58 protein-coding genes and 1 tRNA gene (2 of these 59 cut by a window edge) are annotated in these 55469 nt (G+C 65.8%); 7 read left to right on the top strand and 52 right to left on the bottom strand.

Annotation, left to right across the window (positions count from 1 at the left end; translation table 11 throughout):
• The 33 genes from ACQ7JA_RS06595 to ACQ7JA_RS06755 form a co-directional block, all read right to left on the bottom strand.
• Nucleotides 1-18, bottom strand: the beginning of a protein-coding gene (locus ACQ7JA_RS06595; protein WP_430895776.1) for a VOC family protein. 405 nt of this gene lie to the left of the window's left edge; 18 of the gene's 423 nt are visible here — the first part of the coding sequence; it begins with the start codon at nt 16-18; its stop codon lies beyond the left edge, outside the window.
• Nucleotides 8-562: an NADPH-dependent FMN reductase gene (locus ACQ7JA_RS06600; protein ID WP_430895778.1), complete on the bottom strand. Its 555-nt coding sequence runs from the start codon at nt 560-562 to the stop codon at nt 8-10. Before ACQ7JA_RS06600 ends, ACQ7JA_RS06595 begins: the two co-directional genes overlap by 11 nt.
• On the bottom strand, nt 552-1220 hold the full coding sequence (locus ACQ7JA_RS06605) for an HD domain-containing protein (RefSeq protein WP_430895780.1): 669 nt from the start codon (nt 1218-1220) through the stop codon (nt 552-554). The genes ACQ7JA_RS06600 and ACQ7JA_RS06605 overlap by 11 nt, the downstream gene beginning before the upstream one ends.
• 86 nt (nt 1221-1306) lie before the next feature.
• Nucleotides 1307-1579, bottom strand: a complete 273-nt coding sequence (locus ACQ7JA_RS06610; RefSeq protein WP_430895782.1) for a hypothetical protein — start codon at nt 1577-1579, stop codon at nt 1307-1309.
• Between the two features lie 40 nt (nt 1580-1619).
• Entirely contained in the window at nt 1620-2924 is a 1305-nt protein-coding gene (locus tag ACQ7JA_RS06615) for an MFS transporter (RefSeq protein ID WP_430895784.1), read from the bottom strand.
• 77 nt (nt 2925-3001) lie between these two features.
• Nucleotides 3002-3520, bottom strand: a complete 519-nt coding sequence (gene ispF / locus ACQ7JA_RS06620) for a 2-C-methyl-D-erythritol 2,4-cyclodiphosphate synthase (protein WP_430895786.1) — start codon at nt 3518-3520, stop codon at nt 3002-3004.
• A gap of 2 nt (nt 3521-3522) precedes the next feature.
• Entirely contained in the window at nt 3523-4245 is a 723-nt protein-coding gene (ispD, locus tag ACQ7JA_RS06625) for a 2-C-methyl-D-erythritol 4-phosphate cytidylyltransferase (protein ID WP_430895788.1), read from the bottom strand.
• A gap of 11 nt (nt 4246-4256) precedes the next feature.
• Nucleotides 4257-4955 carry a hypothetical protein gene (locus ACQ7JA_RS06630; RefSeq protein ID WP_430895790.1) on the bottom strand — a complete coding sequence of 233 codons (699 nt, stop codon included), beginning with the start codon at nt 4953-4955 and terminating at the stop codon, nt 4257-4259.
• A 3-nt stretch (nt 4956-4958) separates the two neighbouring features.
• Entirely contained in the window at nt 4959-5516 is a 558-nt protein-coding gene (locus ACQ7JA_RS06635) for an NUDIX domain-containing protein (protein ID WP_430895792.1), read from the bottom strand.
• Nucleotides 5517-5598: 82 nt separating this feature from the next.
• Entirely contained in the window at nt 5599-5946 is a 348-nt protein-coding gene (locus tag ACQ7JA_RS06640) for a DUF2818 family protein (RefSeq protein ID WP_430895794.1), read from the bottom strand.
• 9 nt (nt 5947-5955) lie between these two features.
• Nucleotides 5956-7461, bottom strand: coding sequence for an NADH-quinone oxidoreductase subunit NuoN (gene nuoN, locus ACQ7JA_RS06645; protein WP_430895796.1), 1506 nt, complete (start codon nt 7459-7461; stop codon nt 5956-5958).
• A gap of 16 nt (nt 7462-7477) precedes the next feature.
• Nucleotides 7478-8974, bottom strand: coding sequence for an NADH-quinone oxidoreductase subunit M (locus ACQ7JA_RS06650; protein ID WP_430895797.1), 1497 nt, complete (start codon nt 8972-8974; stop codon nt 7478-7480).
• Nucleotides 8975-8999: 25 nt separating this feature from the next.
• The gene (nuoL, locus tag ACQ7JA_RS06655; protein WP_430895798.1) at nt 9000-11060 is read right to left on the bottom strand and encodes an NADH-quinone oxidoreductase subunit L; all 2061 of its coding nucleotides are present in this window, start codon (nt 11058-11060) and stop codon (nt 9000-9002) included.
• A gap of 39 nt (nt 11061-11099) precedes the next feature.
• Nucleotides 11100-11408, bottom strand: a complete 309-nt coding sequence (gene nuoK, locus ACQ7JA_RS06660) for an NADH-quinone oxidoreductase subunit NuoK (RefSeq protein WP_027863874.1) — start codon at nt 11406-11408, stop codon at nt 11100-11102.
• Nucleotides 11405-12073 carry an NADH-quinone oxidoreductase subunit J gene (locus tag ACQ7JA_RS06665; protein ID WP_430895800.1) on the bottom strand — a complete coding sequence of 223 codons (669 nt, stop codon included), beginning with the start codon at nt 12071-12073 and terminating at the stop codon, nt 11405-11407. Before ACQ7JA_RS06665 ends, nuoK begins: the two co-directional genes overlap by 4 nt.
• Nucleotides 12074-12093: 20 nt before the next feature.
• Nucleotides 12094-12582, bottom strand: a complete 489-nt coding sequence (gene nuoI / locus ACQ7JA_RS06670; protein ID WP_231059987.1) for an NADH-quinone oxidoreductase subunit NuoI — start codon at nt 12580-12582, stop codon at nt 12094-12096.
• A gap of 15 nt (nt 12583-12597) precedes the next feature.
• Nucleotides 12598-13677, bottom strand: a complete 1080-nt coding sequence (nuoH, locus tag ACQ7JA_RS06675; protein ID WP_430895802.1) for an NADH-quinone oxidoreductase subunit NuoH — start codon at nt 13675-13677, stop codon at nt 12598-12600.
• Nucleotides 13677-16016: an NADH-quinone oxidoreductase subunit NuoG gene (nuoG, locus tag ACQ7JA_RS06680; protein ID WP_430895804.1), complete on the bottom strand. Its 2340-nt coding sequence runs from the start codon at nt 16014-16016 to the stop codon at nt 13677-13679. Before nuoG ends, nuoH begins: the two co-directional genes overlap by 1 nt.
• A gap of 21 nt (nt 16017-16037) precedes the next feature.
• A complete protein-coding gene (nuoF, locus tag ACQ7JA_RS06685) occupies nt 16038-17333 on the bottom strand; it encodes an NADH-quinone oxidoreductase subunit NuoF (RefSeq protein ID WP_159703737.1) in 1296 nt (431 codons plus the stop codon).
• The gene (gene nuoE, locus ACQ7JA_RS06690; RefSeq protein WP_159703735.1) at nt 17330-17806 is read right to left on the bottom strand and encodes an NADH-quinone oxidoreductase subunit NuoE; all 477 of its coding nucleotides are present in this window, start codon (nt 17804-17806) and stop codon (nt 17330-17332) included. The genes nuoF and nuoE overlap by 4 nt, the downstream gene beginning before the upstream one ends.
• Before the next feature lie 14 nt (nt 17807-17820).
• A complete protein-coding gene (locus ACQ7JA_RS06695; RefSeq protein ID WP_430895807.1) occupies nt 17821-19074 on the bottom strand; it encodes an NADH-quinone oxidoreductase subunit D in 1254 nt (417 codons plus the stop codon).
• Nucleotides 19074-19667 carry an NADH-quinone oxidoreductase subunit C gene (locus ACQ7JA_RS06700; RefSeq protein ID WP_430895809.1) on the bottom strand — a complete coding sequence of 198 codons (594 nt, stop codon included), beginning with the start codon at nt 19665-19667 and terminating at the stop codon, nt 19074-19076. Before ACQ7JA_RS06700 ends, ACQ7JA_RS06695 begins: the two co-directional genes overlap by 1 nt.
• Nucleotides 19668-19682: 15 nt before the next feature.
• Complete coding sequence (locus ACQ7JA_RS06705; RefSeq protein WP_020654624.1) at nt 19683-20159, bottom strand: NuoB/complex I 20 kDa subunit family protein; 477 nt, start codon at nt 20157-20159, stop codon at nt 19683-19685.
• 3 nt (nt 20160-20162) lie between these two features.
• Nucleotides 20163-20522: an NADH-quinone oxidoreductase subunit A gene (locus ACQ7JA_RS06710; protein ID WP_430895811.1), complete on the bottom strand. Its 360-nt coding sequence runs from the start codon at nt 20520-20522 to the stop codon at nt 20163-20165.
• A gap of 224 nt (nt 20523-20746) precedes the next feature.
• Nucleotides 20747-20831, bottom strand: a tRNA-Leu gene (locus tag ACQ7JA_RS06715).
• A gap of 249 nt (nt 20832-21080) precedes the next feature.
• The gene (secG, locus tag ACQ7JA_RS06720; protein WP_430895813.1) at nt 21081-21566 is read right to left on the bottom strand and encodes a preprotein translocase subunit SecG; all 486 of its coding nucleotides are present in this window, start codon (nt 21564-21566) and stop codon (nt 21081-21083) included.
• A gap of 62 nt (nt 21567-21628) precedes the next feature.
• A complete protein-coding gene (gene tpiA, locus ACQ7JA_RS06725; RefSeq protein ID WP_430895839.1) occupies nt 21629-22378 on the bottom strand; it encodes a triose-phosphate isomerase in 750 nt (249 codons plus the stop codon).
• 86 nt (nt 22379-22464) lie between these two features.
• Nucleotides 22465-23448 carry an NAD(P)H-quinone oxidoreductase gene (locus ACQ7JA_RS06730; protein ID WP_430895852.1) on the bottom strand — a complete coding sequence of 328 codons (984 nt, stop codon included), beginning with the start codon at nt 23446-23448 and terminating at the stop codon, nt 22465-22467.
• A 69-nt stretch (nt 23449-23517) separates the two neighbouring features.
• Complete coding sequence (locus ACQ7JA_RS06735) at nt 23518-23973, bottom strand: hypothetical protein (protein ID WP_430895854.1); 456 nt, start codon at nt 23971-23973, stop codon at nt 23518-23520.
• A gap of 27 nt (nt 23974-24000) precedes the next feature.
• Nucleotides 24001-24225, bottom strand: a complete 225-nt coding sequence (locus tag ACQ7JA_RS06740) for a hypothetical protein (protein WP_430895856.1) — start codon at nt 24223-24225, stop codon at nt 24001-24003.
• Nucleotides 24226-24268: 43 nt separating this feature from the next.
• Nucleotides 24269-25261 carry an MYG1 family protein gene (locus tag ACQ7JA_RS06745; RefSeq protein WP_430895858.1) on the bottom strand — a complete coding sequence of 331 codons (993 nt, stop codon included), beginning with the start codon at nt 25259-25261 and terminating at the stop codon, nt 24269-24271.
• A 136-nt stretch (nt 25262-25397) separates the two neighbouring features.
• Entirely contained in the window at nt 25398-26261 is an 864-nt protein-coding gene (fdhD, locus tag ACQ7JA_RS06750) for a formate dehydrogenase accessory sulfurtransferase FdhD (RefSeq protein ID WP_430895860.1), read from the bottom strand.
• Nucleotides 26258-28564, bottom strand: a complete 2307-nt coding sequence (locus ACQ7JA_RS06755) for an FdhF/YdeP family oxidoreductase (protein ID WP_430895862.1) — start codon at nt 28562-28564, stop codon at nt 26258-26260. The genes fdhD and ACQ7JA_RS06755 overlap by 4 nt, the downstream gene beginning before the upstream one ends.
• Nucleotides 28565-28834: 270 nt before the next feature.
• Here ACQ7JA_RS06755 and ACQ7JA_RS06760 point away from each other — a divergent pair, with 270 nt between their 5' ends.
• A complete protein-coding gene (locus ACQ7JA_RS06760) occupies nt 28835-30181 on the top strand; it encodes an SGNH/GDSL hydrolase family protein (RefSeq protein ID WP_430895864.1) in 1347 nt (448 codons plus the stop codon).
• 132 nt (nt 30182-30313) lie between these two features.
• Here ACQ7JA_RS06760 and ACQ7JA_RS06765 read toward each other — a convergent pair whose 3' ends face one another.
• Together ACQ7JA_RS06765 and ACQ7JA_RS06770 are read right to left on the bottom strand one after the other, a co-directional pair.
• Nucleotides 30314-30925 carry a tetratricopeptide repeat protein gene (locus ACQ7JA_RS06765; RefSeq protein WP_430895866.1) on the bottom strand — a complete coding sequence of 204 codons (612 nt, stop codon included), beginning with the start codon at nt 30923-30925 and terminating at the stop codon, nt 30314-30316.
• Between the two features lie 92 nt (nt 30926-31017).
• On the bottom strand, nt 31018-31803 hold the full coding sequence (locus ACQ7JA_RS06770; protein WP_430895868.1) for a GIN domain-containing protein: 786 nt from the start codon (nt 31801-31803) through the stop codon (nt 31018-31020).
• Between the two features lie 359 nt (nt 31804-32162).
• Between ACQ7JA_RS06770 and ACQ7JA_RS06775 the strand changes: the two genes are divergently transcribed.
• Together ACQ7JA_RS06775 and ACQ7JA_RS06780 are read left to right on the top strand one after the other, a co-directional pair.
• Entirely contained in the window at nt 32163-33551 is a 1389-nt protein-coding gene (locus ACQ7JA_RS06775; protein WP_430895870.1) for a M16 family metallopeptidase, read from the top strand.
• Between the two features lie 10 nt (nt 33552-33561).
• Nucleotides 33562-34977 (top strand): M16 family metallopeptidase, encoded by a 1416-nt coding sequence (locus ACQ7JA_RS06780; protein WP_430895872.1) that lies wholly within the window; start codon nt 33562-33564, stop codon nt 34975-34977.
• 181 nt (nt 34978-35158) lie between these two features.
• On the opposite strand, the gene ACQ7JA_RS06785 is transcribed toward ACQ7JA_RS06780, so the two are convergent.
• From ACQ7JA_RS06785 to ACQ7JA_RS06835, 11 genes are all read right to left on the bottom strand, one after another.
• Complete coding sequence (locus ACQ7JA_RS06785) at nt 35159-35476, bottom strand: DMT family transporter (RefSeq protein ID WP_430895874.1); 318 nt, start codon at nt 35474-35476, stop codon at nt 35159-35161.
• A 93-nt stretch (nt 35477-35569) separates the two neighbouring features.
• On the bottom strand, nt 35570-37468 hold the full coding sequence (locus ACQ7JA_RS06790) for an ATP-binding response regulator (RefSeq protein WP_430895876.1): 1899 nt from the start codon (nt 37466-37468) through the stop codon (nt 35570-35572).
• The gene (locus tag ACQ7JA_RS06795; RefSeq protein WP_430895878.1) at nt 37465-38835 is read right to left on the bottom strand and encodes an ATP-binding protein; all 1371 of its coding nucleotides are present in this window, start codon (nt 38833-38835) and stop codon (nt 37465-37467) included. The genes ACQ7JA_RS06790 and ACQ7JA_RS06795 overlap by 4 nt, the downstream gene beginning before the upstream one ends.
• Complete coding sequence (locus ACQ7JA_RS06800; RefSeq protein WP_430895880.1) at nt 38832-39863, bottom strand: ATP-binding SpoIIE family protein phosphatase; 1032 nt, start codon at nt 39861-39863, stop codon at nt 38832-38834. Before ACQ7JA_RS06800 ends, ACQ7JA_RS06795 begins: the two co-directional genes overlap by 4 nt.
• Nucleotides 39851-40318: an anti-sigma regulatory factor gene (locus tag ACQ7JA_RS06805; protein ID WP_430895882.1), complete on the bottom strand. Its 468-nt coding sequence runs from the start codon at nt 40316-40318 to the stop codon at nt 39851-39853. The genes ACQ7JA_RS06800 and ACQ7JA_RS06805 overlap by 13 nt, the downstream gene beginning before the upstream one ends.
• Nucleotides 40318-40674, bottom strand: coding sequence for an STAS domain-containing protein (locus tag ACQ7JA_RS06810; RefSeq protein ID WP_430895884.1), 357 nt, complete (start codon nt 40672-40674; stop codon nt 40318-40320). Before ACQ7JA_RS06810 ends, ACQ7JA_RS06805 begins: the two co-directional genes overlap by 1 nt.
• A gap of 10 nt (nt 40675-40684) precedes the next feature.
• Entirely contained in the window at nt 40685-41545 is an 861-nt protein-coding gene (locus tag ACQ7JA_RS06815; protein ID WP_430895886.1) for an STAS domain-containing protein, read from the bottom strand.
• Nucleotides 41546-41683: 138 nt separating this feature from the next.
• Nucleotides 41684-44854 carry an efflux RND transporter permease subunit gene (locus ACQ7JA_RS06820; protein WP_430895888.1) on the bottom strand — a complete coding sequence of 1057 codons (3171 nt, stop codon included), beginning with the start codon at nt 44852-44854 and terminating at the stop codon, nt 41684-41686.
• A gap of 10 nt (nt 44855-44864) precedes the next feature.
• Complete coding sequence (locus ACQ7JA_RS06825; RefSeq protein WP_430895890.1) at nt 44865-46046, bottom strand: efflux RND transporter periplasmic adaptor subunit; 1182 nt, start codon at nt 46044-46046, stop codon at nt 44865-44867.
• On the bottom strand, nt 46043-47281 hold the full coding sequence (locus ACQ7JA_RS06830; protein WP_430895892.1) for a TolC family protein: 1239 nt from the start codon (nt 47279-47281) through the stop codon (nt 46043-46045). The genes ACQ7JA_RS06825 and ACQ7JA_RS06830 overlap by 4 nt, the downstream gene beginning before the upstream one ends.
• An 81-nt stretch (nt 47282-47362) precedes the next feature.
• Nucleotides 47363-47692 (bottom strand): hypothetical protein, encoded by a 330-nt coding sequence (locus tag ACQ7JA_RS06835; RefSeq protein ID WP_430895894.1) that lies wholly within the window; start codon nt 47690-47692, stop codon nt 47363-47365.
• 97 nt (nt 47693-47789) lie between these two features.
• Here ACQ7JA_RS06835 and cadR point away from each other — a divergent pair, with 97 nt between their 5' ends.
• Nucleotides 47790-48194 carry a Cd(II)/Pb(II)-responsive transcriptional regulator gene (gene cadR, locus ACQ7JA_RS06840; RefSeq protein WP_430895896.1) on the top strand — a complete coding sequence of 135 codons (405 nt, stop codon included), beginning with the start codon at nt 47790-47792 and terminating at the stop codon, nt 48192-48194.
• 72 nt (nt 48195-48266) lie between these two features.
• On the opposite strand, the gene ACQ7JA_RS06845 is transcribed toward cadR, so the two are convergent.
• From ACQ7JA_RS06845 to rpsO, 3 genes are all read right to left on the bottom strand, one after another.
• A complete protein-coding gene (locus tag ACQ7JA_RS06845; RefSeq protein ID WP_430895898.1) occupies nt 48267-48371 on the bottom strand; it encodes a PEP-CTERM sorting domain-containing protein in 105 nt (34 codons plus the stop codon).
• A gap of 201 nt (nt 48372-48572) precedes the next feature.
• Nucleotides 48573-50675, bottom strand: a complete 2103-nt coding sequence (gene pnp, locus ACQ7JA_RS06850; RefSeq protein ID WP_430895900.1) for a polyribonucleotide nucleotidyltransferase — start codon at nt 50673-50675, stop codon at nt 48573-48575.
• 166 nt (nt 50676-50841) lie between these two features.
• On the bottom strand, nt 50842-51111 hold the full coding sequence (gene rpsO, locus ACQ7JA_RS06855) for a 30S ribosomal protein S15 (RefSeq protein ID WP_027867691.1): 270 nt from the start codon (nt 51109-51111) through the stop codon (nt 50842-50844).
• 175 nt (nt 51112-51286) lie between these two features.
• Here rpsO and ACQ7JA_RS06860 point away from each other — a divergent pair, with 175 nt between their 5' ends.
• The 3 genes from ACQ7JA_RS06860 (at nt 51287) to ACQ7JA_RS06870 (ending at nt 53742) form a co-directional block, all read left to right on the top strand.
• Complete coding sequence (locus ACQ7JA_RS06860; RefSeq protein WP_430895903.1) at nt 51287-51787, top strand: hypothetical protein; 501 nt, start codon at nt 51287-51289, stop codon at nt 51785-51787.
• Nucleotides 51788-51877: 90 nt separating this feature from the next.
• Complete coding sequence (locus ACQ7JA_RS06865; protein ID WP_430895905.1) at nt 51878-53101, top strand: MFS transporter; 1224 nt, start codon at nt 51878-51880, stop codon at nt 53099-53101.
• Entirely contained in the window at nt 53098-53742 is a 645-nt protein-coding gene (locus ACQ7JA_RS06870) for a helix-turn-helix transcriptional regulator (protein WP_430895907.1), read from the top strand. The genes ACQ7JA_RS06865 and ACQ7JA_RS06870 overlap by 4 nt, the downstream gene beginning before the upstream one ends.
• Here ACQ7JA_RS06870 and ACQ7JA_RS06875 read toward each other — a convergent pair.
• The 3 genes from ACQ7JA_RS06875 to ACQ7JA_RS06885 form a co-directional block, all read right to left on the bottom strand.
• Nucleotides 53720-54328 carry a GyrI-like domain-containing protein gene (locus ACQ7JA_RS06875; protein WP_430895909.1) on the bottom strand — a complete coding sequence of 203 codons (609 nt, stop codon included), beginning with the start codon at nt 54326-54328 and terminating at the stop codon, nt 53720-53722. The two genes, ACQ7JA_RS06870 and ACQ7JA_RS06875, sit on opposite strands and share 23 nt — an antisense overlap.
• A 7-nt stretch (nt 54329-54335) precedes the next feature.
• Nucleotides 54336-55205: a CDP-diacylglycerol--serine O-phosphatidyltransferase gene (gene pssA / locus ACQ7JA_RS06880; RefSeq protein WP_430895911.1), complete on the bottom strand. Its 870-nt coding sequence runs from the start codon at nt 55203-55205 to the stop codon at nt 54336-54338.
• 82 nt (nt 55206-55287) lie between these two features.
• A protein-coding gene (locus tag ACQ7JA_RS06885; protein WP_430895913.1) for an SIMPL domain-containing protein crosses the window boundary here: on the bottom strand, nt 55288-55469 show its end. Its footprint extends 604 nt past the window's final position; only the last 182 of its 786 coding nucleotides appear in the window; its start codon lies off the right edge, out of view — the gene reads right to left on this strand; the stop codon is at nt 55288-55290.

Raw genomic sequence — 55469 nt, forward strand, 5'->3', positions numbered from 1 at the left:
GGCGAAATCATTTGGCATGCTGCCCTACCCAGGCGGCAAAGGTGTCGACGAAGGTCTGGAAGAAGGCGCGGCTGGAATCGTCGACCAGGCGCTCGCCCTCGTACTTGGACGCGACGTTGCCGACATAGGCCTCCGGGGCCGGCATGCAGGGCATGTTCAGGAAGGGCAGCATCTGGCGCAGGTGGTGGTTGGCGCCGAAGCCGCCCAGCGCGCCCGGCGAGACGCTGACGATGGCGCAGGGCTTGTCGGCAAATGCCGCCTTGCCATAGGGACGGGAGCCGACGTCGATCGCGTTCTTGAGCGCGCCCGGCACCGAGCGGTTGTATTCGGGCGTGCAGAACAGGATGCCGTCGGCCTGCCGGATGCGCTCGCGGAAGGCCGTGAAGGCGGCGGGAGGGTTGTCGGTCTCGTCGTCCTGGTTGTAGAGCGGCAGGTCGCGGATCTCGACGATCTCCATCTTCAGGCTGGCGGGCGCCAGCCCGATCATCGATTGCGCCACCTTGCGGGTGAACGAATCCTTGCGCAGGCTGCCGACAATGACGGCAATGTTCTTAGTGCTCATCGGTTTCCTTTTCCTCGCGGGTCTTCATCGAGCCCTGATGGTAACCATTTTCACACGATTGCGCTGGCACGCCCGCGGCCGCTGGCGCCGCCATCCGTGCGCGCGTCCCGTCGTCGAGCAAGGCCCGGAGGGCTGCGAGCTCGGGTACGGCATCGGTGTGCCCGCGCCCATAGTCGAGGTTGAAGCCGTAGTCGAAGCCGGGGACGTTGAGGCCCTGGTTGTGCTGCATGATGGTCTCGCACTTGTCCATGGCCTTCACCGCGCGCGCTTCCGGCGTCGCGGCCGCGACGTACTCTTCCCAGAGCGCGCCGATGCGCCCCGCCAGCGCCGGGTCCAGGCCTTCGAGCAACTGCCGCAGGCCCTCGCGCTCGGCCTCCTCCTTGTCGTCGCCCGCATGCTGCAGGACCGCCGGCACGTCGCCGACCACGGCTTCCGCCAGGTCGTGGATCACGCACAGCGACAGGACCTTCTTCATGTCGAGGTCTGTGAACCTGTCCTCGAAGACCAGGGCCATGAGGCACAAGCGCCAGCTGTGCTCGGCCGTGCTCTCGGGCCTGCCGGTCGAGCTGTGGCCGCTCCTGAGCGTGTACTTGAGGGCTTCGGCGGCCTGGAGGAATCGCAGGCGTCCCGCCAGCTGTGCATCCATGTTTCGCACCATCGTGGGAGTGTTGGGCCGACAAGTCTACCGCGATGGAGGCTGCCCGGGCAAAGCAGTATTTCGCGCAGCCACGCCAGAGAGTCCCGCTAGATCCGCAGGCGCCTGCGCTCTTCCACGAAGCGTTTTACGGCAGCCTTCTTCATGACGACCACCGGATCGCCGTGCCAGGCATAGAGATAGGGTTGCCCGCCCTGCCGGTCGGTCAGCTTGGCCGACAGCAGGAAGCAGGTGCCGACCGGATAGCGCGCCAAGTCGCTCAGGGCGCGGGAACAGTGCACGCGCAGCGAGGTCGCATAGGCCTGGCCCGACACCGGCCGGATGAGCACCCGGCCGCTGCGCGGATCGATGGCGGACTCCACCGCGACGTCCCGGTAGGCCCAGCTCTCGCGCGCCATCCGCTCAGCCCTTCGCGGCCGCCAGCGCGGCAGGACGCGCGACCGGCTGTTCGCGGATCGGCAGGTTGACCAGGGCGGCTCCGATCGCCAGCAGGATGTCGGCGTACCACATCCAGGTGTAGTCGCCGAAGCGGACGAACGACAGCCCGCCCAGCCAGGCGCCGAAGAAGCCGCCGATCTGGTGCGACAGCAGGGTCATGCCGAACAGGGTGGCCAGGTAGCGCATGCCGAACAGCTTGCCGACCAGGCCGGCGGTCGGCGGCACCGTGGCCAGCCAGGTGAAGCCGAGCATGCCGGCGAAGAGATAAAAGGTCAGCGCGGTCTTGGGCGCCAGCAGGTAGAGCACGATGATCACGGCGCGGCTGCCGTAGATGACGGCAAGCAGCGACTTCATGCGGTAGCGGTTGGCGAGCGCGCCGGCCGCCAGGCTGCCGGCGATATTGAAGAGGCCGATCAGCGCCAGCGCCGTGGCCGACACACCGGCGCTCAGGCCGCACAGGGCGACTTCCTGCGGCAGGTGGGTGACGAGGAAGGCGATGTGAAAACCGCAGGTGAAGAAGCCCAGGTGCAGGCACAGGTAGCTGCGGTCGCGCATGGCCTGGCGCAGCTGTTCGGTCAGCGTCATGCCGGGCGGCGCCGGCACTGCCGGCGCGGCGCCCGCGGCCGGCGTCGCGGCGACGCTCGGCGCCGATGCGGCGGTCGCCACGGGCGGTGGCGACCGCCTGCCGCGCATGCCCAGCGCCAGCGGAATGGTGAGCAAGGTGGTCGCGGCCATGGTCAGCATGGCGATCACCCAGCCGGCGCTGGCGATGATGGCCTGCATCAGCGGCGCGAACACGAACTGGCCGAAGGAGCCGCCGGCATTGATGAAACCGGAAGCGAAGGCGCGCCGCTCGGCGGGCAGGCGCTGGGCCGTGGCGCCGATCAGGATCGAGAAGCTGCCCGCCCCGGCCCCGGCGGCCGACAGGATGCCCATGCTGAGCAGCAGGCCCCACTCGGAGCTCATGAAGGGCGTGGCGGCGGTGCCGAGCGCCAGCATGATGCCGCCGATGACGATGACCCGCGCCGGGCCGTACTTGTCGGCGATGGCCCCGAACACGGGCTGCGAAGCGCCCCACATGAGCTGGGCGACGGCCATGGCGAAGCTGATGGTGGCCACGCCCAGGCCGGTGGAGGTGTTGATGGGCGACAGGAACAGCCCCGTCGTCAGGCGCGCGCCCATCGTGATCATCAGAATGGCGCTGGCGGCCAGGATCAGCATCCAGGCCGCGCGCGGCGTCATGGCGGGCTGGGTGGGTGTGCTTGTCATGTGCGCCTCCTCGTCGGCCGGGCGGAATGCCCATCCGGCGAATTATAGTGCATATACACGCACATGCCAGAACGTCATTAGCCGAGCTCGGGCGTCTTGACCAGCAGCGACACCGCTTCCGCCGCCATGCCTTCTTCCCGTCCCAGGAAGCCGAGCTTCTCGTTGGTCTTGGCCTTGATGTTGACCTGCTGCGGCGACACGCCCAGGTCTTCGGCGATGCGCGAGACCATCTGCGGGATGTGCGGCGCCATCTTCGGCTGCTGGGCAATGATGGTCGCGTCCACGTTGCCGATCAGGTAGCCGGCCGCGTGCACGCGGTGGGCCACTTCGCGCAGCAGGGTGCGCGAGTCGGCGCCGGCGAACATGGGGTCGGTGTCCGGGAAATGCTTGCCGATGTCGCCCAGGGCGGCCGCGCCCAGCAGCGAATCGATGATCGCGTGCAGCAGCACGTCGGCGTCGGAGTGGCCGAGCAGGCCGAGGCGGTGCGGGATGGTCACGCCGCCGACGATGAGCTTGCGCCCTTCGACCAGCGCGTGGCAGTCGTAGCCGGTACCGATGCGGAACGGCGGGGTGGGATTCCAGGAAGCTTGTGCCATGATTATTCAGTTGGTTCAGGTTGATGGGCGGCCAGGTACATTTCGGCAATCCGGATGTCGGCGGGCAGCGTGACTTTGAGATTGCGCGGATGTCCTTCCACCAATTTAGGGGCCAGTCCCAGCGCTTCAACCGCGCTGGCGTCGTCGGTGATCGCGGTCGGGTCCGTGGCCGCATCCAGCGCGCGCACCAGCAGCCCGTAGCGGAACATCTGCGGCGTCTGCGCCAGCCACAGGCCGTCGCGCGAGACGGTGGCAACTTCGCCGGCAACGTTGCGCTTGACGGTGTCGACCACGGGCAATGCCAGCAGGCCGCCGGCGGGATGCTCACCCGTTTCGACGATCAGGCGCTCGATGAGTTCCGCATCCAGCCCTGGACGGGCGGCATCGTGCACCAGCATCCAGTCGTCCAGCGCGACGCTGCCGTGCAGGGCCTGCAAACCGTTGCGGATGGATTCCATGCGGGTCGCGCCGCCGCAGCCCAGCACGGTCACGCCCTGCTCCGGCACGATCGAATCGATGACGGGGTCGTCCGCGCTGACCACCACATAGGTATGGGCGATGAGCGGGCTCGAGAGGAAAGCGTCGAGCGTGTGGCGCAACATCGGCTTGCCCAGGATGGGCAGGTATTGCTTGGGGCTGCCCGCCGCCATGCGCGCGCCGACGCCGGCGGCCGGAATCAGTGCGAAATAGCGAGGGCGGGAAGCAGGGACTGCGGGGTCGTTCATTGCCGGGTTGTTCAAGATGCCTTGGATCGTCGTGGTGGTCGAAGCAACAACTGTACCTCACCGCCGCAAACCTTGCCGAGACGGGCGTATTCCTGCGGCGAATCGATTGCGGCCTGCAGGGCTTCGACCTTCGCCATTTCGTTCTTAATATAGGGCATCCAGCCGCGGTCGACTTCGTGCTGGAGCAGGGCCTGCGCCTGGCCGGCGCGCGCGTAGAGCGGCTTGCCCTCGAAGCGCTGGGCCAGGGCCACGCGCACCTTGGCCTCGACCTTGGGCAGGTAGTCCAGGTAGGTGTTCAGGTGGCGCATCTCGTGCGCCAGCACTTCCTCGTAGGCGCAGGAGCCGGGACGGAACTCGCGGCTGACGTACACCACGATGGGCGGATAGGTCAGCCTGACTTCGATGTGCGGCGCGATGCATTCGTAGCCGCTGGCCGGATCGGACAGCAGGCGCCCGCCGACATTGATGCTCACGCGCGATTCGGTGCGGGTCAGTCCGAGCACGTATTGCCCGGGCCGCGCCCTGCCCTTCAACACGGTCAGCGAACGGTAGCCGACGCTGTTATCGATGCGAAAGCCGTTCTGCACACCGGTCAGCACGGACAGGGTCTCGCCGATGCTGTCCTCGCAACGCGCCTGGAAGGCACTGCGCGGCTGCGCCGAAGCCGCCAGCGCCCAACTCAGGAGGACGAGCGCCAGCAGGGTTTTCATGTCTTATGCAGGGTTCCAGGCCCCGGACAGGATCTTCTCGAGCCAGAACGTACCGATGATCGTCTTCACGTCGGTGATCTCGCCGCGTTTCACCATCTCGAGCAGCTCGGGCACAGTGGCCGTGAAGGTCTCGAGGAACTCGCCCTGGTCGAGCTTCTGCTCGCCGGCCGTCAGGTCTTCGGCCAGGAAGAGTTCGAGATGCTCGTCCGAATACGCGATGGCGTTGTGGATGGTGCAGACGAAGCGCCACTTGGCCGCCGTGTAGCCGGTCTCCTCTTCCAGCTCGCGCTTGGCACAGGCCAGGTGTTCCTCGCCCGGGTCGATCTTCCCGGCCGGGAATTCGATGAAGACCTGGGAATTCGGATAGCGGAACTGGCGCTCCAGCAGCACGCGGCCATCGGGCAGCAGCGGCAGGATGACGACGGCGCCCGGGTGGCGGATGAATTCGCGGTGGGAGGTGGAACCGTCCGGCAGGCGGACCTTGTCGCGTTCTACTTTGAGGAATGGGCCGTCGTAGGCGACGCCCCCGTCGATGCGGGTTTCAGTCAGATCGATCGTCAATGCAAGCTCCGTTGCGGGTTTCGTAGGGTGGTCGGCTCCGCCGACCGCGCGTTCAAACCCGGCGTGCAGGCACGGAACAGCGTCAGTTGACCGCGCGACGTTTACGGAGATAGCGGAAAACGAATCCCGGAAACGCCAGCACCAGGAACAGGCAGCCGGTGACCGCGTAGAACTCCCAGTTCTGCGCGAACACGCCGCCGATCCGGGATTCCAGCGCACGCGCCAGGAAGCCGACGACAAAGTATAAAACAATTAACTCTAACAGGCGCAGCGGAAAGGACTTCGTGCGCACGGAGGGAGGAACTTCGCCGCCACCGGCGCTGCGGGTCTTCAGTGGTACAAGACCGAACACGCGCTCGGTGAGGAAAGGCAGGTTGGCGGCCGCGAGTGCAATCGCGACCACCAGCCAGGAGGCCAGGGAGGAATCCAAGGCGTCCGCTTACTTCGCGAGGGTTGCCTGCATGGTGCTGTAGCACACCGCCAGCAGCCAGCCCGGGACGATACCCAGCACGACCACGGCCAGGCCGTTGAGCGACATCACGATGCGCATGTCGGCCGGGGTGTCGATCGCTGCGGTATCCGCGGCTTCGTCGAACCAGATGGTCTTGACGATGCGCAGGTAGTAGAAGGCGCCGACCAGCGAGAACAGCACGGCGACGACGGCCAGCCACACCATGCCCGCGTTGGCGACGGCCTGCAGGACCGCCCACTTGGCCATGAAGCCCACCATCGGCGGCACGCCGGCCAGCGAGAACATCAGGATGGTCATGACGATCGCGAACCACGGCGAACGCTTGCCCAGGCCCTTGAAGTCGGCGATGGTCTCGGCTTCGTGGCCGGCGCGCGCCAGCATCATGATCAGGCCGAAGCTGCCGACCGTGGTCAGGACGTAGGTGATGGTGTAGTACATGGCGGCGCTGTACGACGAGGCTGCATCGCTGTTGTCGCCGTTGACCACGCCGGTCATCATGCCCAGCACCACGAAGCCCATCTGGGCGATGGTCGAGTAGGCCAGCATGCGCTTGATGTTGGTCTGCGCGATCGCGGTGATGTTACCCACGGCCAGCGACAGCACGGCCAGCACCAGCAGCATCTGCTGCCAGTCGAAGGCCATGGCCGGCAGTGCTTCCACCAGCAGGCGGATCACCATGGCGAAGGTCGCCAGCTTCGGTGCGCCGCCCAGCAGCAGGGTGACGGCGGTCGGGGCGCCCTGCACCACGTCCGGAACCCACATGTGGAACGGGACCACGCCCAGCTTGAAGGCCAGGCCGGCGACGACGAACACCAGGCCGAACACCAGGATGGTCGAATTCGCGCCTGCAGCCGAGCTCGCAGCCTGGATGGCGTCGATGTTCAGGGCGCCGGTGGCGCCGTAGATCATCGACATGCCGTACAGCAGGAAGCCCGAGGACAGCGCGCCCAGGATGAAGTACTTCATCGCGGCTTCGGTCGAGATCGCGTGGTCGCGGCGCATCGCCACCAGGGCGTACAGCGACAGCGACATCAGTTCCACGCCCAGGTAGAGCGTGAGCATGCTGTTGCCCGAGATCATGATCATCTGGCCCAGCATCGAGAACAGCGCGAGCACGTAGAACTCGCCGCCCAGGTTACCGGACATCATGGCGCGGTCGCCCGCATATTGGCGCGAATACACCAGGGTCATGGCGGTGGCCACGTAGGTCACCAGCTTGAGCAGGTTGGACATCGGGTCCGCCACGTACATACCGCTGAAGGTATAGACGGTGGCGCCGCTGTTCATGTCGGCGAAGGTGAGCACGCCGCAGCCGAAGATGGCCAGCAGGGTCAGCACATACGTCAGGTTGCGCTTGCCCTCCTTCAGGAACATGTCGATCAGCAGGATCGCGGAGGCCGCGATCAGCAGGAAGATTTCGGCATAGACCGGCGCCAGATTGGTGTCGGCCGCTGCTAACAGAGTAGAGTTCATTTCATTCATGGCTTATTTAAGGCACTTTGCTGACTGCGACGTGTTGCAGGAGATCGGTGACCGAGACCTGCAGGGTATCGCCGATCGGCGCCGGGTACAGGCCCATCCACAGGGTGGCGATCGCCAGCACGCCCAGGATGGCGAATTCGCGGCCGTTCAGGTCGGTCAGTTCGGCGACGTGCTTGTGCACCACCGGGCCGAACACGACGCGCTTGACCATCCACAGCGAGTAGGCGGCGCCCAGGATCAGGGCGGTGCCCGACAGCAGGCCGGTCCAGAAGTTGAATTCGACGGCGCCCAGGATGACCATGAATTCGCCGATGAAGCCGGAGGTGGCCGGCAGGCCGGCGTTGGCCATCGAGAACAGCACGGCGAAGGCGGCGAACTTCGGCATCGTGTTCACGACGCCGCCGTAGTCGGCGATTTCACGCGAGTGGACGCGGTCGTACAGCACGCCGATGCACAGGAACATCGCGCCCGACACGAAGCCGTGCGAGATCGACTGCATCAGGCCGCCCTGCACGCCCAGGTCGTTGAACATGAAGAAGCCCAGGGTGACGAAGCCCATGTGGGCGATCGACGAGTAAGCGACCAGTTTCTTCATGTCCTTCTGGACCAGGGCGACGAGGCCGATGTAGATCACGGCGACCAGCGACAGCACGATCACGACCGGGGCCAGGTACTGCGAGGCGTCCGGGGCGATCGGCAGCGAGAATCGCAGGAAGCCATAGGCGCCCAGCTTCAGCATGATCGCGGCCAGCACGACGGAACCGCCGGTCGGCGCTTCCACGTGGGCGTCCGGCAGCCAGGTGTGCACCGGCCACATCGGGACCTTCACGGCGAAGGCCATGAAGAAGGCGATGAAGATCAGGATCTGCTCGTTCATCGTCAGCGGCAGCTTGTGCCATGCCAGGATGTCGAAGGAACCCGACTGGTTGTACAGGTAGATGATCGCGACCAGGGTCAGCAGCGAGCCGAAGAAGGTGTACAGGAAGAACTTGAATGCTGCGTACACGCGATTCGGGCCGCCGAACACGCCGATGATGATGTACATCGGGATCAGCGTGGCTTCGAAGAAGAAGTAGAACAGCAGGCCGTCCAGCGAGGCGAACACGCCGATCATCAGGCCCGACAGGATCAGGAAGGAACCCATGTACTGGCCGACACGCTCTTCGATCACCTGCCAGGCTGCCAGCACCACGATGATGGTGATGAAGGCGGTCAGCGGCACGAACCACAGCGACAGGCCGTCGACGCCCAGCTTGTAGAACACATTGAAGCGTTCGATCCAGCTGGCCGACTCATAGAACTGCATGCCGTGGGCGGCATTGTCGAAGTTCATGATCAGCGGCAGGGTCGGCAGGAAGCTGACCACCGCGCCCACCAGCGACAGCAGGCGGGTGAAGCCGGCGTTCTTGTCGCGGCCGACGGCCAGGACGATCAGGCCGAAGACGATCGGGAGCCAGATCGACAGGCTCAGGTAAGGAGGAAATGTAGAAATTGACTGCATCATTTTTCGCTTTTCTTATCGAACCCGATTAACCGCGCCAGAACGGGAAGAACCACAGCAGGGTCGCCAGCACGCCGACGATCATCACGAATGCGTAGTGATAGATGTAGCCCGTCTGGAAGGTACGGGTGATCGTCGAGAACCAGCCGACCAGCTTGGCCGAACCGTTGACCAGCAGACCGTCGATCAGGCCGCGGTCGCCCACTTTCCACAGGCCGCCACCGATGGCGCGTGCGCCGCCGGCGAACACGACATCGTTGAACTTGTCCATGTAGTACTTGTTGTCCAGCAGGGTGTGCAGCGGCTTGAACTTGGCATAGAACCAGGCCGGCACGCGCGGGTTGACCATGTAGCAGTAGTAAGCCGCGACAACGCCTGCCAGTGCCAGCCAGAACGGTGCGGTCTGCAGGCCGTGGATGGCCATCGCGCCGGCGCCGTGGAACATCTCGTTCAGTTCGGCCATGGCCGGGTGGCTCGGGTTGACGGTGATGACGCCCTTGAAGAAGTCGCCATGCAGCATCGGGCCGATCGCCAGGTAGCCGATGATGACCGACGGGATCGCCAGCAGGATCAGCGGCAGGGTCACGACCAGCGGCGATTCGTGCGGCTTGTCGCCCGGCTGCAGACCATGGTGGTGGTGGTCATCGTGGTGGTCGTCTTCCTCATGGTGCGCATCCGAATCGTGGCCTTCGCTGTGCTTGGCCGGATGGTTCCAGCGCGATTCGCCATGGAACACCAGGAAGTACATGCGGAAGGAGTAGAAGGCCGTGATGAACACGCCTGCCAGCACCGCGAAGTTGGCGAAGCCAGCGCCCGGGATCGTGGTTGCGTGCACCGCTTCGATGATCGAATCCTTCGAGTAGAAGCCGGAGAAGAACGGGGTACCGATCAGGGCCAGCGAGCCCAGCAGCGAAGTGATCCAGGTGATCGGCATGTACTTGCGCAGACCGCCCATGTTGCGCATGTCCTGGTCGTGGTGCATGCCGATGATGACCGAACCGGCGCCGAGGAACAGCAGGGCCTTGAAGAAGGCGTGGGTCATCAGGTGGAACACGGCGACCGAGTAGGCCGAGGCGCCCAGCGCCACGGTCATGTAGCCCAGCTGCGACAGGGTCGAGTAAGCGACCACGCGCTTGATGTCGTTCTGGATGATGCCCAGGAAACCCATGAACAGCGCGGTGATCGAGCCGATCACGATCATGAAGGACAGAGCGCCGTCCGACAGCTCGAACAGTGGCGACATGCGCGACACCATGAAGATGCCGGCGGTAACCATGGTTGCCGCGTGGATCAGCGCCGAGATCGGGGTCGGGCCTTCCATCGAGTCCGGCAGCCAGACGTGCAGCGGGAACTGCGCCGATTTACCCATCGCGCCGATGAACAGGCAGATGCAGGCTGCCGTCAAGAGAGGCCAGCCGATGCCGGGCACGGTCATCTGCGACAGCTTGTCGGCTTGCGCGAAGACGTCGGTGTACTGCATCGAGCCCGACGCGGCCAGCAGCAGGCCGATACCGAGGATGAAGCCGAAGTCACCCACGCGGTTGACCAGGAAGGCCTTCATGTTCGCGAAGATCGCGGTCGGACGGGTGTACCAGAAGCCGATCAGCAGATACGAGACCAGGCCCACCGCTTCCCAGCCGAAGAACAGCTGCAGGAAGTTGTTGGACATGACCAGCATCAGCATCGCGAAGGTGAACAGCGAGATGTACGAGAAGAAGCGGTTGTAGCCTTCGTCCTCGGCCATGTAGCCGATCGTGTAGATGTGGACCATCAGGGAGACCGAGGTCACCACGCACATCATCATTGCCGACAGCGTGTCGATCTGGAAGCCGACGGCCAGCTTGAGCGTGCCGACGGTCATCCAGGTATAGATGTCTTCATTGAAAGTGGCGCCGTCCAGCACCGCCATCAGGGTCTGGACCGAGATGATCAGCGCGATCAGCACGCCCAGGATGGTCGCCGTATGCGACACCTTGCGGCCGACCACATTGCCGAAGAACTTGGTGCCGAGCAGGCCGGCGATCGCCGAGCCCGCCAGCGGCGCCAGAGGCACCGCCAGTAACATTGAGGAAGAGAGTTGCCCCGCCATGTTGAACCTTAATCGTTATTGTTTATCAAGCCGAGACCATCAGCCCTTGAGGCTGTCGAGGTCTTCCACATTGATCGTGTCCAGATTGCGGAACAGGACCACCAGGATCGCCAGGCCGATCGCCGATTCGGCGGCCGCGACGGTCAGAATGAAGAACACGAAGATCTGCCCCGCCGCGTCTCCCAGGTAATGCGAGAACGCGACGAAGTTCAGGTTCACCGCCAGCAGCATCAGTTCGACAGCCATCAGCAGGATGATGATGTTCTTCCGGTTCAGGAAGATCCCGATCACCGAGATCGCGAACAGGATCGCGCCCAGGATCAGGTAGTGTGCGAGCGACAAAGTCATGGTGCCTCCTTCGGTGCAGCAGCGGCAGCTTCCGCAGCAGCTTTCTGGGCGGCTGCTTCGTCGATCGCGCGCTGGTTGACCGCATCCATCTTGACGATGCGCAGGCGGTCGTTACGCTTGACGCGGACGGCGAGGCCCGGGTCGATTGCTTTGGTGTCCTTGCGCTTGCGCAGGGTCAGGGCGACTGCGGCGATGATCGCCACCAGCAGGATCACGGCCGCGATCTCGAAGCCGTAGATGTACTTGGTGTAGATCAGCAGGCCCAGTTCCTTGGTGCCGCCGATGTTCAGCGCGGCGGCCTCGGCCGACAGGTCGGTCTGGCTGTACGAACGGTACAGCACGGCGGCCATCTCGAGCACGATCAGGGCGCCGACGCCCGACGCGACCGGCAGGTAACCCCAGAAGCCTTCGCGCATGCGGTCGATATTAATGTCGAGCATCATGACGACGAAGAGGAACAGCACCATCACGGCGCCGACGTAGACCAGCACCAGCACGATGGCCAGGAACTCGGCCTTCAGCAGCAGCCAGATACCGGCCACGTTGAAGAAGGCCAGCACCAGGAACAGCGCGGCGTGGACCGGGTTCTTGGTGGTGATGACGCGCAGACTCGCCAGCACCGTGATGGCGGCGAACGCGTAGAACAGGAAAGTAGTGAATTCCATGACTTTTTTTCAGCCTCTTCTTATCGGTACTTCGCGTCCGCTTCGCGAGCGGCAGCGATGTCGGCTTCGTAGCGGTCGCCCACGGCGAGCAGCATCTCTTTGGTGTAGTAGAGATCGCCGCGTTTTTCGCCGTGGTATTCCAGCACGTGGGTTTCCACGATCGAGTCGACCGGGCAGGACTCTTCGCAGAAGCCGCAGAAGATGCACTTGGTCAGGTCGATGTCGTAGCGCGTGGTGCGGCGGGTGCCGTCTTCGCGCTGCGCCGATTCGATCGTGATCGCCATTGCCGGGCACACGGCTTCGCACAGCTTGCAGGCGATGCAGCGCTCTTCCCCGTTGGGGTAGCGACGCAGGGCGTGCAGGCCGCGGAAGCGGTTCGACATCGGCGTCTTCTCTTCCGGGTACTGGACCGTGATCTTGCGCGACAGCGCGTACTTGCCGGTCAGGGCCAGGCCCTTGAAGAGTTCGGACAGCATCAGGCTGCCGACGATTTCTTTAATCCGATTCATGTTGGTTTTGCTCTCTTACTTCCAGATGTTCCACGGCGTCTGCATCCAGGCGGCGACCAGCACCAGCCAGATCAGGGTCAGCGGGATGAAGACTTTCCAGCCCAGGCGCATGATCTGGTCATAGCGGTAGCGCGGGAAGGTGCCGCGGACCCAGATCATCAGCGAAACCATGATGAACATCTTCAGGAACAGCCAGAAGAAGCCGCCGATCGCGCCGAATTCCAGGAAGCTGAACGGTGCCGACCAGCCGCCCAGGAACAGGATCGCGCACAGGGTCGAGATCAGGATCATGTTGGCGTATTCGGCCAGCATGAACATCGCGTAGGACATGCCCGAGTACTCGACCATGTGGCCGGCGACGATCTCCGACTCGCCTTCCACCACGTCGAAGGGGTGGCGGTTGCATTCGGCCAGGCCGGACACGAAGTAGATGACGAACAGCGGCAGCAGCGGCAGCCAGTTCCACGACAGGAAATTCAGGCCCATGCCGGCGAAGGTGCCCGCCTGCTGGCTGGTCACGATGTCCGTCATGTTCAGGCTGCCGGTCACCATCAGCACCACGACCAGCACGAAACCGATCGGGATTTCATACGAAATCATCTGTGCCGAGGCGCGCATGGCGCCCATGAAGGAGTACTTCGAGTTCGAAGCCCAGCCGGCGATGATGATGCCGTAGACTTCCATCGAGGTGATCGCCATCAGGAACAGCAGGCCGGCGTTGACGTTGGCCAGCGCGGCTTGCGGACCGAAGGGCACCACCGCCCATGCGGCCAGGGCCGGCATGATGGTCATGATCGGACCGATCACGAACAGGCTGCGGTTGGCCTTGGTCGGGATGACGATTTCCTTGAGCAGCAGCTTGACCGCGTCGGCGATCGGCTGCAGCAGGCCGCCAGGACCCACGCGGTTCGGGCCCACGCGGATCTGGATCCAGCCGATCAGCTTGCGCTCCCACAGGGTCAGGTAGGCCACCAGACCCATCAGCGGCAGCAGCACCACGACGATCTTGAGGACGTTCCAGGCCAGCGGCCAGACCGGGCCGAGGAGGTCAGCCCCGCCGGCGTTCAGCGTATCGATAAAACCGGGCGTTGCCATTATTTGCCGCCTCCTTGTGCAACAGCTTTTTCAACATTGATCGAACCGAACATCGCGCCCAGGGTGGCGACGGCCGGGTGGCCGGCGGCCACGCGCACCGCGTTCGACGGCAGGCGTGCATCCACGGTCGCGGCCAATACGGCGCTGCCCGAACCCTGCGACACGCGGACCAGGTCGCCCGACTGCACACCGATCTGCTCGGCGACGGCCTTCGACAGGGTCACCAGCGGCGCATTGGCGTCGGCGGTGCGCTGCAGCGGTTCCGAACGGCGCGACAGCGCGTCGGTGAAGTAGATCGGCAGGTCGGCGACGCGTTCGAGCTGGCCGGCCGGTGCGTACGAACCAGCGGTCGGCGCCAGCTTGGCGACGTTGTTCAGCTTGGCCGACAGATCGGTATTGCCCTTGCCGATGGCTTCGTCACGGATCGATTCCGAAGTCTCGTAGTCGAAGCCCGACAGGCCCAGCAGGTTGCCCAGCACGCGCAGTACTTTCCAGGCCGGACGGGTTTCGCCCAGCGGACGCACGGTGCCGTTGAAGCTCTGTGCGCGGCCTTCGCAGTTCACGAAGGTGCCGGCGGTCTCGCTGAACGGCGAGATCGGCAGCAGCACGTCGGCGAAGTCCATGCCGTGCTTGAAGGCGGACATGGCGACGACCATTTCGGCGGCATCCAGTGCGGCCCTGGCCTGCTGCGGGTTGGCCGCATCCAGTTCCGGTTCCGCGTTCAGCAGCACATAGGCTTTCTTCGGCGACGAGAACACTGCTTCGCCCTTGCCGGTTGCGCCGACGATGTGGCCGCCGACCGTGTTGGCGGCATCGACCAGGTAGCCGAAGGAGCAGCCGGTCTGCTCGGCGATCCATTGCGCAGCAGCGTGGATCTTCGAAGCCTGCGGATGGTAGGAGGCAGCGTTACCGATCAGGACGGCGCCCGGTGATTCCTGGCCGACCAGGGTCGCGGCGATCGCCTTGGCGGCCTCCCCTGCTTCCACGTTCTCGAAGCCGCTCGGAGCAGCGACATTTTTCGCGCCGGCGACGGCCGACACGACTTCCGACAGTGCAGCCAGCCAGTCGGTCGGCGCAGCGATCAGCTTGTTCGCGATCGGCATGAGCAGATCGTCGTCGCTCGACTGCAGCAGCGACAGCTTGGCGCCGCCTTTGGTGGCGGTACGCAGGCGGGTCGCGACCAGCGGGTGGTCCTTGCGCAGGTTCGAGCCGATGACGAAGGCGCGCTTCAGTTGCGAGAAGTTCGCAATCGGCATGCCCAGCCATGGGGTGACCTGGCCGTCCAGGGCGAAGTCGCTCTGGCGCAGGCGGAACTCGATGTTGTCCGAGCCAATGCCGCGGGTCATCTTGTTCAGCAGGTAGAGTTCTTCCAGCGTCGAGTGCGGGGTCGCGACGGCAGCGATGCTGTCGGCGCCGTGCTCGTGGCGGATGTTACGCAGGCCGTGGGCCACGTATTCCAGCGCGGTCTGCCAGTCGGTCTCCTGCCACACGCCACCCTGCTTGATCATCGGGTTGGTGAGGCGGTCGGCATTGTCCAGCGCCTCGTAGGAGAAGCGGTCCTTGTCCGAGATCCAGCATTCGTTGATGGCTTCGTTTTCCAGCGGCAGCACGCGCATGACCTTGCCGCCCTTGACCTGGACGATCAGGTTCGAGCCCAGCGAATCGTGCGGCGCGATCGACTTGCGGCGCTGCAGTTCCCACGGACGTGCGGAATAACGGAAAGGCTTGGAGGTGAGCGCGCCGACCGGGCACAGGTCGATCATATTGCCCGACACTTCCGAGTCGACGGTCTTGCCCACAAACGTGGTGATCTCCGAGTGCTCGCCGCGGCCGACCATGCCGAATTCCATCACGCCGGCCACTTCCTGGCCGAAGCGCACGCAACGGGTGCACTGGATGCAACGCGACATCTCTTCCATCGAGATCAGCGGGCCGGCCTCTTTCGGGGCCACCACGCGCTTCTCTTCGGCATAGCGCGAACCGCTCTTGCCATAGCCGACGGCCAGATCCTGCAGCTGGCATTCGCCGCCCTGGTCGCAGATCGGGCAATCCAGCGGGTGGTTAATCAGGAGGAACTCCATCACCGACTTCTGCGCCTGCACCGCCTTGTCGCTGTGGGTGCGCACGATCATGCCGGGCGAGACCGGGGTCGCGCAGGCCGGCAGCGGCTTCGGCGCCTTCTCGACTTCGACCAGGCACATGCGGCAGTTCGCTGCGATCGACAGTTTCTTGTGATAGCAGAAGTGCGGGATATAGGTCCCGAGTTTGTTTGCGGCGTCCATCACCATGGAACCTGGTGCGACTTCGACTTTTTTGCCGTCTAATTCAATTTCAACCATTTGATCGTTACCTGACCTGGTTTAAAGGTATGCGGGCACGAGGCAATGCTTGTGCTCGATGTGATATTCGAATTCCTCGCGGAAGTTCTTGATCATGGCTTCAACAGGCATCGCAGCGGCGTCGCCCAGGGCGCAAATGGTGCGGCCCTTGATGTTGAAGGCGATGTTGTTCAGCAGGTCCATGTCTTCCGGACGGCCCTTGCCGTGTTCGATACGGTGGACCATGCGGTACATCCAGCCGGTGCCTTCACGGCACGGGGTGCACTGGCCGCAGGATTCCTCGTAGTAGAAGTACGAGAGACGCAGCAGCGACTTGACCATGCAGCGGGTTTCGTCCATGACGATCACGGCGCCCGAACCCAGCATCGAACCGGCCTTGGCGATCGAGTCGTAGTCGAGGTCGGTATCCATCATGACCTCGCCGCGGATCACCGGCGCCGACGAACCACCCGGGATGACAGCCTTGATCTTCTTGCCGCCGCGCATGCCGCCTGCCAGCTCCATCAGCTTGGCGAAGGGGGTGCCCAGCGGGACTTCGTAGTTGCCCGGACGCTCGACGTCGCCCGAGATCGAGAAGATCTTGGTGCCGCCGTTGTTCGGCTTGCCGAGGGCCATGTAGTTTTCCGGGCCCATATTCAGCAGGAACGGGACGGCCGCGAAGGTCTCGGTGTTGTTGATCGTGGTCGGCTTGCCGTACAGGCCGAACGAGGCCGGGAACGGCGGCTTGAAGCGCGGCTGGCCCTTCTTGCCTTCGAGCGACTCGAGCAGCGCGGTTTCTTCGCCGCAGATGTAGGCGCCGTAGCCGTGGTGGGCATGCAGCTGGAACGAGAAGTTCGAGCCCATGATGTTATCGCCCAGGAAGCCGGCGGCGCGCGCCTCTTCCAGCGCCTCTTCGAAGCGCAGGTACTCCTGGAAGATCTCGCCGTGGATGTAGTTGTAGCCCACGGTGATGCCCATCGCGTAGGCGCCGATGGCCATGCCTTCGATCAGCGCGTGCGGGTTGTAGCGGATGATGTCGCGGTCCTTGAAGGTACCTGGCTCGCCTTCGTCGGTGTTGCAGACGAGGTATTTCTGGCCAGGGAACTGGCGCGGCATGAAGCTCCACTTCAGGCCGGTCGGGAAACCGGCGCCGCCGCGGCCGCGCAGGCCCGAGGCCTTCAGGTCGGCGATGACCTGTTCCTGGGTGACGCCGCCTTCGAGGATCTTGCGCAGGGCCGAATAGCCGCCGCGCTTGACGTAGTCTTCAAGGTGCCAGTTCTCGCCGTTCAGATCCTTCAGGATCAGCGGATTGATGTGACGGTCGTGCAGGCTGGTCATTTGTTCAGTTCCTCAAGCAGGGCGTCGATCTTCTCGTCGCTCATGAACGAGCACATGCGGTGGTTATTCACCAGCATCACCGGTGCGTCGCCGCAGGCGCCCATGCACTCGCCTTCCAGCAGGGTGAACTTGCCGTCGGCGGTGGTTTCGCGGTAGTCGATGCCGAGCGCATCCTTGATGCGCTGGCCAGCGCGCTCGCCGCCCGACAGGGCGCAAGGCAGGTTGGTGCAGACCGTGATCTTGGCCTTGCCGACCGGCTTCAGGTTGTACATGTTGTAGAACGTCGCGACTTCCTGCACGGCGATGGCCGGCATGCGGATGTAGTCGGCGATTTCCTGCATGGTTTCCGGCGACAGCCAGCCCAGTTCGACCTGGGCGTGGGCCAGCGAGGCCATCACGGCCGACTGGCGTTGATCGGCTGGGTACTTGGCCAGCTCGCGATCGATTTTTTTATAGCATTCCTGCGATAACATTTTCTTTGTCCTTCTTACCGGTCGATGCTGCCGAACACGATGTCCTGGGTACCGATGATCGCGACGGCGTCGGCGATCATGTGGCCGCGCGACATTTCGTCGAGGCTCTGCAGGTGGACGTAGTCCGGGGTGCGGATCTTCAGGCGATACGGCTTGTTGGCGCCGTCCGACACGATGTAGATGCCGAACTCGCCCTTCGGGTGCTCGACCGCCGCATAGGCCTCGCCTTCCGGCACGTGGAAGCCTTCGGTGAACAGCTTGAAGTGGTGGATCAGCGATTCCATATTGGACTTCATGTCCATGCGGCTCGGCGGGGCGATCTTGTTGTTGTCGATCATCACCGGACCCTGGTTCACGCGCAGCCAGGCGATGCACTGCTTGATGATGCGGTTCGACTGGCGCATTTCTTCGATGCGGACCAGGTAGCGGTCGTAGGAGTCGCCGTTGGTGCCGACCGGGATGTCGAACTCGACCTTGTCGTAGGCGGCGTACGGCTGCTTCTTGCGCAGGTCCCAGGCCACGCCCGAACCGCGCAGCATGGCGCCGGTGAAGCCCATCGCCTTCGCGTCTTCCGGCGAGACCACGCCGATGCCGACGGTACGCTGCTTCCAGATACGGTTATCGGTCAGCAGGGTTTCGTATTCGTCGACGTAGCCGTCGAAGCGCTTGGTGAAGGCGTCGAGGAAGTCCAGCACCGAACCCTGGCGGTCGCGGTTCAGCTCGTCGATCGCTTTCTTCGAGCGGATCGGCGATTCCTTGTGCTGCGGCATACGGTCCGGCAGGTCGCGGTAGACGCCGCCCGGACGGTAGTAGGCCGCGTGCATGCGCGCGCCCGACACGGCTTCGTAGACGTCGAACAGGTCTTCGCGGTCACGGAAGGCGTACAGGAAGGGACCCATGGCGCCGATGTCGAGCGCGTGCGCGCCCAGCCACATCAGGTGGTTCAGGATGCGGGTGATCTCGTCGAACATCGTGCGGATGTACTGGGCGCGGACCGGGGCTTCGATGCCCAGCAGCTTCTCGATCGCCAGCACGTAGCCGTGCTCGTTGCACATCATCGACACGTAGTCGAGGCGGTCCATGTACGGGACCGATTGCAGGTAGGTGCGGGTCTCGGCCAGCTTCTCGGTGCCGCGGTGCAGCAGGCCGATGTGCGGGTCGGCGCGCTGGATCACTTCGCCGTCCAGTTCCAGCACGAGGCGCAGCACGCCGTGCGCTGCCGGGTGCTGCGGACCAAAGTTCAGGGTGTAATTCTTAAGCTCAGCCATTATTTCGTCCCGTAGGTTTCTTCGCGGATCACGCGCGGGATGTTCTCGCGCGGTTCGATCGTCACCGGTTGGTAGATCACGCGTTTCTGTTCAGGGTCGTAGCGCATCTCGACATAGCCCGTGATCGGGAAGTCCTTGCGGAACGGGTGGCCGATGAAGCCGTAGTCGGTCAGGATGCGGCGCAGGTCGCCGTGGCCGTCGAACAGGATGCCGAACAGGTCGAAGGCTTCGCGTTCGAACCAGTTGGCGGCGCGCCAGATCGGGGTGATCGATTCGACCAGGGGCATGTCGTCGTCCGGGCAGAACACGCGCACACGCACGCGCCAGTTGTGCTCCAGCGACAGCAGGTGCACGACCACCGCGAAGCGGGCGCCGTCCCAGGTGCCTTCGCCGTATTGCGAGTAGTCGACACCGCACAGGTCGATCATTTCTTCGAAGCGGAGTAGCGGGTCGTCGCGCAGGGTCTGCATCGACTTGATGTAGTCGGCGGCCTTGACCACCACAGTCACTTCGCCCAGCGCCGAGCTAATCGCAGCGCCCTCGCCCAGTGCGTTTTTCAGGGCGAGTTCAAGGGTTTCGAGTTTCGTCGTCATGGTGTTTCGCTGTTCTTAGCGCGCGATGGTGTTGGTGCGCTTGATCTTGTTCTGCAGCTGCATGATGCCGTACAGCAGGGCTTCCGCGGTCGGCGGGCAGCCCGGCACGTAGACGTCGACCGGCACGATGCGGTCGCAGCCGCGCACCACCGAGTACGAATAGTGGTAGTAGCCGCCGCCGTTGGCGCAGGAACCCATCGAGATCACCCAGCGCGGCTCGGCCATCTGGTCGTACACCTTGCGCAGTGCGGGAGCCATCTTGTTGCACAGCGTACCGGCGACGATCATGACGTCCGACTGGCGCGGCGAGGGGCGGAACACAATGCCAAAGCGGTCGAGATCGTAGCGGGCAGCGCCCACATGCATCATCTCGACCGCGCAGCATGCCAGACCGAACGTCATCGGGAACATCGATCCCGTGCGCGCCCAGTTGATCAGCTTATCGGCTGTGGTGGTAATGAAACCTTCGTTTAATACGCCTTCAATTGCCATGGCTTATTCCCAATCAAGGGCACCTTTCTTCCAGATGTACCAGAAACCCACGACGAATTCGGCGATGAACACCATCATCGTGACGAAACCGGTCCAGCCCAGTTCGCGCATCGAGACGCCCCATGGGAAGAAGAATGCCGTTTCCAGATCAAACAAAATAAACAGGATCGCCACCAGGTAGTAGCGAACGTCGAACTTCATGCGCGCATCTTCGAAGGCTTCGAAGCCGCATTCATACGGGGACAGCTTGGCTGCGTCGGGGCGGTGCGGGCCGAGGATGCGGCCGAGCACCTGCGGGGCAACGCCGACGCCGATGCCAATCAGGATAAAGAGAAGGACGGGGAAGTAATTTTCGAGGTTCACGTGAAGCCTATTTGAACGATCGGTTAAAGAAACACTGCAGGGCTGCAGCGCCGAATCGCGCGAACCTGGCCGGATGGCCTCGCAAACCTACGGCGCGTTGCGCGGCCGGTTTGCGGCGCCTCCCGAAGATTGCCACCAGGACCGTACGACTGATCCTCGTAAAAAAGCCAGCTCAGGCAGGAGAGCGATCGCTCATGCGCCCTTGCTGGCTCTTTCATTTTTCTTGGTGCCGACGGCGAGACTCGAACTCGCACAGCTTGCGCCACTACCCCCTCAAGATAGCGTGTCTACCAATTTCACCACGTCGGCTGGAGACCAGTATTTTAACCTGCTTTAGCACTACTTTTCAATGCACAAATTGCGCTATCACAAGGAATTTACGCAATTACTCAACATTTCTTTGATGACTGCAAACCTTCCTGCAGTGCTATCGAGAATGAGTGCTATTTAGCGCGGCCAATCTACTGCTTTGTGCGGGAGAGCGGCCCGCAGCGAGCCGCATTCTACCGCTAATCGCGAACAGGCGTGCGACGCCTGGCTGGCGATGTAGGACTGTAATTACTTGGTGGCCGGAGCCGGTGCGGCAGGTGCCGGAGCAGCCGGAGCGGCCGGAGCGGCGGTGCTCGGCGCCGAGTTGGACACGCCCGGGGTTTGCGGGATGTCGTTGACCGGGACGGCCGGGGCGGTGGCGGCGCCGGCGTTCGGGCCTGCACCCGGCACGTCGCTCGGGATGCCGGTAGCCGGGGCCTGCGACGACGGCACGGTCACGCGTTCCATCACGCCACCGTCGGTGCCCGGACGGGCGCGGTCGTTGCCCACCCAGGCCAGGGCCAGGGTCGAGGCGAAGAAGATGGCGGCGGCGACAGCGGTCGACTTCGACAGGAAGTTCGACGAACCGGAGGCGCCGAACAGGCTGCCCGAAGCACCCGAACCAAAGGCGGCGCCCATGTCGGCGCCCTTGCCGTGCTGGACCAGCACCAGGCCGATGATGGCCAGGGCCGAAATGACCTGCACAACAATAATCAGATTAAAGAAGGTGCTCATTGCAATTCCATTTCCAAGTTAAGGCGTTTCAAATACTTATTAATTGTTCTTGCTGCGTGGTCTTACTGCGCGGCGCCGATGATGGCGAGGAAATCCGCCGCCTTCAATGCTGCACCACCGATCAGGCCGCCATCGATGTCCGGCTGCGCCAGCAGGTCCGCCGCATTATCCGGCTTCATGCTGCCGCCGTACAGCACCAGCACGTGTTCCGCCGCTTCGGCGTTGCAAGCGCGCAGTTTTTCGCGCAGGGCGGCATGCACTTCCTGGGCCATGGCCGGGGTCGCCGTCTTGCCGGTGCCGATCGCCCACACGGGTTCGTAGGCCACCACCAGCTTGCCGACCGCGGCCGGGCCGACTTGCGCCAGCACCGCATCCAGCTGGGCGCCGACCACTTCCATGGTCTGCCCTGCTTCGCGCTGGACCAGCGTTTCGCCCACGCAGACGATCGGGGTCAGGCCCGCGTCCAGCGCCGACTGCGCCTTGCGCGCCACCAGCTCGTTGGTCTCGCCATGGTAGGCGCGGCGCTCGGAGTGGCCGACGATCACATAGCGGCAACCGAAATCCTGCAGCATCGAGGCGCACACCTCGCCGGTATAGGCGCCGGGCTGCTGGCAGGACACGTCCTGGGCACCCCAGGCCAGGGCGGATCCCGTCAGGATATCCTGGCACTGATGAAGATAAGGCGCCGGCACGCAGACCGCGCTGGCGGCCTTCGCATCCTGCAAGCCTTCGAGGATACCGGTCAGGAGCGTGGCATTGGCCGCGCGGCTGCCGTTCATTTTCCAGTTACCGACGACGAGTTTTGGACGCATACGATCCTACAGTTAAATAACCCGCTATTCTAGCGGTCGAAAATGGTGAGGTCAAACAATGGCTGAGCCGACTACTTCCTTTTGATTCAAGCCCTTAGGTCGAGCACGATCTTGCCCACGTGCGTGCTCGATTCCATCAGCGCATGCGCCTCGGCCGCCTGCTCGAGCGGGAAAGTCCGGTAGATGACCGGCTTGAGTTTGCCCTGTTCGAACAGCGGCCATACGCGCTCGCGCAAGTTGCGGGCAATCGCCGCCTTGAAGGCGACCGGACGGGGGCGCAGCGTCGAGCCGCTGATGTGTAGGCGGCGGCGCAGCACCTGGCCGAGGTCGATCTCGGCCTTGGCGCCACCGAGCAGCGCGATCAGGGCGATGCGGCCGTCGTCGGCCAGGCAGTCGATCTCGCGCGGGATATAGTCGCCGGCGACCATGTCGAGGATGACGTCGACGCCCTTCCCGCCCGTCAGTTCTTTCACCACCGCGGCAAAATCCTCGGTCTTGTAATTGATGCCGCGCTCCGCGCCCAGCCCTTCGCAGGCGCGGCATTTCTCGTCGGAACCGGCGGTCGCGAAGACGCGGTGGCCGAGGGCGGCCGCCAGCTGGATCGCGGTCACGCCGATGCCGGAGGTGCCGCCCTGCACCAGCAGGGTCTCGCCCGGCGCCAGCTGCGCGCGGTCGAAGACGTTGGCCCAGACGGTGAAGAAGGTTTCGGGCAGCGAAGCCGCTTCCAGCGGCGACAGGCCTTGCGGGACCGGCAGGCACTGCCCGGCCGGCGCGGCGCAGTATTCGGCATAGCCGCCGCCCTGCACCAGCGCGCAGACCATGTCGCCCTTGGCAAAACCGGCCGCTGCGTAATCGCCGTCGACGATTTCGCCCGCCACTTCCAGGCCCGGCAGGTCGGAGGCGCCCGGCGGCACCGGATATTTGCCCAGGCGCTGCAGCACGTCGGGCCGGTTGATGCCGGCCGCGTGCACCTTGATCAGCACTTCGCCCGGCTTCAGCGCCGGCGTCGGGCGTTCGCACAGCTGGAGGACGTCGGGCTTGCCCGGCTGCGTGATTTCGATGGCGCGCATGTCCACTCCCGTGTTGAAAAAACCGCAATTGTAAGGGAGGGAGGAAAAACCTGCGCGTCCGGTTTCGCCTCAGGCGCGGTAGCGGGTGCTGCGGCGGCCGTCGTGCGACAGGTGCGGCAGGCAGGAACGCAGCGCTTCCCGCTCGACGGCGTCGCCACCGCGCGACACCAGGCGCACGGAACAGGAGAAGGGCTCGCCGCCGCTCATGTAATAGCTCGGCAGCGGCAAGGGAGGCAGTCCGAAGGCCAGGGAGACGGTCGCGGTCTGCAGATCGTCGACGCCGCTGCCGTGCCGATGCAGCGCATCGCGCAGATAAGCGGACCAGTACTGCGCCGCAGCGAGGGATGCCGGTGTGCCGGGCTGGGCGGCGACGCGGAGCAGGTCGAGCTTGACCCGCATGCCGGTCGCCAGCGTCTCCGTATAGAGCACGCCCGGCGCCCAGTAGCCGATGAAATCGTTGTTACGGCTGACAAAGCTGTCGAGCAGCCCCGCCGCGGTATGCTTGAGCCAGCGTTTGGCAATCATGTTCGTCCCCTTTGGAACGACAGTGTATCAAGCTCCGCGATGTAGTCCCGGATCGACGCCCAGCAAGGTATCGCGCCGCAGCCGCAGCCGCGTGTGCGGGGTCCGGATGCCCGCGCTCATGCCCCAGGCCGCCGCCCAGCGCAGCGCGCGATCGGTGTCCGGACCGAAGGGCCGGGCCGCCGATGCACGCTTGAGGGCGGCCGACATACGCTGCATGGCGTAGAGCTTTTTGGTGGAAACGATCTTGGCCATGGGTCCAAGATACGATCTCCACCGCGAGATGACGGTGCCGTACTTAACTCATGGGCGTGACGGGCGGACGCGGAACGAAGAGCGGCGTCGCGCCGCTGTCGACCGCCTCCAGCGCCTGCAGCGCCATCGCATAGGCGCCGTTGTAGGACTTGGCCGCGGCGATGAAGCGGCCGTTGTGGCAGAACTTCGCGTCCGCCACGCCGGTGACCGCGGCCAGGTCCGCGTCGCGCAGGCCGGCCCAGCTTTCCGGCAAGTCGGCGCGCGCGTCGAAGGTGTCGACGGTCGCCGGCACCGCGTGCAGCATGTGGCGGTCTTCCGAGCGGCTGTAGCTGATCACGAACAGCACCTTCGGCATTTCCTTGCGCACCACCGAGGTCCAGGGCAGCGCGGCGTTCTTCAGGAACAGCAGGCGGCCGTTCTCCAGCACCTCGGCCTGGCGCACCTGCGACAGGGCCAGCGTCGCGCCGACGCGGTACTTGACGGCGTTGGCCATCACGTCGGTGAGGAAGGCCATCACCTTGCGGAACTGGGCCAGGCGGAAGGCCTCCGCCTCCGCGCCGTAGCCGAGGCGTTCCTCGTCCATCCAGTTCGGGTTGTAGCCCGACACCACCGCCGACAGGCCATAGCCGCCGGGCGCGTTCTTGGCGGCGCCGACGTCCGACAGGTCCAGGTACTGCACGATGTCGCCATCGATGGCATAGGCCATCTGCTGCGCAGTCTCTTCGTCGAGCTGCTGGCCGGCGTGCTGGAGCGCCAGCGCGGCCACGCAGCGCGCGCCGTACTCGCGCCAGACCAGACCGGCGCTGGCATAGGGCACGCCGGACATGCGGACGCCGTCGAATCCTTTCTGGTGATGGTCGAAACGGCCCGTGGCCGGGTCCCAGACGCCGCCGACGTCGACGGCGAAGTCGCCCGCCTCGATGGTGGCCGGGTCGCGGGTGCGGACGATTTCCGCTTCAGGGAACAGGATGTGCAGGACGGCCACCGCCCATGCGTCGTCGGCGTGGAACTTGCCGTTGTGGGTCACGATGACCATGAATACTCCAGGATGCTTGATGCGAAGGCCGCATCATACTCCGATAGCTCGTAGGGTGGACGGGGGAATCTAGTCCAGTGGACTAGATTCCCGTCCGCGCGTTCAAGCGGCGTGTGAATATACGATGCGCCTTATCTCACCGTGTATTTGCACGCGCGGTCGGCGCAGCCGACCACCCTACGCGTTCCGGGTGGCTGTAGATGACATGGCGCCCGCCGCGCACGAAACCGGCCAGGGTGAGTCCGGCCTGCTCGGCCAGCTGCACCGCCAGCGCGGTCGGCGCCGAGATCGCACCCAGCAAGGGAATGCCGGCGCGCGCCGCCTTCTGCACCATCTCGAAGCTGGCGCGGCTCGTCACCACCGCGAAACCCTGCGCCGTATCGATACCGTCGCGCGCCAGTGCGCCCACCAGCTTGTCGAGCGCGTTGTGCCGGCCCACGTCTTCGCGCACGCAGCGCAGCTCTCCGTCGCCATTCGCCCAGCCGGCGGCGTGCACGGCGCCGGTCGCGTGATGCAGTTCCTGGCGTGCCGCCATCGCGGCCATGGCCCGGTGCAGCGCGCCCGCTTCGAAGCGCACAGCCGATGCTTCGCGCGGTGGATCGAATGCATCAGTCTCGAAGCACGCCAGGCTCTCCACGCCGCACAGGCCGCAGCCGGTGCGGCCCGTACGCGCGCGCCGCGTTTCCTTCAGCCGCATCATGGCGTCGCCGGCAATGCGCATCTCGATCGCGATGCCGTGGGCGCCCTCCTCCACCTCGAGTTCGTAGATATCGCGCGCGCTGCGCACGATGCGCTCGCCGAGCGAGAAGCCGATTGCGAAATCTTCCAGGTCCAGGGGCGACGCCAGCATCACCGCATGGCTGATGCCGTTATATACCAGGGCCACCGGCACTTCCTCGGCCACCAGTTCGGCGCCGTCTTCGCACACCCCCTCGCGCCAGCGCGCGGCCGGCAGGCGGCTGGCGCCGGGCGGCGCGAAGAAACCCTCGCCCGCGTTCAAGACAGCCTCCCGCCGCGCTCCAGGATGACGTCGATCGCCTTCGCCGCCGGCACCTTGCTCTCCTTCGCGTGGTGCCACAACGGAATCAGGGCGTTCAGTTCCGGATAGTAGCCGGCGATGCAGCCTTCCGGCACGTCGTAGGGCACGACCGCCAGGCCATCGACACGCCGCTCGACACCGTCGTCGGCCGCCGTGCGCAGCGACACCAGTTCGCCTTCGCGCAGCGCGTAGCGCGCCACGTCCGCGCGCGCCATGAACAGCACCATGCGGCTGCCCTGCACGCCGCGGAAGTGGTCGTCGTAGTTGTAGATCGTCGTGTTGAACTGGCCGTCGCTGCGCACGGTGAAGAGGCGCAGCGTTTGCGGGCCGCCGCGCAGGTCCGGATTGCCCTGCAGGGCTTCGGGCGCCGTGAAGTGGGCCTTGCCGGATTCGGTCTTCCAGACCCGGTGGGCGGCGCCCAGCGGCCGGCGGAAGCCGCCCGGCGTCCACATGCGCGCATTGAAGTCGTGGAAGATGTCGGGATAGGTCGCGGCGATGGCCTCGCGCACCAGGCCGTAGTCGTCCACCCAACGGTCCCAGTCCACTTTCGGGTTCGGGTCGAGGGTCGCCTTGGCGATGCCGGCCACGATGGCAGCTTCCGACAGCAGGGTAGACGCCACCGGCGCGGCGCGCCCGCGCGAGCCGTGCATGCAGCCGGTGCTGTCCTCGACCGTTACGTCCTGCTCCCCGCCGGCCTGGCGGTCGATCTCGATCCGGCCCAGACAAGGCAGCAGGTAAGATGCCTTGCCGTGGATGACGTGGTTGCGATTGAGCTTGGTGGCGATCTGCACCGTCAGCGGAATCTCGCGCCAGGCCTTCTCCATCAGGCCGCGTTCCGGCACCGCGCGCACGAAGTTGCCGCCCAGGCCGACGAAGGCCTCCACCTTGCCGGCCAGGATGCCCTCGCAGGCTTCGACCGTGTTCATGCCCGCCTTGCGCGGCGGCTCGAAACCGTATTGTTCCTTGAGCTTGTCGAGCGGCGCCAGCTCGGGCTTCTCGGTGATGCCCACCGTGCGCTGGCCCTGCACATTGGAGTGGCCGCGCACCGGGCACACGCCGGCGCCGGGCTTGCCGATGTTCCCGCGCAGGAGCAGCAGGTTGACGATCATGGTCACGTTCTGCACGCCGTTGCGGTGCTGGGTCAGGCCCATGCCGTAGATGCCCATCACGGCGCCCGCCTCGCAGTAGACCTCCGCCGCCGCCTCGAGGTCGGCGCGGCGCAGGCCGGATTCGCGCTCGATGTCGATCCAGCCGCAGGCGCGCACCGACTGCTCGAACTCGGCGAAGCCCTGGGTGTGCTCCTGGATGAAGGCGACGTCGAGCACGCGCTGCCCGCCGGCCGCCTGGGCCGCGTCGTCGCGGTCGAACACGGCCTTGCACAGGCCCATGATGGCCGCCGTGTCGCCGCCAGGTTTGACCTGGTGGTACTGGGTGCTGATGGGGGTCTCGTGCCCGGTCAGCATCTCCACCGGCGACTGCGGATTGGTGAAGCTGACCAGGCCGCGCTCGCGCAAGGGGTTGAAGGTGATGATGGGCACGCCGCGCGATCGCGCCTCCTGCAGCTGGTGCAGCATGCGCGGGCTGTTGGTGCCGACGTTCTGGCCGAAGAAGAAGATGCAGTCGGTCTCCTCGAAGTCGTGCAGCACCACGGTGCCGACCGGCACGCCGATGGTCTTCCGCAGCCCGACCGAGGTGCTTTCGTGGCACATGTTCGAGCTGTCCGGCAGGTTGTTGTTGCCGTACATGCGGGCCAGCAGCGAATACATATAGGAGGTCTCGAGCGAGGCGCGGCCCGATGCATAGAAAACCACCTGTTCTCTCGCCATGCCACGCAGGGCGGCGCCGATCTCGGCGAAGGCCGTCTCCCAGCTCACCTCGCGGTACTTGTCGCTGGCTGCGTCCCAGCGCAGCGGCACGGTCAGGCGGCCCTGGTCTTCCAGCGTATGGTCGTCCCAGGCTTCCAGCTCGGTGACAGTGTGCCGCTCGAAGAAATCGGCGCCAATGGTCTTGCTGGTGGTTTCCCAGGCGGTGGCCTTGGCCCCGCTCTCGCAGAACTCGAAGGGATGCGGATTGGCCGGCTTGGCCCAGGCGCAGCTGACGCAGGCAAAGCCGTCTGGCTTGTTCTGCTTGAGCAGCAGGCGGCTGTCCTTGATCGGCACACGCTGGTCCAGCAGGATGGTCGACACCTTGGCCAGCGAACCCCAGCCGCCCGCCGGCATGGTCGCGTGGCCGATCTTCACGTCCTTCCCCGAGTGATTGCTCATGTCTGCTCCTTGCGCATCGATGGCCTACCGTAGCCGCCTCAAGGCCATTGCTCGGTGCGCCGCCGAACAGTCGAGGGCAATCGCCGGGTCAAGCGGGGTACAACATTTCCCCGGGCGTCATGGAAAATTCTTGCAGGAATGTTAATCCTTGCCGCGTTCGATGCGGCGCAAAGGCGGAGTTCCTTGCCTTCTTGTCCATGCCCCACCGGCTGGGTAGATTGATCATGCGAGCTCATGCGTATTGCATGGGCGCCTTTTCGGGAGCACACGATGAACCGCATCTTGCCCGCCCTTCTCCACGCCGCGCAGCGCCTGGCGGCCGCCTTCACCCTCCCCACATCAAGCGTCCAGCCGCCGCGGCGCCGCCTCTTCCTGTCCGCCGCCATGCTGGCCGCCGCCATCGCCCTGAGCAGCCAGCCGGCCGGAGCACAGGGATGGCAGAGCGAACACTGGCTTGGCGCCTGGGGCACCGCGCCGGCCGGCCCGCCGCCCGACACCAGCCTGCAGACCTTCACCGACCAGACGCTGCGCCTGATCGTCCACACCAGCATCGGCGGCAACCGGGTGCGCATCCGGGTGTCGAATGAGCTGGGCAGCACGCCCCTGACGATCGGCGCCGCGCGCATCGGCCTGCGCGCAGCCGGTTCGGATGTCGCGGCCGGCACCGACCGCGCCCTCACCTTCGGGGGCCGCAGCTTCGTCACTATCCCGCCCGGCGCACCGGCGCTGTCCGATCCGGTGGAGCTGAACGTGCCGCCGCTATCGGATCTGGCCGTGAGCCTCTACCTGCCGGGGACCGTGCAGGCCACCACCGTGCACCAGCTGGCGCTGCAGACCAACTACGTTTCCCTGTCCGGCAACTTCACGGCCGCGCCGACGCTGCCGGTGCAGCGCACCATCCAGGTCTGGCCCTTCCTCACCGAAGTCGACGTCGATTCGCCAGGGCCCACCATCGTCACCCTGGGCGACTCGATCACCGACGGCACCCGCAGCACGCCCGACACCAACAACCGCTGGCCCGACTGGCTGGCGCGGCGCCTGCAGACCGAGCGCGACCCGGTCCTCGGCATCAATGCCCGCTTCGGCATCCTCAACCGCGGCATCAGCGGCAACCGCCTGCTGGGCAATTCGCCGAATACCCTGGCCGGGCGCAGTGCGCAGGAACGCTTCGACCGCGACGTGCTGGCGACAAGCGGCGTGCGCTACCTGGTGGTCCTGATCGGGATTAACGACATCGGCAACAGCTCGGCCACCAGCCCGGTAACGAGCGACGACCTGATCGCCGGCTACCGCCAGCTGATCCTGCGTGCGCGCGCCAAGGGCATCAGCGTGATCGGCGCCACCCTGACGCCGTTCGAAGGGGCGGGCTACTACTCGGCCGAGAAGGAAGCCGTGCGCCAGGCCGTGAACAACTGGATCCGCAACAACGATGAGTTCGACGCCGTGATCGATTTCGACCGCGCCACCCGCGACCCGGCGCATCCGACGCGCTTCCTGCCGGCGTATGACAGCGGGGACCATTTGCATCCGAACGATCTCGGCTACCAGGCGATGGGGAATGCGGTGCCCTTGAATTTGTTCAGGAGTGCGGCCAAGGCAGCCGCGCCCGTCAAGTAGGGTGGGCGGTCCGCCGCCCACGCGTTCAGCGAATCGATGAGGGCCACGGAGCGGCCAATACACGTGATCTGTACGCGTGGGCAGGAAACCTGCCCACCCTACGAAAACCGCCGGTCACGCCGGCGGTTCTGGTCAGGAGTTCGAGCCCGTGCGTGACGTCGTCGGCAGCGGCCTGCCCGGCCTCCAGGTGCGTGACAGCGACTGTGCCTCCTCGATCTGCTCCTGCGTCATCTGGCGCGAGATCGCGGCGCGCTGTTCGACCGCGTTGTGGTTGCCGGCGGCGGCGGCGAGGTTCCACAGCATATAGGCCAGCACCATGTCCTGCGGCATGCCGGCCTGGTGGTAGCGGTACATCAGGCCGAGCGCATGCTGGGCCTCGGCGTGGCCCTGCTCGGCCGCCTTGCGGAACCAGGTCACGGCGTGGCGCTGGTCCTGCGGGACGGCGTTGCCGGTGTAGTACATGGCGCCGACCACGTACTGCGCGTCGGACTTGCCCTGCAGGGCGGCCTTGTGGTGCCAGGCGAAAGCCTGCTTGTAGTCGCGCGTGACGCCGCGGCCCATGTAATACATGAGGCCCAGCAAATGCTGGGCGTCCGCATGGCCGGCCTTGGCGAGCGGGACGATCTCTTTCAGTGCTGTCGCGTAGTTCCGCGCGTTATAGGCGCTGGCTCCTTCCGCGAAGCCCGCATGCGCACCGGCCTGCAGGCCGAGGGCGAACGCGAACGCTACGAATAGTTTTTTCATGTCTCGTGCAGGGAATTCAGGATCTCTACGTACCCTTGTCCTCGTGAGGACTCACCTTGTTCTTGTTGTGCTGCGTGTTCTAGTTCTGGTCTTTACTTCCAGCTCACCTTGCCGAGGCCGTCGACGCTGACCTTGCGGTTGACCGGCTTGCCGTGCACCGTCACCGAGCCCAGGCCGGACAGCGTCAGGTTGGCGCTCTCCTTGGCGGTGATGGTCGCATTGCCCAGTCCCGACAGCTCGAGGGTCACGTTCTCGGCCGAGAAGGCCTGGGCATCGAGGCCGCCCAGTCCGCCCAGTTCGGCCTTGAGCTGGCGGCTGCGCCCGGACAGGGTCACGAAGCCGGCGCCGCGCAAATTCAGTTCGACGCTCTCGCTGTTGATGCCGTTGACGCGCATGCTGCCGACCCCGCCCAGGTTGGCGCTCAGGACCCTGTAATTACATGATACATTCATTGAGCCGGCCCCATCGAGGTTGAGCTCGAGCTCGTCGCCCGAGAAGCCGTTGACCACGGTGCCGCCCACGCTCTCGGACGTTACCTCGCGCAGGTTCGGCAGGGTCAGCTCCGCGTGCAGCCCCATGCTGCGGCCGAGGTTGATGCTCACGCCCTTGGTCTCGGTGCCGATGTTGAGGGTGTCGCCGCTCTGCAGCGTGGTGGTCTTGCCCAGCAGGCGCGGATCGCCCGTGAGCACCAGCATCGGCGTCGCGCCCTGGCGAATCTTCATGTCCACCACCCCATCCACCTTGACGCGCACCACACGCGCATCCACGGGCCGGGTCTCGGTCGCCGCTTCCTGCGCCGCCCTGGCGACGCCGATGCTCGCGAGCAGCGAGGCGCACAGGGCCATGAAGGCGAGGCCCGGCTTGGAAAGGTTTGTCATTGAATTCTCCGAATACATGTTCTTTGGTTTAGCGACAGCCCGGGGCGCGCAGCCATGGCCGATCTTGGTATGTTGCAACTATATCGATTTTGTCATCGCATACCTACCTGCCTGCGATGAACTGCACAAATCGCGGTCCAGGGTGACGTATGCGTGGACGGATGCTTGTTGCGCAATATCGACACAACAATAGATTTATCGCAAAAAATCATGGATATGCATGCGAAAAAAGATTACTTATTGGCATGCCTCTACGCTAAGATGCAGCGCACGACGACGCCGTCTGTACAAACCCATGGAGACAAATGGGTAACAATTCACTTCGCAGTCCCGTTCTGCGTTCATTCTCGAGGTCACCCATGCGCATGCGCCAATTACCTGTTTTGCTGGCCGGGCTCACCTTTTCGCTGTCGGCCTTCGCCGCATCAAGCGACCAGTGGACCCTGCCGATCAACGTCAAGAAGCTCGACAACGGCCTGACCGTCATCGTCACCGAAGACCACAGTTCGCCGACGGTCGGCGTGTCGGTCGTCTACCACGTGGGCATGCGCCTGGAACCGAAGAACCGCACCGGCTTCGCCCACCTGTTCGAGCACCTGATGTTCCAGGGCACCCCGAATGCCAAGAAAGGCGTGTTCGACACCACCATCACCGCCGGCGGCGGGCGCAACAACGGCTCGACCCGCCCCGACTACACCAACTACATCGAGACCGCGCCCGTGTCGGCGCTGGAACCGATCCTGTGGCTGGAAGCGGACCGTATGAAGACCCTCGACTTCAACCCGGCCACGCTGAAGAACCAGCAGGACGTGGTGAAGGAGGAGATCCGCGTGAACGTGAAGAACCAGCCCTACGGCGGCTTCTACTGGCTCGACATCAACCAGCACGCCTTCCAGAAATGGGAAAACAGCCACGACGGCTACGGCAGCTTCCAGGACCTGGAAAACGCCAGCCTGGACGACGTGCGCGCCTTCCACCGCGACTACTACGGCCCGAACAATGCCGTACTGGCGATCGCCGGCGACATCACCCCGCAACAGGGCTTCGCGCTGGCGCAGAAGTACTTCGGCGGCATCAAGTCCCGCCCTACTCCGAAGCCGACCGATTTCAGCGAAGGCCTGAATACGGCTGAAAAGCGCGTGGTGCAGAGCGACGCCCTGGCGCAGGTGCCGGCAGTGGCCGTGGCCTGGAAAGTGCCGCCACGCGGCCACCGCGACCAGGCTGCCATGGCCGTGGTCGGCGAACTGCTGGGCGGCGGCGACGCTTCCCTGTTCTACCAGGGCCTGGTGAAGGGCCGCGAGATCGCGCTGAACGTCGACACCCTGTTCGGCTTGACCGGTCCCTTCGAATACGACGGTCCGACCGTGATGACCGTGTTCGCGCTGTACAAGCCGAACAGCAGCGCCGACGCCATGCTCAAGGCCATGGACGAGGAGATCGCCAAGGTCGCCCAGAACGGCGTCGACGACGCGACCCTGAAGCGCGTGAAAACCCGCATCCTGGCCGACTGGAACAACCAGCTGGAAAGCTTCATCAACCGCGCCGACACCCTGGCGAAGATGCAGGTGCTGTGGGGCGACGCCAAGGTCGTCAACCAGATCCCGGGCTGGATCGAAGCGGTGACCTCGGAAGACATCCAGCGCGCGGTGCGCACCTACCTGGTGTCGAGCAACCGCACCGTCATCGACCGCAAGCCGGCCGCGATGCTCGCGGCCCCTGCCAACGCGCCGACCGGCGCTGCACAATAAGGAGCGCATCATGAAGAAACTGATGCTCGCAATCGCCGTCACGGCCGCCTTCGCGCCGATGGCCTACGCCGCAGCCCCCGCCGCCGCGAAGGAACTTGCCATGCCGGCCTACGGCAAGGACAAGCCGATCCCGGTCCCGAAGATCACCAAGAGCACCCTGAAGAACGGCCTCACGGTCTGGGTCGTGCCGCGCAAGGGTCTGCCGCGCGTGGACTACGTGCTGGCCGTGCGCGGCGCCGGCTTCGCGGCCGACGCCCCGGCGACGCCGGCCTTCGCCAACATGCTGGCCGGCCTGCTCAACGAAGGCACCGACAAGCGCGACTCGCGCGCGATCGCCGAAGCGGCCCAGGGCATGGGCGGCTCGGTCGCCGCCAGCGCCACCGCGGACGGCATCGTCGTCTCGGCCAACGCCCTGCTCTCGCAGTCGGCCCCGATGATGCAGCTGCTGGCCGAAGTGGCGCGCACGCCGTCCTTCCCGGAAAACGAAGTCAAGCTGGCCAAGGCCAATGCGCTGCAGTCGCTGCGCGTCTCCGAGACCCAGCCGACCTTCCGCGCCGAGCGCGCGATCAGCCGCGCCGTCTACGGCGAGCACCCGTACAGCCGCACTACCCCGACGGTGGAAGCGATCAATGCCGTGACCCAGGACATGCTGCGCAGCGAACACGCCAAGCGCATGCGTCCTGACCACGCCCTGCTGGTGATCACTGGCCCCGTCAAGGAAGCCGATGCTCTCAAACTGGCCGAACAGGCCTTCGGCGACTGGAAGGCCAGCGGCCCGTCGATCGCCGACATCGCGCCCGCGCCGGCCGCCGCCAAACCGGCGCGCATCCTGCTGCAGCGCGACGGCAGCGTGCAGTCGACCCTGCGCCTGGGCAGCCCCGGCATTGCCGCAAGCAGCGAGGACCAGATCCCGCTGCGCCTGGCCAGCACCATCCTCGGCGGCGGCTTCTCGAGCCGCGTCAACATCAACCTGCGCGAGGAAAAGGGCTACACCTACGGCGCTTCGGCCGGCGCGCGCCTGAACCGCGCGGGCGGCTCGATCATCGGCGGCGCCGACGTGCGCAACGAGGTGACCGGCGCGGCGCTGAACGAGTTCTTCAGCGAGTACAAGCGCATCGGCAGCGCGCTGGTGCCGGCCAAGGAAATGGAGATGAACAAGCGTTATGTGGCCGGCGGCTACATGATCAGCAACCAGCTCCAGCGCGCCGTCGCCGGCACCCTGGCCTCCAACTGGCTGGTCGGCCTGCCCGCCGAGTTCCTCGGCGAATACGTGCCGCGCATCCAGAAAGTCACGCCGGAACAGGTGCGCGACGTGTCGAAGAAATACTACGCGCCGGAGAACCAGTCGATCGTGGTCGTGGGCGACCAGAAGGCGGTGGGCGAGCAGCTCAAGGCCTTCGGTGAGTTCACGGTGACGGACAAGTAATCCAACGCCAGGCGCCCTGCAAAACCCCGCATGCTCTGCGGTTTTTTGTTTTTCATGGCGTCTTTAACGTAGGGTGGGCGGTTTTCCGCCCACGCGTTCAAGCAGCGGAAGCATGGACGAGACGCGTCAATTCACCATGTAGTTGAACGCGTGGGCGGAATCCGCCCACCCTACGAAGGCATCAGTCAGCCGACAGCTTCATCAGGACCAGGCCACTGACGATCAGCACCGCCGCGATGACCCGCATCGCGCTGAGCTGCTCGCCCAGCACCGTGATCCCGACGAGGAATGCCCCGACCGCGCCGATGCCGGTCCAGATCGTGTAAGCGGTACCGAGGGGAATCGTGCGCATCGCCGCGGACAGCAGCACGAAGCTGACCACCATACCGGCCAGCGTGACGACGGTGGGCATGAGCCGCGTGAAGCCTTCCGACTGCTTCATCGCCACCGCCCATACCACTTCGAAGATACCTGCAACAAACAACATCAACCAAGCCATGATCCGGCTCTCCTTTCGAAAAGCCGGGCCGTCCCGGTCATTGTTCCCACTGCGGGGGGAGGCCGTTCCTCCTGTCCCGCCATTCTAGCCGAATCAGCCTTTCAGCGCTTTCTCCAGGTCATCCAGCTCTGCCGGCTTGACCAGGTGGGCGTCGAAGCCCGCTTCCTGGGCGCGGCGGCGGTCTTCGGGCGAGCCATAGCCGGTGTGCGCCACCAGGCGGATGCCGGCCATGGCCGGGTTATTCTTGATGCGGCGCGCGATTTCGTAGCCGTCCACGCCGGGAAGGCCGATGTCGAGCACGATCACCTGCGGCTTGTGGCGCAGCACCAGCTCTTCGATCTGGGATGAGTCCGACGTGGTGCAGGTCTCGTAGCCCATCTCGGCCAGCAGGAAGCCCATCATTTCCATGGCGTCGACGTTGTCGTCCACCAGCAGCACGCGCATGCCGCTGCCGTCGCTTCCGGGCTGGGCGCCGTGCGGCTCCTCGGCCTGGGCGGAGGCGACGCGCAGCAGCGGCAGCTCCATGGTGAAGGTGCTGCCCAGGCCGATGCCGGGGCTGCTCGCCTCCAGGCTGCCGCCGTGCAGTTCCAGCAGGTGCGAGACCAGCGACAGGCCGATGCCCAGGCCTTCCGGAGCGCGGTCCGGCGGCACCTCGACCTGGGTGAACATCCCGAAGATGCGCGGCAGGTTGTCCTCGGCGATGCCGATGCCGTTGTCGCGCACGGAGATGCGCACGCGGTCCTCGTTCGCCAGGCTGACGGACAGCGTGATCCGCCCTCCCTTGGGCGTGAACTTGGCGGCGTTGTGCAGCAGGTTGCCGATCGACTGGGCCAGGCGCACCGGATCGCCCGAGACCCATACCTCTTCCTTCGGCAGCTGCACCTCGAGCTGGTGCTCGCGCGCGGCGATCAGCGGGGCGGCGGTCTCGATGGCCTGGTTGATCACGGCGCCCAGGTCCACGTCCTCGGTGCGCAGCACGATCTTGCCTTCCGAGATGCGGGCCACGTCGAGCAGGTCGTCGACCAGGTGCGCCAGGTGGTCGACCTGGCGCGTGATGACTTCGCGGGCGCGCGCCTGGCGTTCGCCGGCGCCGGGACCGTCGCCCGTGGCGCCGAGCAGCGCAGCGGCATTGCGGATCGGACTGAGCGGGTTGCGCAGCTCGTGCGCCAGCGTGGCCAGGAACTGGTTCTTGTTACGGTCGGCCACGCGCAGCAGCGCTTCCATCTCCTTGCGCGCCGTGATGTCGCTGGTCACGCGCGCCACGCGGTAGACCGCGCCGCGCGTATCGCGTACCGCGAACAGGCGGTCGCGCACCCAGCGCGTGCCGCCGTCCGGCGCGCTGATCCGGAATTCGTCGTCGTAGTGCGGCGCATCCAGCAGGCGGCTCCAGCGCTCCTGGACGCGCTCGCGGTCGTCCGGATGCACGGCGTCCAGCCAGCCGCCGGGCTCCTGGCGCAGCGAGTCCACGCTCCTGCCCCAGATGTCGGCATAGGCCGGGCTGACGTAGACCAGGCTGCCCTCGGGCACGGAAAACATCCAGAACACGTCGTCGATATTGTCCGTGATCTGGCGGAAACGCTCCTCGCTGTCGCGCAGCTGCACCTGGGTCTGGTGCATGCGCAGCAGCGCGTTGACGTTGGCGATCAGCTCGTCGGCCTCGATCGGCGCGGCCAGGTAGTTGTCGGCGCCGCCCTCCAGGCCGCGGATCTTGTCGGCGCGCCCGGTCAGCGCGGCCGAGGTCTGCAGCACCAGCACCATGCTGCTGTCGGGGTTGGACTTGATGCGGCGGCATACCTCGATGCCGTTGATGTCCGGGAGCTTGACGTCGAGCAGGACCAGCGCCGGCGACAGGCGCTTGACCATTTCCAGCGCGTCGGTGCCGTTGGTCGCCTCCACCACGTCGTAGCCCGCGCCCTGCAGGATGCGGTTCTTGGCATAGCGGGCGCCGTCGTTGTCGTCAACGTTGAGGATCAGGGTCGATTGCGGTGTCATGATTCGTTTCCGTCTTGATCGGGCTCCGGGAAGCGGCGCGGCAGCGTCAAGGTGAAGGTGGACCCGGCGCCTGGCGTGCTCACCACGTCCACCCGGCCATGCAGCAGGCCTGCCAGCTTGCGGCACAGCGGCAGGCCGAGGCCCGTGCCCTTGCTGCGCCGCTGCAGCGGATGCTCGATCTGGCTGAATTCTTCGAAAATCAGTTGCAGGTTGTCCGGGCTGATGCCGATCCCGGTGTCGGCGACCGCGAAAGCGATCGTGTCGTCCGCCGCGTTGTGGGTCGCGCTCACCGTCACGCTACCCCGCTCGGTAAATTTCAGGGCATTCGAAATGAAGTTGCGCAGGATCTGGGAGATCTTGCCCTCGTCCGTGTCGAACGCCTCCACCACCTCGGAGGGTTCGAAGACCAGCTCCACCCGCCCCTCGTCCACCAGCGGACGCAGCATGCCCTTGAGGGCGCGGAACAGGTTCTCGACCACCACCGGGGCCAGGTGCACCTCGACCTTGCCGGCCTCGATCTTGGCGAGGTCGAGCAGGTCGTTGACCAGTTCCGACAGGTCGTTGGCGGCCCTGGAGATGAACTGCACCTGGCGCTCCTGCTCGGTCGTCAGGTCGCCGTCCATGCGGTCCAGCAGCAGCTGGGCCAGGGCGCGGATCGAGGACAGCGGGGTGCGCAGCTCGTGGCTGGTGTTCGACAGGAAGCGCGACTTCATCTCGTCCGCACGGCGCAGGCGCTCGGCCTTGTCCTCGATCTCGGCGTACAGGGCGACGATGCCGCGGTTGGTGTCTTCCAGTTCGCGCGTCAGCGACAGCAGGTCTTCCTGGCGCTCGCGCAGCTCGGCCATGGTCGCCACCAGTTCCTGGTTCTGCAGCTGCAGTTCCTGCAGGGTATTGGCGACCGGGCTGGCCGCCAGGCGTTCGCTGATGTCGGCCAACTGCCAGGACTGCACCATGATCTGGGGCGGCAAGGCCTTGCGCATGGTGATGGCGGTAGCCGCGCCCTCTTCCGGCTCGACGTCGCAGGAATCCATCAGGCGGTTCGCCGTGATCAGGGCCAGTTCCGGCAGCGAGCGGGTGATGCCTTCCTGCAGGCCGATGGGGCTGGAAGCCTTGCGCGGCCCGACGCCCGGGTTGACGGTCACTTCGAGCTGCTGGTGCGGACCGGACCTGACCAGGGCAAAGGCGGCGCGCCCGCCGGAACCCCGGTGGCAGGCCACCCGCGCCACTTCCGACACGGCGGTGGCGATGCGCACCTGGTCCTGCTGCGAGAAGCCGAGCAGTTCCGCGAGCTGGCGCGCGCGCTGGCGCACCAGCACCACGTCCTGGTCGACGTCGAGGGCCACGCTGAGGATGCGTTGCACGTTCATGCCTGTCCTCCCTGGAGACGGCGCACCACCAGCACCATGGCGTCGTCGCGGCGGCGGATGTAGTCGCGCATCAGCACCGCCGCGATCAGCACCGCGCTGCGCCCGGCCATGCCGGGATACTGGGCCAGGTCCCACTGGGTCTGGATGCCGTCCGAATGCATGATGCACAGGGCGCCGGGCTCGAAAGGCAGCGCGAACTCCTGCACCTTGCGGATATTGTGGCCGACGATGCCGTTATGCGAGACCAGCGGACGGCGGTTGTCGCCGATGACGCAGCCGGCGATGTTGCCGACACCGGCGAAGCGCAGCTCGCTTGCCGCGAAATCGATGCGCGCGGTCGCCAGGGCGGCGCCACGGGTCGGGCGCAGCGCCTCGTGGGCGGCATGCATCAGCTCGCCCGCCGGCAGCGCGGGGTGGCGACCGAGCGTCTTGATCGCCGCGGCAGCCGCGCGCGCCGCCTCGGGGCCGTGTCCCAGGCCGTCCGCGGCCAGCAGTGTGGCGCCCTGCGCGTCGCAGCGCACCGCCCAGCCGTCGCCGCACTCCTCCTCGCCCGCCATCGGCGTCCACAGGGCGCCGATCTCGACGCCGCAGGCTTGCGGCGCCGGGACGTCGCGCCAGAGGCGCATGAAGAAGGCGGCGCCGCGCCCGGCCTGCGTGTAGACGTCGAACTCGTCGGACAGGCGGCGCAGCGCGCCCAGGCCGGTGCCCGAGGTGCCGGCGGTGGACATGCCGTCGACCAGGCAGGCATCGACATCGATGATGCCCGGCCCGCTGTCGACCGCCAGCACGTCGACGCCGACGCCGGCGGCCGACTGCGCCGGACCGATGTGGATCTCGCCCTCGCCCGCATGCTTGAGGATGTTGGTGCCGGCCTCGGTAACGATCAGGGCCAGCTGGCCGGCACGGGTCTCGTCGAAGCCGAGCTCGTCGGCCAGGCGCTGGCCGGCGCGCCGCGCGGCGGCGATGTCGCTGGCATGGGTGATCGCGAATACCTGCTGCCGCGTGAGGGAGCTGATCAGCGCTTCCATTTGACTACCAGTACGGCAGTACCCTCGCCAGGACGGCTGTCGATCTCGAATTCGTCGACCAGGCGCTTGGAGCCGCCCAGGCCGAGACCCAGGCCGCCGCCGGTGGTGTAACCGTCGCGCAGCGCCCTGTCGATGTCGGCAATGCCGGGGCCGGCGTCGACGAACAGCAGGCCAATGCCATTGCGGATGCCGTCGGCCAGGCTCTCGAGGTGAACCTCGCCGCCGCCGCCATACTTGATGGTGTTGCGCGCCAGTTCGCTTGCCGCCGTGACCAGCTTGGTCTGGTCGACCAGCGACAGGGCGATCACCACCGCCCGTTCACGCACCTGCTTGCGCAGGCCCACGACGTCCTCGTCCGAGCGCAGGCGCAGGGTCAGGCGTGCGGTGCGGTGCTGCCGAAGGCGGTCCAGCAAGGCGGTCTCGAACAGGACTGCACTGGATTGCGCGTCGATCATCACAGGAAGTTCTTTCCGAGCAGGGCCATCCCCTTCTCGACGTTCAGGGCGGTCTTCACGCCGTGCAGGGTCAGCCCCAGCTCGACGAGGGTGATCGCCACGGCCGGCTGCATGCCGACCACCACGGTGCGGGCGTCGAGCACGCGCGCCATGGCGGCGGTATTGCTGATCATGCGGCCGATGAAGGAGTCGACCAGGTCGAGCGCCGAGATGTCGATCAGGACGCCCGTGGCGCCGTCCGCGACGATGCGCTCGGTCAGGTCGTCCTGCAGCTGCATGGCGAGGCGGTCGTGCATGTCGACCTGGATCGTCACCAGGAGCAGGTCGCCCATGCGCAGGATAGGAATGCGTTCCATGTGCCTGGCCTTATGCCTTGCTGATGACCGAGGTGCCGGTGCGCTCGAGCGCGACCACGAAGGCGTCCGCCAGGGTCGCCTTGGTGGTGACGTCTTCCAGGTTCACGCCGAGGTGCACGATGGTCTGGGCGATCTGCGGGCGGATGCCGGAGATGATGCAGTCGGCGCCCATCAGGCGCGCGGCGGCGATGGTCTTCATCAGGTGCTGGGCCACCAGGGTGTCCACGGTCGGCACGCCGGTGATGTCGATGATGGCGATCGAGGCGCCGGTATCGACGATCTTCTGCAGGATGTTCTCCATCACCACCTGGGTGCGGGCCGAATCCAGGGTGCCGATCAGCGGCAGCGCCAGGATGCCGTTCCACAGCTTGACCACCGGCGTCGACAGCTCCAGCAGCTCCTGCTGCTGCCGCACGATGATCTGGTCCTTGGTCTTCTGGAACACCTCGATAGTGTACAGGCCCAGCTTGTCGAGCAGGGTGCTGATGGTCCAGGACGCCGCTGCGATCGCCTCGGCGTCGCCTTCGAAGCCCTGGCGCAGGCGCCCGAACAGCGCTTGCTTCAGCGAGAAGATGAAGGTTGCGGTTTCGCTCGGGGTCGAGCCCGCCTTGGCGCGGCTGGAGGAGATGTCGGCCAGCAGGTCGCGCACCTCGTCCCAGGAACGGTGGTCGATGTTGTCCAGCTCTCCGCCGCGGGTGGCCGCCGCCAGGGCGCTCAGGAATTGCTGGGTATGGCTACGCAGTTGCTCCCTGGCGCCCGGGCTGCTGCGCACGAGCAGGGCTTCCAGTTGTCCCAGCCACTCGGCTGCGATCGCACCTTGCTGGTCCTGGATCAACTGGCTGATTTGGGTCGCGTAATCCATCGTCGTCATCGTTCCATCCCTATTGTAATAATTGGTTGGCGCCATGCCGCCGGATGCGGGCGGCGGCAAGGCAAATTCTGCAAAATGGCCAACTATATCATTTATGGTCGTCCATACATGACACCATTGAGTAGTTTGCGGAAATAGTTATTTCGGTCTTGAAAATATGCCAAATATGCGCCTATTTTGCCCTTGGCGTCCCGGCTCGTGCGCCAGCGCCACCAGCAGCGGCAGCAGGAGCAGGGTCAGCGCGGTCGAGGACAGGATGCCGCCGATGACCACCGTCGCCAGCGGCCGCTGCACCTCGGCCCCGGTCCCGGTCGCCAGCGCCATCGGCACGAAGCCGAGCGAAGCGACCAGGGCCGTCATCAAGACCGGCCGCAGCCGTCCCAGCGCGCCCTCCTCGATCGCCCGCGCCAGCGGCAAGCCTTCCTCGCGCAGCTTGCGGATAAAGGAGAGCATCACCAGGCCGTTGAGCACCGCCACCCCGGACAGGGCGATGAAGCCGACGGCGGCGGAGATCGACAGCGGAATCCCGCGCAGCCAGAGCGCGAACACGCCGCCGCTCAGGGCGAAGGGGATGCCGGAAAAGACCAGCAGCCCGTCCCTGACGTTGTTGAAGACCAGGTAGAGCAGCATGAACACCAGCGCCAGGGCGGCCGGCACCACCACCTGCAGGCGCCGGGCCGCCGCTTCCAGGTGCTCGAACTGACCGCCCCAGCCGATCCAGTAGCCCGGCGCCGTCCTGACCTGCGCGGCCACCTTGTCCTGCGCCTCGGCCACGAAGGAGCCGATGTCGCGCCCGCGCACATTGGCCGTCACCACCACACGGCGCTTGCCGCCCTCGCGGCTGAACTGGTTCGGGCCCGGCGCCACCTCGAAGGCGGCGATTTCGCCGAGGGTGATGAAACGCCGGGTTTCCCCCGCCCCTGCCGGCAGCGGCACCGGCAGGCGCGCCAGGTAGTCGATGTCGCCGCGCTGCGGATCCGGCAGCCGCACCACGATGCCGAAGCGGCGGTCACCCTCGAACAGGGTGCCGGCCTCCCGTCCGGCGGTGGCGGTCGCGACCAGGTCCTGCACGTCGCCGATGTTCAGGCCCATGCGCGCGGCCCGTTCGCGGTCGACCCGCACCTGCAGCATCGGCAGGCCGGTGGTCTGCTCGACGTTCACCTCGCTCGCGCCCGGCACTCCCCGCAGCACGCCCGCCACCCTGGCCGCGGCCGCGTTCAGGGTGTCGAGGTCGTCGCCGAACACCTTCACCGCCACGTCGCTGCGCACGCCGGAGATCAGTTCGTTCACGCGCAGCTGGATCGGCTGGCTGAACTCGTAGCTGTTGCCGGGCAGGCGCTCGAGGGTTTCCCGGATCGCCGCCAACAGTTCGGCGCGGGTCTTCTTCGGCTTCGGCCAGTCGCGCTCCGGGCGCAGCATGACGATGCCGTCGGCGACGTTCGGCGGCATCGGGTCGGACGCGATTTCGGCGGTGCCGATGCGGGCGAACACGCGCTCGATCTCGGGGAACCGCCGTACCAGTTCAAGCTCGATCTGCTGCTGCATCCTGACCGACTGCGACAGGCTGGTGCCCGGCATGCGCATGGTCAGCACGGCGATGTCGCCCTCGTCCAGGGTCGGCACGAATTCCGTGCCGAGGCGGCTCGCGAGCAGGGTCGAGACGGCCAGCACGATGCCGGCGAAGGCCAGCGCCACCGGTTTGTTCGCCATCGCGTAGCGCAGGGCCGGCTCGTAGGCGCGCCGCGCGGCGTGCATCAGGCGGTTCTCCTTCTCTTCCACCTTCTCGCCGATGAAGAGGGCCACCGCCGCCGGCACGAAGGTGAGCGACAGGATCATCGCGCCCAGCAGCGCGGTGACGACGGTGATCGCCATCGGGTGGAACATCTTGCCCTCGATGCCGGTCAGGGCGAAGATCGGCAGGTAGACGACCATGATGATGAGCTGGCCGAACACCAGCGGCCGGCGCGCCTCGCGCGCGGCCTCGAAGACCTCCTGGAAGCGCTCCTGCAAGGTCAAGGTGCGCCCCAGCCGCGCGTGGGCATGCGACAGCCGGCGCACGCAGTTCTCGACGATGACGACGGCGCCGTCGACGATGATGCCGAAGTCGAGCGCGCCGAGGCTCAGCAGGTTGGCGCTGACCCGGTTCACCACCATGCCCGAGAAGGTGAACAGCATCGCCAGCGGGATCACCATCGCGGTGATCAGGGCGGCGCGGATGTTCCCCAGGAAGGCGAACAGCACGGCCACCACCAGCACCGCGCCCTCGAGCAGGTTGTTGCGCACCGTGGCGATGGCCTTTTCCACCAGCACGGTGCGGTCGTAGACCGTGACCGCCTTCACGCCCGGCGGCAGGGTGCGGTTGATCTCCACCATGCGGCGGTCGACGGCGCGCGACACCTCCCGGCTGTTTTCGCCCATCAGCATGAAGACCGTGCCCAGCACCACCTCCTGGCCGTTTTCGGTCGCTGCCCCGGTGCGCAGTTCGCGCCCGAGCGAGACCGTGGCGACGTCGCGGATGCGCACCGGCATGCCGCGGATGGTCGCCACCACGATGTTGGCGATGTCGTCGCTGGACGCCACCTGGCCGGGGGCGCGCACCAGGTACTGCTCCCCTGCCCGCTCGATATAGCCGGCGCCGACGTTGCCGTTGTTCTTCTCGATGGCGGCCACGATGTCGCCCAGGTCCAGGCCATAGGCGGACAGGGTCGCCATCTCGGGCGCGACCAGGTATTCCTTGTCGAAGCCGCCGATCGAGTTGATCTCGGTGACGCCGGGCACGCTGCGCAGCTGCGGCTTGATGATCCAGTCCTGGATCTCGCGCAGGTCGGAGGGCAGGTAGGGCGAGCCGTCCGGCTTCTTCGCGCCGGGAACGGTTTCCACGGTCCAGGAATAGATCTCGGACAGGCCGGTGGCGATCGGTCCCATGGTCGGGATCACGCCAGCCGGCAGCTGCTCGCGCGCGTCCTGCAGGCGCTGGCCTACCTGCTGGCGCGCGAAGTGGATGTCGGTGCCCTCCTTGAACACGACGGTGACCTGGGACAGGCCATAGCGCGACAGCGAGCGGAAGCTCTCCAGCCGCGGCAGGCCGGCCAGCTGGGCCTCGACCGGGTAGGTGATGCGCTGCTCGGTTTCCAGGGGCGAATACCCAGGCGCGGCCGTGTTGATCTGCACCTGCACATTGGTGACGTCGGGGACGGCGTCGATCGGCAGGCGCCCATAGTTGTAGACGCCCAGCAGGGCCATCGCCAGGACGAAGGCCATGACGAGCCAGCGCTGCGCGATCGCGGCCTGGATGATGCGGTTGAACATGGCGTCTCCTTCAGTCGTGATGGCCGGCTTCGCCCTTGCCCTGTTCGGCCTTGACGCCGAAGGAGCCCGATGCGGCATAGCGTTCGCCCGGCTTCAAGCCGGACACGATCTCGACGAAGCGGTCGTCCGAGCGCCCGGTGGCGACCGGCTGCGCGACAAAACCCTCCGGCACGCGCTTGTAGACCACCTGCCGTCCGTCGACCGTCTGCAGCGCCTCGCGCGCCACCGCCACCGGCACCCGCGCCGCGCCGGTGACAATGTCGACGTTGACTGCCAGGCCCGGGCGCCAGGAGAGGTGCGGATTGGCCAGCACCACGCGCGCCTTGGCCGAGCGCGATTCTTCGCCGATCAGGGCGCTGACAAAACTCACCTTGCCGGGCGCCGTCGTATTCGAGGCGATCGAGCGGATCACGGCATCGGTGCCGACACGGACGATCTCGAGGTCGCGGCTGGGCACGACGACATCGGCCCAGACCTGGGACAGGTCGCTGACCGTGAACACGCGGGTGTCGGCGCCGACCATCTCGCCGAGCACGATGTGCTTCTCGACCACCATGCCGTCGAAGGGCGAACGCACCTGCAGGCGGTTCGACGCTCCCATTGCGCCGCCGGTGCCGAGCGCCTGCAGCGACTGGCGCGCCGCCTGCACGTTGATCTCGAGCTCCTGCAGTTCCTGTTCCGCTTTCAGGTAATCCTGGCGTGCGCCGATCTTCTCCTCCCACAGCGTTTTTTCAACCGCGTAGCTGCTCCTGGCCAGTTCGCGCCGCTTCTCCGCCGTCGCCAGCGCCGCGCGCCGTGCGGCCACCTCGCTGCTTGCGATGACCGCCAGCAGGTCGCCCTTTTTCACCAGCTGGCCCAGGTTGGCCTCGACCTTCTCGACCGCACCTTGCGCGCGCGGGGTGACGTGGGCGGTGCGGTCCTCGTTGAGGGCGATCTGGCCCGGCATGCGGATGAAGGAATCGATCTGGCGCGCTCCAACGCTCAATACCGTGATGCCGCTGCTGGCGACCTGCTCCTCGCTGAAGCGCACGATGCCGTCCTCGGCATGGCCGCCCTGTTTTTCTTCCTGGTGGCCGGCTTCCTCGTGCGTGCCGGCCACGGCCGGGGAGCGGTCCTTGAGAATGACGTAGCCGCTGAATGCGATCGCACAGGCCAGCATGAGGCCGATGATTTTCGTTTGGTGCTTGTTCATGGTTTCTCCTGGGGCGCCGGGCCGACGAGCCGTTCGATGTCGGCCAGCGCGCGGTAGCTCTCCGCTACCGCCTTGAGGTATTGGTGACGCGACTGGACCAGCGTGCGCTGGGCGTCGAGCACGTCGATGAGGCCGAACTTGCCGAGTTCATAGCCGCGGTTGGCGGCCGCATACGCCTGCTCGGCGCCGGGCAGGACCTCGCTCTTGACCAGCGCCGCCTCTTCGCTTGCCGCGGCCAGCTGGCCATGCGCCTGGGCCAGCGCGGCATGCAGGCGCACGCGCTCGGCATCGAGTTCATCGCGCGCCTTGTCCACGCGGCGCAGCGACTCCAGCACCGCCCCGCTGTTGCGGTTGAAGAGCGGCAGCGGCACCGATACGCCGAGCAAGGCGCGCCGTTCCTCCCCCATGCGCTCGTTCGACGACTCGCGCTGGGCGCCGACGATCAGGGTCACGTCGGGCATGCGGCGCGACTCCTCGACCCGCACCAGCGCACTGCGGTGGGCGACGCCGGCCAGGGCGCGGCGCAGGTCCGGCGCGCTTGCCAGGCGCGCCTCCAGCCCGGCCAGCGGCGGGACGGCGGGCGCCTCGATAACGCCAGGCGAAGCGAGAACCAGGGTGGCCGGGTCGCCTCCCCACTGCGCCGCGAGCCGGATCCGGGCCGCGGCCAGCTCGCGCGCCGCCTGGATCGCCTCGATCTGCAGCGAAGACTGCGCGACTTTCGCGCGAGTGGCTTCCAGCGGCGAGGCCTTGCCGGTATCGGCCCGGCGCGCGGCGGCTTGTGTCGCACGTTCCGCCACGGCTACCAGCTCCCTGGCCAGGCGCTGCCGCTCGCCGGCGGCGACGACATCGTAATAAGCGGCGACCGTGTCGGCGCGCACCTGGGCGCGCAGCGCGTCGAGGGCAGCCAGGGCGAGCTCCCGTTCCTGCCTGGCGGCGTCGACGCGGGCGGCCCGCTTGCCGCCGAGTTCGAATGGGATGCCGAGCTGCGCGGTGGTGGTCCGGTTGCTGCGCTCGCGTCCTTCGCGCAGCAGTTCGAGCTCGGGATTGGGCAGCGCACCGGCCTGCCCGATCGCGCCCTCTTGCGCCGCGGCTTCGTTGCCGGCTGCGCGCAGGCCAGGATTGGCCGCCAGCGCCCTGTCGATGGCTGCCGGCAGCGTCAATGGCGCTTCAAGCGCGGATGCGCTGCCAGCGAGCGCGCACGCCGCCAGGGCCAGGCGGATGATGTGGTTCTTCATGATGGTCCGATTCCGTTGCAACGATGTCGACGGCGGGACGATGCGCGCTGCTGCGCGCGAAAGCTGAACGGTCCCGCCCCTTCAGGCGCAGGATGGACGCTTGGGCGGCGGAGGCAGGTCGGGGATGTAGGAGGTGTAAAGCGGGGCGTCGAAGACGGCGTCCGCGAAGGGCTCCGGCGCCGGCAGCAGGGCCGGGGACGCGAGCAGCGCGCCGCCGCAGAAGTGGTGGCAGCAGTCGCAGCCCTCATCAATCGCCAGGGCGCTTCCGTCGTCGTCGCACTGCTGCTGCGCCTGGAGACAGACGTGCTGGGTACGCGCCTTCTCGTCAGGCGCGCAGCAGGCGCCGGACGCCGCCCAGACGAGCTGCAGCGGCATCAGTACCAGCAGGAGCAGGACCAGCAAGCGTTTCATCGAGCGGCGGCAAGGACGGCGTTGTTCATATATGATCGCTATTTAAAACCCTGTAGTCGCTACAGGGTCAAGCACGATGGAGCGGAGCGAGGATGCGATGAAGATAGGCGAACTGGCGGGACGCACGCAGTGCCCGGTGGAGACGATCCGCTACTACGAGCGGATCGGCCTGCTGGCGCCGCCGCAACGGGGCGCCAATAATTACCGCAGCTATGGCGAACGGCATGCCGAGCGCCTGCAGTTCATCCGCCACTGCCGGGCGCTCGACATGGGACTCGAGGAGATCCGCCTCCTCCTCGATGCGCGGGATCAGCCGGATGGCGACTGCACCGACGTCAACGCCCTGCTCGACCGGCACATCGAGCAGGTCGCAGGCAAGATCGCGGAACTGACGGCGCTGGAGCGGCAGCTCAAGCAACTGCGCCGCTGCTGCGTGGCGACGCAGGCCCCGCAGGCCTGCGGCATTCTGCACGCGCTGTCCGAGCACGAGCCCATGCAATAAGCGCCCCGAGGCCGGCGAGCAGGAGCGGCGCCCGGCCGGGGCGGAGTGACGCCCCTGCCGGGACTTGGCCAATCAGCCGCGCTTGGCGGAAGGTGCCCGTGCGCCGCCGAGCGCCACCAGGGCCAGGCCGACCAGCGCCAGCGAGCCTGGTTCCGGCACGTCCTGGGTGGTTTCCACGACACCGATCTCCACGAGTGAATTGTAGGCCACATAGCGCGCGCCGTTGGTGCAAAGAACGTCAGCCTACGATTCTCTAGCCTTGCCCTCCGGACATATTGTCGCACCTCAAGCCGTCGGTGCGACCCATAAAAAAACCGCCAGGCTCACGCACTGGCGGTTTTCATATTAAGCGGCGAACCGCTCAGGCATGACGCAGGATTACTGCGCCGCGCCTTCCACCGGATCGGCAGCCTTCATCGACAGCTTCAGGCGGCCGCGCTCGTCGGTCTCGAGGACCTTCACGCGCACTTGCTGGCCTTCCTTCAGGTAGTCGGCGACGGCGTTGACACGCTCGTTGGCGATCTGCGAGATGTGCAGCAGGCCGTCCTTGCCCGGCATGACTTGCACGATCGCGCCGAAGTCCAGCAGCTTGAGCACGGTGCCGTCGTAGGTCTTGCCCACTTCGACCGATGCGGTCAGCTCTTCGATGCGGCGCTTGGCTTCCTGGCCGGCGGCGGCGTCGACCGACGCGATGGTCACGATGCCTTCGTCGGTGATGTCGATCTGGGTGCCGGTTTCTTCGGTCAGCGCGCGGATGACGGCGCCGCCCTTGCCGATCACGTCACGGATCTTTTCCGGGTTGATGCGGATGGTGATCAGGCGCGGTGCGAAGTCCGACAGCTCGGTCTTCACGCTCGGCACGGCCTTCTGCATCTCGCCCAGGATGTGCTGGCGGGCTTCCTTGGCTTGCGCCAGCGCCACCTGCATGATTTCCTTGGTGATGCCCTGGATCTTGATGTCCATCTGCAGGGCGGTGATGCCTGCCGGGGTGCCGGCGACCTTGAAGTCCATGTCGCCCAGGTGGTCTTCGTCACCCAGGATGTCGGTCAGGACGGCGAACTTGCCGCCTTCCTTGATCAGGCCCATGGCGATGCCAGCGACGTGCGCCTTCATCGGCACGCCGGCGTCCATCAGTGCCAGGCAGCCGCCGCAGACCGAAGCCATCGACGAGGAGCCGTTCGACTCGGTGATTTCCGAGACCAGGCGCACCGAGTAGCTGAACTCTTCCGCCGACGGCAGCGCAGCGACCAGCGCGCGCTTGGCCAGGCGGCCGTGGCCGACTTCGCGGCGCTTCGGGGTGCCCACGCGACCGGTTTCGCCGGTGGCGAACGGAGGCATGTTGTAGTGCATCATGAAGTCGTCGGTGTACTCGCCCATCAGCGCGTCGATCTTCTGGCTGTCGCGCGCGGTGCCGAGGGTGGCGACCACGAGTGCCTGGGTTTCGCCGCGGGTGAACAGGGCCGAGCCGTGGGTACGCGGCAGCACGCTGGTGCGGATCGCGATCGGACGCACGGTGCGGGTGTCGCGGCCGTCGATGCGCGGCTCGCCGTTCAGGATCTGCGAACGCACGACCTTGGCTTCCATGTCGAACAGGATGTTGCCGACTTCGGCCGCATCGGCTGCGACGCCCTGGGTCGCCAGGCCGGCCATCACTTCGGCCGAGATCGACTTCAGCTTCTGCTGGCGCGCCGATTTTTCGCGGGTCTGGTAGGCATCGCGGATCTTCTCGGCGGCCAGGTCGCTCACGCGGGCGATCAGTTCTTCGTTCTTCGGCGCCGGGCTCCACTCGACTTCCGGCTTGCCGCCTTCGGCCACCAGGTCGTGGATCGCGTCGATGACGGCCTTCATCTGGTCGTGGCCGAAGACGACCGCGCCCAGCATGACTTCTTCCGACAGTTGCTGCGCTTCCGATTCCACCATCAGCACGGCGGTTTCGGTGCCGGCCACGACCAGGTCCATCTGCGAGGTCTTGAGCTGGGTGGTGGTCGGGTTCAGGATGTACTGGCCGTTCGCGTAGCCGACGCGCGCTGCGCCGATCGGGCCGTTGAACGGGATGCCGGCGATGCACAGCGCAGCCGAGGCGCCGATCATCGACGGGATGTCCGGGTCGATCTCAGGGTTGACCGACAGGACGTGGATGATGATCTGGACTTCGTTCAGGTAGCCTTCCGGGAACAGCGGGCGGATCGGACGGTCGATCAGGCGCGAGGTCAGGGTCTCTTTTTCCGAAGGACGGCCTTCGCGCTTGAAGAAGCCGCCCGGGATCTTACCGGCTGCGTACGTTTTCTCCATGTAGTCGACGGTCAGCGGGAAGAAATCCTGGCCCGGCTTGGCGTCCTTCTTGGCGACCACGGTGGCCAGGATGACGGTGTCTTCGACCGACACGACGACGGCGCCGCTTGCCTGGCGCGCGATTTCACCCGTCTCCAGGGTGACCGTGTGTTGACCGTACTGGAAGGTTTTCGTAACTTTGTTAAACATGGGTAATCCCTTTCATTTTGCCGACAGATTTTCAGGAGCTGTCGTTCACCTCACCACGGACGGAATGTTTCCGTCATTGCTACAACAACAAAACAGCTAAAACAAAAAATGCCCGCGACAGGTATCTGGCGCAGGCATTTCGTGACTAAATCGTCTTGACCAACGATTACTTACGCAGGCCGAGCTTGGCGATCAGGTCGCGGTAACGGTTCGCGTCTTTGCGCTTCAGGTAAGCCAGCAGGCTCTTACGACGGTTAACCATCATGATCAGGCCACGACGCGAGTGGTGATCTTTCTGGTGTGCCTTGAAGTGGCCGTTCAGCTCGTTGATGCGGGCGGTCAGCAGTGCAACCTGGACTTCCGGCGAACCGGTATCGTTCTGGCCACGTGCGTTGTCCGCGATGATCGCGGCTTTGTTGATGTTTTCTACGGTCATGATGTTACCTTTCACATGCGGTACATGAGTCGAAACCCAGCGTACCGTGATTGTTTAAAGACCTGTCCAAAACGGACAGACCCGCCAGTATAGGGGAAAACCCGGCGTGCGGCCACTGTTTGCGTCGCCTGGATGGTGCATCATGGAGTTTTTCGGGCTGTATGAGGGCCAAGTCATGGATAAATTGATCAGAATTACAACACTCGTCACCGCGATGCTGCTCGGCGGCTGCGCCGGGATGCTTCGCCAGGCGCCCACCATCGGCGACTCGGCCGAAGTCGTCCAGCAGAAGATGGGCGCCCCGACCGCCATCTACGGCGCCGGGCACGACCGCATCTTCGAATACGCCACCGGACCGATGGGCCAGCAGACCTGGATGGCGCGCATTGGCGCGGACGGGCGGCTGGTGTCCTACGAGCAGGTGCTGACCAGCGAGAAGTTCGCCACCGTCAAGATCGATTCGGCGGACAAGGAAGAAGTCTTGCGCACCGTCGGGCGCCCGGCCGAGACCTCGCGCGTGGCGCTGCGCAACTATGAGGTCTGGTCCTATCGCTACAAGGAAGCCGGAGTATGGAATTCGCTGATGCACGTGCACTTCGACCAGCAGGGTGTGGTGCGGCAGATGATGAACGGGCCCGATCCGATGTACGAGCCGAAGGAGCGCATGGGCTGGTAGCTTGAGCGGCCAATAAATAAACAAATTTGTTTACTTATTGAGGAGTTCTTCGTATGATGCCTCATCGCCAACACCTGGGCCGGGGTTCATATGAAGCATGGTTTATTGATCGGTAGCGCCTGCCTGCTGGCGCTGCTGTCCACGGTCGGGGCCTCGGTCGCCTATCCGCTGCTGCCGCCGCTGTTCGCCGGCGACGCGCCGAACGGGCTCAACGCCTTCCTCGGCCTGCCGCCCAAGCTCCTGTTCGGCGTCGCCCTGATGGTCAACCCGGTCGGCCTGCTGATCGGCAGCGCCATCCTGGGCCCGGCCTCGGACGTGATCGGACGCCGCCGCCTGCTGCTGCTGACGACCTTCGGCGCCGCGGCCGGGCACCTGCTCACGGCCTATGCCCTGCTGATCCAGTCCTACCCCCTGCTCGTCGGCGCCCGCTTCGCCACCGGCCTCATGGAAGGCAACACGGCCATCCTGCGCGCCCTGCTCGCCGAGCGCCTGCAGGGACAGCTGCGCAACCACGCGCTGTCCTGGCTGAACGGCGCCTTCAACCTCGGCTGGCTGGCCGGCCCGCTGCTGTCGGGCCTGAGCGCCCACTACAGCGTGACGCTGCCCTTCTACGTGGCGGCCGGCGGCCTGCTGCTGGGCGCCCTGCTCTCCTCGCTGGCGCTGGCGCTGGCGCCCGAGGCGCGCACGGCGGCGGCCCATGCCGAAAGCTGGGCGAGCACCATGCGCAAGCGCCATGCCTTCACCCTGCTGCGCCACTCGCCGCTGCGCATGCTCTTCCTCATCCACTTCAGCTACGCCTGCGGGGTCACCGCCTTCTACAGCTTCTTCCCGATGTGGCTGGTCGAAGTCGGCCGCTATGACGCCGCCGGCATCGCTTTCGTGAACATGGCCATGTGCGGCCTGATGGCCTTCACGGCGCTGTTCGCGGGGCGGGCAAGCAGCCTCGATCCGCGCCAGCGCGTGGCCGGCCAGGCCGGCGCGGTGGCGCTGGCGATCATCTGCGTGGGATTGGGCAACCTGTGGGTCGGCATGGCCGCCATCGTGCTGTTCGGCCTGCCGCACGCTTTTTATAACGCGACCATCCAGTCCTGGTCGGTCGACCAGTTCGCGCACCACGGGCAAGGCTCGGTGATGGGCCTGCTCTCCACGACCTTCTGCCTCGCGAACGTCGTGATGGCGCTGGGCGGCGCGCTGCTGGCGCTGGTCGACACGCGCCTGGTGCTGGTGGCCGGCGGCCTCTTCGCCGCCACCGGCGCCTTCGCGATGCGGCGCTGGAGCCGCCAACCCGCCCCCATCGAAAGCCACGCCGCATGAATACCTTCGACCAGATCCTGATGCTCCTGAAGACGCGCGGTCCGCAGACCGCGCAAACCCTGGCCGAGGTCCTGCACCTGACCTCGATGGCCGCACGGCGCCAGCTGGAAGCCGCGCAGGAAAAGGGCCTGGTGGCGTCGGAGGACACACCCGGCAAGGTGGGCCGCCCGGTGCGCCGCTGGCGCCTGACGGACCTGGGCCACGCGCGCTTCCCGGACCGCCATGCCGCGCTGACGCTCGACCTGATCGGGCAGGTGCGCATGCTGTTCGGAGAAGAAGCGATCGACCGCATGATCGACGCACGCGAAGCCGCCAGCGAAGCGGCCTACCGCAACGCCATCGACACCGACGCGCCGCTGGTCCAGCGCGCCGCGGCGCTGGCGGTCATGCGCGAAGCCGAGGGGTATATGGCCGAGGCCCAGGCGCAGGAGGACGGCAGCGTGCTGCTGGTCGAGAACCACTGCCCGATCTGCGCCGCGGCGCGCGCCTGCCAGAATTTCTGCCGATCGGAACTCGATGTGTTCCGGCGCGTGCTGGGGCCGGATGCCCAGGTCGAGCGCGTCGAGCACCAGCTGGCCGGCGCGCGGCGCTGCGCCTACCGCATCGTGCCGATCGCGGTCACGCCATCGGCTGGCGGATGACGGTCTTCCACCGGGACGGGTCGCCGCGGCGAATGTCGCTCAGGTAGATCTCGTGGTGCTTGCCCGCCAGGGCGCCGCGCTCCTCGATGAAGGCGTGGACGCGCGCAATGGTCGGCCCCTCTTCGCTGAACGGTCCGACGTGCAGGACCTGGGCGCAGCGCCCCTCGTGGAAGGTTTCCAGGCGCAGCGCGTCGAGCGCAGGCAAGCGCTTCTTTTCACCTACCTGTGCAAGCGCCGCGTGGATCACGGAATCCTCGACGAGGTCCGGCTGGTTGATCATCATCGTCCACTTCCATTGCGTGCGGTCGTTGGAGATGAAGGACGAGAGGTCGTCGGCCCACCACAGCCCCTCCAGCGGCATGACGGCGTAGTCGATGGCCGCCGGACCTTTTTTCAGCATGAATTTGGCCGTGTACGACACGGAGAACAGGGCTTCCACCGCCCGGGCGTAGGCCGGGGAGGTGTTCGGGTCGCCCTCACCGTCGATCATCAGGAAGCGCAGGGGCGGCACATCCACCTGCACCACCTCCTTCGCCCTTGGCCGGTACAGGTGCTTCAGCTCCCGCCTGAAATCGATCTTCGCCACGTCCACCCTAGCGGCGCACGCCGCCGGTATCGTCGTCGTCATCCAGCGGAATGATGCTGACCGGCTTGCCCTTGGCCGCGCGATACGCAAACACGGCGTAGCCGGACAGGCCGTAGATCACGAAGATCGGCCACAGCACCTTGGGCGGGTCGATCGCCACCAGCGCGAAGCCGAGGGCGATCAGGAACACCACGATGAAGGGCACCGACTTGCGGAAGTTGATGTCCTTGAAGCTGTAGAAGGGCACGTTCGACACCATGGTCAGGCCGGCGAACACGGCAATCGCCCAGCTGACCCAGTCGACCTGGCGCGAGCTCACGTTGATGTCCGGGTCGGTCATCATCATGATGAAGCCGACCACCAGGGCGGCGGCGGCGGGGCTCGGCAAGCCCTGGAAGAAACGCTTGTCGACCACCTGGATATTGGTGTTGAAGCGGGCCAGGCGCAGCGCGGCGCCGGCGCAGTAGATGAAGGCCGCGATCCAGCCGAGCTTGCCCAGGCCGCGCAGCGACCATTCATAGATCACCAGGGCCGGGGCGGCGCCGAAGGACACCATGTCGGACAGCGAGTCGTACTGGGCGCCGAATTCGGACTGGGTATTGGTCAGGCGGGCGATGCGCCCATCCAGGCCATCGAGGACCATGGCGATGAACACGGCCCAGCAGGCGTGTTCGAAGCGCTGGTTCATCGCCATCACGATCGCGTAGAAGCCACAGAACAGCGCACCGGTGGTGAAAGCGTTGGGGAGCAGGTAGATGCCACGCCCGCGCTCGCCTTCCAGGCGGTCTTCCGCCCTCCTCCCAAAACGTTTCAAACGGGAAAAACGGGGCGATTTCGGCGCTGCGCCTGGCGTCCTGCGTCGTGGAAAGGTTGGCATAGGGGTCCGTGTCAGTAATACAGTTAGCTGCATTATAGAGGCGCGGACCCCTCGTTAGCGAATCGCTACTGTTGCGTGAACATTATTTGAAGCGAACCTTGCCGACCAGACGCATCTGAAGGGTGGTTTCGCCCGGTTCGAAGCTCGGTTCCGGAACCTCGTCCGCCATCTCGCGCTTGGCGCTCATGCGCATCATCTGCGGGGCGGCCGCGGCCTGGGCGTCGCCCGCATAGTTGCCGGAACCCTCGAAGTCGACCGTATCGA

The organism is Massilia sp. BKSP1R2A-1, assembly GCF_050586525.1.
Lineage (GTDB): Bacteria > Pseudomonadota > Gammaproteobacteria > Burkholderiales > Burkholderiaceae_D > Telluria.

Coding starts and splice junctions, on each gene's coding strand:
- nuoN (WP_430895796.1), bottom strand. CDS start 7,461: ATGAACTCTACTCTGTTAGCAGCGGCCGACACCAATCTGGCGCCGGTC.
- ACQ7JA_RS06730 (WP_430895852.1), bottom strand. CDS start 23,448: ATGCGCGCCATCGAAATCACGCAGCCGGGCAAGCCCGACGTCCTCCAG.
- nuoH (WP_430895802.1), bottom strand. CDS start 13,677: ATGGCAACGCCCGGTTTTATCGATACGCTGAACGCCGGCGGGGCTGAC.
- ACQ7JA_RS06830 (WP_430895892.1), bottom strand. CDS start 47,281: ATGAAGAACCACATCATCCGCCTGGCCCTGGCGGCGTGCGCGCTCGCT.
- ACQ7JA_RS06740 (WP_430895856.1), bottom strand. CDS start 24,225: ATGGCCAAGATCGTTTCCACCAAAAAGCTCTACGCCATGCAGCGTATG.
- ACQ7JA_RS06815 (WP_430895886.1), bottom strand. CDS start 41,545: ATGACGACGATGGATTACGCGACCCAAATCAGCCAGTTGATCCAGGAC.
- ACQ7JA_RS06795 (WP_430895878.1), bottom strand. CDS start 38,835: ATGAACGTGCAACGCATCCTCAGCGTGGCCCTCGACGTCGACCAGGAC.
- nuoL (WP_430895798.1), bottom strand. CDS start 11,060: ATGGCGGGGCAACTCTCTTCCTCAATGTTACTGGCGGTGCCTCTGGCG.
- ACQ7JA_RS06820 (WP_430895888.1), bottom strand. CDS start 44,854: ATGTTCAACCGCATCATCCAGGCCGCGATCGCGCAGCGCTGGCTCGTC.
- rpsO (WP_027867691.1), bottom strand. CDS start 51,111: ATGACCGTAGAAAACATCAACAAAGCCGCGATCATCGCGGACAACGCA.
- ACQ7JA_RS06780 (WP_430895872.1), top strand. CDS start 33,562: ATGAAGAAACTGATGCTCGCAATCGCCGTCACGGCCGCCTTCGCGCCG.
- ACQ7JA_RS06765 (WP_430895866.1), bottom strand. CDS start 30,925: ATGAAAAAACTATTCGTAGCGTTCGCGTTCGCCCTCGGCCTGCAGGCC.
- ACQ7JA_RS06835 (WP_430895894.1), bottom strand. CDS start 47,692: ATGAAACGCTTGCTGGTCCTGCTCCTGCTGGTACTGATGCCGCTGCAG.
- ACQ7JA_RS06790 (WP_430895876.1), bottom strand. CDS start 37,468: ATGACACCGCAATCGACCCTGATCCTCAACGTTGACGACAACGACGGC.
- ACQ7JA_RS06755 (WP_430895862.1), bottom strand. CDS start 28,564: ATGAGCAATCACTCGGGGAAGGACGTGAAGATCGGCCACGCGACCATG.
- nuoK (WP_027863874.1), bottom strand. CDS start 11,408: ATGACTTTGTCGCTCGCACACTACCTGATCCTGGGCGCGATCCTGTTC.
- ACQ7JA_RS06615 (WP_430895784.1), bottom strand. CDS start 2,924: ATGACAAGCACACCCACCCAGCCCGCCATGACGCCGCGCGCGGCCTGG.
- nuoE (WP_159703735.1), bottom strand. CDS start 17,806: ATGTTATCGCAGGAATGCTATAAAAAAATCGATCGCGAGCTGGCCAAG.
- ACQ7JA_RS06805 (WP_430895882.1), bottom strand. CDS start 40,318: ATGATCGACGCGCAATCCAGTGCAGTCCTGTTCGAGACCGCCTTGCTG.
- ACQ7JA_RS06800 (WP_430895880.1), bottom strand. CDS start 39,863: ATGGAAGCGCTGATCAGCTCCCTCACGCGGCAGCAGGTATTCGCGATC.
- ispF (WP_430895786.1), bottom strand. CDS start 3,520: ATGGCACAAGCTTCCTGGAATCCCACCCCGCCGTTCCGCATCGGTACC.
- ACQ7JA_RS06735 (WP_430895854.1), bottom strand. CDS start 23,973: ATGATTGCCAAACGCTGGCTCAAGCATACCGCGGCGGGGCTGCTCGAC.
- ACQ7JA_RS06770 (WP_430895868.1), bottom strand. CDS start 31,803: ATGACAAACCTTTCCAAGCCGGGCCTCGCCTTCATGGCCCTGTGCGCC.
- pnp (WP_430895900.1), bottom strand. CDS start 50,675: ATGTTTAACAAAGTTACGAAAACCTTCCAGTACGGTCAACACACGGTC.
- ACQ7JA_RS06600 (WP_430895778.1), bottom strand. CDS start 562: ATGAGCACTAAGAACATTGCCGTCATTGTCGGCAGCCTGCGCAAGGAT.
- cadR (WP_430895896.1), top strand. CDS start 47,790: ATGAAGATAGGCGAACTGGCGGGACGCACGCAGTGCCCGGTGGAGACG.
- ACQ7JA_RS06785 (WP_430895874.1), bottom strand. CDS start 35,476: ATGGCTTGGTTGATGTTGTTTGTTGCAGGTATCTTCGAAGTGGTATGG.
- ACQ7JA_RS06810 (WP_430895884.1), bottom strand. CDS start 40,674: ATGGAACGCATTCCTATCCTGCGCATGGGCGACCTGCTCCTGGTGACG.
- ACQ7JA_RS06700 (WP_430895809.1), bottom strand. CDS start 19,667: ATGACGACGAAACTCGAAACCCTTGAACTCGCCCTGAAAAACGCACTG.
- ACQ7JA_RS06775 (WP_430895870.1), top strand. CDS start 32,163: ATGCGCATGCGCCAATTACCTGTTTTGCTGGCCGGGCTCACCTTTTCG.
- secG (WP_430895813.1), bottom strand. CDS start 21,566: ATGAGCACCTTCTTTAATCTGATTATTGTTGTGCAGGTCATTTCGGCC.
- ACQ7JA_RS06705 (WP_020654624.1), bottom strand. CDS start 20,159: ATGGCAATTGAAGGCGTATTAAACGAAGGTTTCATTACCACCACAGCC.
- nuoI (WP_231059987.1), bottom strand. CDS start 12,582: ATGAATCGGATTAAAGAAATCGTCGGCAGCCTGATGCTGTCCGAACTC.
- ACQ7JA_RS06860 (WP_430895903.1), top strand. CDS start 51,287: ATGGATAAATTGATCAGAATTACAACACTCGTCACCGCGATGCTGCTC.
- ACQ7JA_RS06605 (WP_430895780.1), bottom strand. CDS start 1,220: ATGGTGCGAAACATGGATGCACAGCTGGCGGGACGCCTGCGATTCCTC.
- nuoG (WP_430895804.1), bottom strand. CDS start 16,016: ATGGTTGAAATTGAATTAGACGGCAAAAAAGTCGAAGTCGCACCAGGT.
- ACQ7JA_RS06695 (WP_430895807.1), bottom strand. CDS start 19,074: ATGGCTGAGCTTAAGAATTACACCCTGAACTTTGGTCCGCAGCACCCG.
- ACQ7JA_RS06650 (WP_430895797.1), bottom strand. CDS start 8,974: ATGATGCAGTCAATTTCTACATTTCCTCCTTACCTGAGCCTGTCGATC.
- nuoF (WP_159703737.1), bottom strand. CDS start 17,333: ATGACCAGCCTGCACGACCGTCACATCAATCCGCTGATCCTGAAGGAT.
- tpiA (WP_430895839.1), bottom strand. CDS start 22,378: ATGCGTCCAAAACTCGTCGTCGGTAACTGGAAAATGAACGGCAGCCGC.
- ispD (WP_430895788.1), bottom strand. CDS start 4,245: ATGAACGACCCCGCAGTCCCTGCTTCCCGCCCTCGCTATTTCGCACTG.
- ACQ7JA_RS06865 (WP_430895905.1), top strand. CDS start 51,878: ATGAAGCATGGTTTATTGATCGGTAGCGCCTGCCTGCTGGCGCTGCTG.
- ACQ7JA_RS06665 (WP_430895800.1), bottom strand. CDS start 12,073: ATGGAATTCACTACTTTCCTGTTCTACGCGTTCGCCGCCATCACGGTG.
- ACQ7JA_RS06870 (WP_430895907.1), top strand. CDS start 53,098: ATGAATACCTTCGACCAGATCCTGATGCTCCTGAAGACGCGCGGTCCG.
- ACQ7JA_RS06760 (WP_430895864.1), top strand. CDS start 28,835: ATGAACCGCATCTTGCCCGCCCTTCTCCACGCCGCGCAGCGCCTGGCG.
- ACQ7JA_RS06745 (WP_430895858.1), bottom strand. CDS start 25,261: ATGGTCATCGTGACCCACAACGGCAAGTTCCACGCCGACGACGCATGG.
- pssA (WP_430895911.1), bottom strand. CDS start 55,205: ATGCCAACCTTTCCACGACGCAGGACGCCAGGCGCAGCGCCGAAATCG.
- ACQ7JA_RS06825 (WP_430895890.1), bottom strand. CDS start 46,046: ATGAACAAGCACCAAACGAAAATCATCGGCCTCATGCTGGCCTGTGCG.
- ACQ7JA_RS06630 (WP_430895790.1), bottom strand. CDS start 4,955: ATGAAAACCCTGCTGGCGCTCGTCCTCCTGAGTTGGGCGCTGGCGGCT.